The organism is Gordonia sp. CPCC 206044 (assembly GCF_048537895.1).
Classification (GTDB): domain Bacteria; phylum Actinomycetota; class Actinomycetes; order Mycobacteriales; family Mycobacteriaceae; genus Gordonia.
This window is the reverse complement of record NZ_JBCLVL010000017.1, coordinates 1-55438: the sequence shown is the minus strand read 5'-3', so window position 1 is coordinate 55438 and position 55438 is coordinate 1. Positions and strand designations below refer to the sequence as shown.

Annotated in this window: 58 protein-coding genes, 1 tRNA gene, 1 other RNA gene, 1 pseudogene and 1 riboswitch; of the genes and pseudogenes, 21 read left to right on the top strand and 40 right to left on the bottom strand. The window is 66.9% G+C overall.

All coding sequences use genetic code 11. From position 1 onward, the window contains the following. Nucleotides 1-813: 813 nt before the first annotated feature. The 3 genes from AAFP35_RS22295 (at nt 814) to AAFP35_RS22285 (ending at nt 4594) form a co-directional block, all read left to right on the top strand. Complete coding sequence (locus AAFP35_RS22295; protein ID WP_419223843.1) at nt 814-2172, top strand: hypothetical protein; 1359 nt, start codon at nt 814-816, stop codon at nt 2170-2172. A gap of 446 nt (nt 2173-2618) precedes the next feature. Beyond that, nucleotides 2619-3446 carry a serine/threonine-protein kinase gene (locus AAFP35_RS22290; RefSeq protein WP_419223842.1) on the top strand — a complete coding sequence of 276 codons (828 nt, stop codon included), beginning with the start codon at nt 2619-2621 and terminating at the stop codon, nt 3444-3446. Next, nucleotides 3446-4594: a hypothetical protein gene (locus AAFP35_RS22285; RefSeq protein WP_419223841.1), complete on the top strand. Its 1149-nt coding sequence runs from the start codon at nt 3446-3448 to the stop codon at nt 4592-4594. The genes AAFP35_RS22290 and AAFP35_RS22285 overlap by 1 nt, the downstream gene beginning before the upstream one ends. Here the strand turns inward: AAFP35_RS22285 and AAFP35_RS22280 are convergent. The 4 genes and pseudogenes from AAFP35_RS22280 to AAFP35_RS22265 all read right to left on the bottom strand — a co-directional run bounded on the left by AAFP35_RS22280 (nt 4577) and on the right by AAFP35_RS22265 (nt 8237). Then, on the bottom strand, nt 4577-5371 hold the full coding sequence (locus tag AAFP35_RS22280) for a MarR family transcriptional regulator (RefSeq protein ID WP_419223840.1): 795 nt from the start codon (nt 5369-5371) through the stop codon (nt 4577-4579). The two genes, AAFP35_RS22285 and AAFP35_RS22280, sit on opposite strands and share 18 nt — an antisense overlap. A gap of 73 nt (nt 5372-5444) precedes the next feature. Further along, nucleotides 5445-6521, bottom strand: coding sequence for a redox-regulated ATPase YchF (gene ychF / locus AAFP35_RS22275; RefSeq protein WP_419223918.1), 1077 nt, complete (start codon nt 6519-6521; stop codon nt 5445-5447). Between the two features lie 72 nt (nt 6522-6593). After that, nucleotides 6594-7817: pseudogene (locus AAFP35_RS22270) on the bottom strand (AI-2E family transporter); the annotation flags it as partial. A 75-nt stretch (nt 7818-7892) separates the two neighbouring features. Then, nucleotides 7893-8237 carry a hypothetical protein gene (locus AAFP35_RS22265; protein ID WP_419223839.1) on the bottom strand — a complete coding sequence of 115 codons (345 nt, stop codon included), beginning with the start codon at nt 8235-8237 and terminating at the stop codon, nt 7893-7895. A gap of 109 nt (nt 8238-8346) precedes the next feature. Here AAFP35_RS22265 and AAFP35_RS22260 point away from each other — a divergent pair, with 109 nt between their 5' ends. The 4 genes from AAFP35_RS22260 to AAFP35_RS22245 are packed head-to-tail and all read left to right on the top strand — an operon-like array spanning nt 8347 to nt 12951. Continuing rightward, nucleotides 8347-10095, top strand: coding sequence for a DNA-3-methyladenine glycosylase 2 family protein (locus AAFP35_RS22260; RefSeq protein WP_419223838.1), 1749 nt, complete (start codon nt 8347-8349; stop codon nt 10093-10095). Beyond that, nucleotides 10092-10640, top strand: a complete 549-nt coding sequence (locus tag AAFP35_RS22255) for a methylated-DNA--[protein]-cysteine S-methyltransferase (protein WP_419223837.1) — start codon at nt 10092-10094, stop codon at nt 10638-10640. Before AAFP35_RS22260 ends, AAFP35_RS22255 begins: the two co-directional genes overlap by 4 nt. 39 nt (nt 10641-10679) lie before the next feature. Beyond that, the gene (locus AAFP35_RS22250; RefSeq protein ID WP_419223836.1) at nt 10680-11855 is read left to right on the top strand and encodes a DNA recombination protein RmuC; all 1176 of its coding nucleotides are present in this window, start codon (nt 10680-10682) and stop codon (nt 11853-11855) included. A 34-nt stretch (nt 11856-11889) separates the two neighbouring features. Further along, on the top strand, nt 11890-12951 hold the full coding sequence (locus AAFP35_RS22245; protein ID WP_419223835.1) for a DUF6542 domain-containing protein: 1062 nt from the start codon (nt 11890-11892) through the stop codon (nt 12949-12951). Nucleotides 12952-12982: 31 nt separating this feature from the next. On the opposite strand, the gene AAFP35_RS22240 is transcribed toward AAFP35_RS22245, so the two are convergent. The 6 genes from AAFP35_RS22240 to AAFP35_RS22215 form a co-directional block, all read right to left on the bottom strand. Beyond that, nucleotides 12983-13531 (bottom strand): nucleosidase, encoded by a 549-nt coding sequence (locus AAFP35_RS22240; protein WP_419223917.1) that lies wholly within the window; start codon nt 13529-13531, stop codon nt 12983-12985. A gap of 15 nt (nt 13532-13546) precedes the next feature. After that, the gene (locus tag AAFP35_RS22235; protein WP_419223834.1) at nt 13547-14320 is read right to left on the bottom strand and encodes a fructosamine kinase family protein; all 774 of its coding nucleotides are present in this window, start codon (nt 14318-14320) and stop codon (nt 13547-13549) included. Continuing rightward, nucleotides 14301-15251, bottom strand: a complete 951-nt coding sequence (locus AAFP35_RS22230; RefSeq protein WP_419223833.1) for an SDR family oxidoreductase — start codon at nt 15249-15251, stop codon at nt 14301-14303. Before AAFP35_RS22230 ends, AAFP35_RS22235 begins: the two co-directional genes overlap by 20 nt. A gap of 21 nt (nt 15252-15272) precedes the next feature. After that, nucleotides 15273-16373 carry an N-acetylmuramoyl-L-alanine amidase gene (locus AAFP35_RS22225; protein ID WP_419223916.1) on the bottom strand — a complete coding sequence of 367 codons (1101 nt, stop codon included), beginning with the start codon at nt 16371-16373 and terminating at the stop codon, nt 15273-15275. Between the two features lie 209 nt (nt 16374-16582). Next, a complete protein-coding gene (locus AAFP35_RS22220; RefSeq protein ID WP_419223832.1) occupies nt 16583-17623 on the bottom strand; it encodes a CobW family GTP-binding protein in 1041 nt (346 codons plus the stop codon). Continuing rightward, nucleotides 17620-18504 carry a rhodanese-related sulfurtransferase gene (locus AAFP35_RS22215; protein WP_419223831.1) on the bottom strand — a complete coding sequence of 295 codons (885 nt, stop codon included), beginning with the start codon at nt 18502-18504 and terminating at the stop codon, nt 17620-17622. Before AAFP35_RS22215 ends, AAFP35_RS22220 begins: the two co-directional genes overlap by 4 nt. 1 nt (nt 18505) lies before the next feature. Between AAFP35_RS22215 and AAFP35_RS22210 the strand changes: the two genes are divergently transcribed. From AAFP35_RS22210 to ykgO, 3 genes are all read left to right on the top strand, one after another. Next, on the top strand, nt 18506-19309 hold the full coding sequence (locus AAFP35_RS22210; protein WP_419223830.1) for a hypothetical protein: 804 nt from the start codon (nt 18506-18508) through the stop codon (nt 19307-19309). Nucleotides 19310-19526: 217 nt separating this feature from the next. Then, nucleotides 19527-19862 (top strand): histone-like nucleoid-structuring protein Lsr2, encoded by a 336-nt coding sequence (locus AAFP35_RS22205; protein ID WP_419223829.1) that lies wholly within the window; start codon nt 19527-19529, stop codon nt 19860-19862. A 114-nt stretch (nt 19863-19976) separates the two neighbouring features. Then, nucleotides 19977-20099, top strand: coding sequence for a type B 50S ribosomal protein L36 (ykgO, locus tag AAFP35_RS22200; RefSeq protein ID WP_419223828.1), 123 nt, complete (start codon nt 19977-19979; stop codon nt 20097-20099). Here ykgO and AAFP35_RS22195 read toward each other — a convergent pair. After that, nucleotides 20080-20727, bottom strand: a complete 648-nt coding sequence (locus tag AAFP35_RS22195) for a GyrI-like domain-containing protein (RefSeq protein ID WP_419223827.1) — start codon at nt 20725-20727, stop codon at nt 20080-20082. The genes ykgO and AAFP35_RS22195 overlap by 20 nt on opposite strands. Nucleotides 20728-20830: 103 nt before the next feature. Here AAFP35_RS22195 and AAFP35_RS22190 point away from each other — a divergent pair. Then, nucleotides 20831-20903: transfer RNA gene (locus tag AAFP35_RS22190), tRNA-Ala, on the top strand. Nucleotides 20904-21075: 172 nt separating this feature from the next. Here the strand turns inward: AAFP35_RS22190 and AAFP35_RS22185 are convergent. Further along, nucleotides 21076-21495, bottom strand: coding sequence for a DUF1801 domain-containing protein (locus AAFP35_RS22185; protein WP_419223826.1), 420 nt, complete (start codon nt 21493-21495; stop codon nt 21076-21078). 173 nt (nt 21496-21668) lie between these two features. On the opposite strand from AAFP35_RS22185, the gene AAFP35_RS22180 reads away from it, so the two are divergent. Continuing rightward, the gene (locus AAFP35_RS22180; RefSeq protein ID WP_419223825.1) at nt 21669-22280 is read left to right on the top strand and encodes a TIGR03086 family metal-binding protein; all 612 of its coding nucleotides are present in this window, start codon (nt 21669-21671) and stop codon (nt 22278-22280) included. A gap of 98 nt (nt 22281-22378) precedes the next feature. Here the strand turns inward: AAFP35_RS22180 and AAFP35_RS22175 are convergent, their stop codons facing one another. Both AAFP35_RS22175 and pgm read right to left on the bottom strand, forming a co-directional pair. Next, on the bottom strand, nt 22379-23113 hold the full coding sequence (locus tag AAFP35_RS22175; protein ID WP_419223824.1) for a thioredoxin domain-containing protein: 735 nt from the start codon (nt 23111-23113) through the stop codon (nt 22379-22381). Then, nucleotides 23110-24750, bottom strand: coding sequence for a phosphoglucomutase (alpha-D-glucose-1,6-bisphosphate-dependent) (gene pgm / locus AAFP35_RS22170; protein ID WP_419223823.1), 1641 nt, complete (start codon nt 24748-24750; stop codon nt 23110-23112). Before pgm ends, AAFP35_RS22175 begins: the two co-directional genes overlap by 4 nt. 86 nt (nt 24751-24836) lie before the next feature. Between pgm and AAFP35_RS22165 the strand changes: the two genes are divergently transcribed. Then, a complete protein-coding gene (locus AAFP35_RS22165; protein WP_419223822.1) occupies nt 24837-25529 on the top strand; it encodes an alpha/beta hydrolase in 693 nt (230 codons plus the stop codon). Here AAFP35_RS22165 and AAFP35_RS22160 read toward each other — a convergent pair. The 3 genes from AAFP35_RS22160 to AAFP35_RS22150 form a co-directional block, all read right to left on the bottom strand. Next, the gene (locus AAFP35_RS22160) at nt 25463-27262 is read right to left on the bottom strand and encodes a long-chain-acyl-CoA synthetase (protein WP_419223821.1); all 1800 of its coding nucleotides are present in this window, start codon (nt 27260-27262) and stop codon (nt 25463-25465) included. The two genes, AAFP35_RS22165 and AAFP35_RS22160, sit on opposite strands and share 67 nt — an antisense overlap. Before the next feature lie 281 nt (nt 27263-27543). Then, nucleotides 27544-27915, bottom strand: a transfer-messenger RNA (tmRNA) gene (ssrA, locus tag AAFP35_RS22155). Nucleotides 27916-27998: 83 nt separating this feature from the next. Next, nucleotides 27999-28544: a TetR/AcrR family transcriptional regulator gene (locus tag AAFP35_RS22150; protein WP_419223820.1), complete on the bottom strand. Its 546-nt coding sequence runs from the start codon at nt 28542-28544 to the stop codon at nt 27999-28001. Nucleotides 28545-28672: 128 nt separating this feature from the next. On the opposite strand from AAFP35_RS22150, the gene AAFP35_RS22145 reads away from it, so the two are divergent. Further along, a complete protein-coding gene (locus tag AAFP35_RS22145; protein WP_419223819.1) occupies nt 28673-28993 on the top strand; it encodes a hypothetical protein in 321 nt (106 codons plus the stop codon). A gap of 21 nt (nt 28994-29014) precedes the next feature. Here the strand turns inward: AAFP35_RS22145 and AAFP35_RS22140 are convergent, their stop codons facing one another. The 8 genes from AAFP35_RS22140 to AAFP35_RS22105 all read right to left on the bottom strand — a co-directional run bounded on the left by AAFP35_RS22140 (nt 29015) and on the right by AAFP35_RS22105 (nt 35534). Then, nucleotides 29015-30286, bottom strand: coding sequence for a glycoside hydrolase family 27 protein (locus AAFP35_RS22140; RefSeq protein ID WP_419223818.1), 1272 nt, complete (start codon nt 30284-30286; stop codon nt 29015-29017). A gap of 3 nt (nt 30287-30289) precedes the next feature. Continuing rightward, entirely contained in the window at nt 30290-30763 is a 474-nt protein-coding gene (smpB, locus tag AAFP35_RS22135; protein WP_419223817.1) for an SsrA-binding protein SmpB, read from the bottom strand. Between the two features lie 21 nt (nt 30764-30784). After that, nucleotides 30785-31693: a permease-like cell division protein FtsX gene (ftsX, locus tag AAFP35_RS22130; RefSeq protein WP_419223816.1), complete on the bottom strand. Its 909-nt coding sequence runs from the start codon at nt 31691-31693 to the stop codon at nt 30785-30787. A gap of 74 nt (nt 31694-31767) precedes the next feature. After that, nucleotides 31768-32454, bottom strand: coding sequence for a cell division ATP-binding protein FtsE (gene ftsE / locus AAFP35_RS22125; RefSeq protein WP_419223815.1), 687 nt, complete (start codon nt 32452-32454; stop codon nt 31768-31770). A gap of 57 nt (nt 32455-32511) precedes the next feature. Then, nucleotides 32512-33012, bottom strand: a complete 501-nt coding sequence (locus tag AAFP35_RS22120; protein WP_419223814.1) for a hypothetical protein — start codon at nt 33010-33012, stop codon at nt 32512-32514. Beyond that, nucleotides 33009-33965, bottom strand: coding sequence for a mechanosensitive ion channel family protein (locus tag AAFP35_RS22115; protein WP_419223813.1), 957 nt, complete (start codon nt 33963-33965; stop codon nt 33009-33011). The genes AAFP35_RS22120 and AAFP35_RS22115 overlap by 4 nt, the downstream gene beginning before the upstream one ends. Next, on the bottom strand, nt 33952-35067 hold the full coding sequence (gene prfB / locus AAFP35_RS22110) for a peptide chain release factor 2 (protein WP_419223915.1): 1116 nt from the start codon (nt 35065-35067) through the stop codon (nt 33952-33954). The genes AAFP35_RS22115 and prfB overlap by 14 nt, the downstream gene beginning before the upstream one ends. Before the next feature lie 68 nt (nt 35068-35135). Beyond that, nucleotides 35136-35534, bottom strand: a complete 399-nt coding sequence (locus AAFP35_RS22105; protein WP_419223914.1) for a hypothetical protein — start codon at nt 35532-35534, stop codon at nt 35136-35138. A 19-nt stretch (nt 35535-35553) separates the two neighbouring features. Between AAFP35_RS22105 and hisN the strand changes: the two genes are divergently transcribed. Beyond that, nucleotides 35554-36369 carry a histidinol-phosphatase gene (gene hisN, locus AAFP35_RS22100; protein ID WP_419223812.1) on the top strand — a complete coding sequence of 272 codons (816 nt, stop codon included), beginning with the start codon at nt 35554-35556 and terminating at the stop codon, nt 36367-36369. A gap of 134 nt (nt 36370-36503) precedes the next feature. On the opposite strand, the gene AAFP35_RS22095 is transcribed toward hisN, so the two are convergent. Continuing rightward, a complete protein-coding gene (locus tag AAFP35_RS22095) occupies nt 36504-37163 on the bottom strand; it encodes an MBL fold metallo-hydrolase (RefSeq protein WP_419223811.1) in 660 nt (219 codons plus the stop codon). A 31-nt stretch (nt 37164-37194) separates the two neighbouring features. Continuing rightward, complete coding sequence (locus tag AAFP35_RS22090) at nt 37195-37677, bottom strand: DUF2752 domain-containing protein (protein ID WP_419223810.1); 483 nt, start codon at nt 37675-37677, stop codon at nt 37195-37197. 154 nt (nt 37678-37831) lie between these two features. Between AAFP35_RS22090 and AAFP35_RS22085 the strand changes: the two genes are divergently transcribed. The 3 genes from AAFP35_RS22085 to AAFP35_RS22075 all read left to right on the top strand — a co-directional run bounded on the left by AAFP35_RS22085 (nt 37832) and on the right by AAFP35_RS22075 (nt 41605). After that, the gene (locus tag AAFP35_RS22085) at nt 37832-39217 is read left to right on the top strand and encodes an acyl-CoA dehydrogenase family protein (protein WP_419223809.1); all 1386 of its coding nucleotides are present in this window, start codon (nt 37832-37834) and stop codon (nt 39215-39217) included. Nucleotides 39218-39245: 28 nt separating this feature from the next. After that, nucleotides 39246-40466, top strand: coding sequence for an acyl-CoA dehydrogenase family protein (locus tag AAFP35_RS22080; RefSeq protein ID WP_419223808.1), 1221 nt, complete (start codon nt 39246-39248; stop codon nt 40464-40466). Nucleotides 40467-40714: 248 nt separating this feature from the next. Continuing rightward, nucleotides 40715-41605: a hypothetical protein gene (locus tag AAFP35_RS22075; protein ID WP_419223807.1), complete on the top strand. Its 891-nt coding sequence runs from the start codon at nt 40715-40717 to the stop codon at nt 41603-41605. Nucleotides 41606-41668: 63 nt separating this feature from the next. On the opposite strand, the gene AAFP35_RS22070 is transcribed toward AAFP35_RS22075, so the two are convergent. The 8 genes from AAFP35_RS22070 to AAFP35_RS22035 form a co-directional block, all read right to left on the bottom strand. After that, nucleotides 41669-42211 carry a universal stress protein gene (locus tag AAFP35_RS22070; protein ID WP_419223806.1) on the bottom strand — a complete coding sequence of 181 codons (543 nt, stop codon included), beginning with the start codon at nt 42209-42211 and terminating at the stop codon, nt 41669-41671. A 42-nt stretch (nt 42212-42253) separates the two neighbouring features. Further along, nucleotides 42254-42622 (bottom strand): fluoride efflux transporter CrcB, encoded by a 369-nt coding sequence (crcB, locus tag AAFP35_RS22065; protein ID WP_419223805.1) that lies wholly within the window; start codon nt 42620-42622, stop codon nt 42254-42256. After that, complete coding sequence (gene crcB, locus AAFP35_RS22060; protein ID WP_419223804.1) at nt 42619-43119, bottom strand: fluoride efflux transporter CrcB; 501 nt, start codon at nt 43117-43119, stop codon at nt 42619-42621. Before crcB (AAFP35_RS22060) ends, crcB (AAFP35_RS22065) begins: the two co-directional genes overlap by 4 nt. 32 nt (nt 43120-43151) lie before the next feature. Continuing rightward, a riboswitch (Fluoride riboswitch) is annotated at nt 43152-43240 on the bottom strand. A 57-nt stretch (nt 43241-43297) separates the two neighbouring features. Then, nucleotides 43298-43705 carry a hypothetical protein gene (locus AAFP35_RS22055; protein WP_419223803.1) on the bottom strand — a complete coding sequence of 136 codons (408 nt, stop codon included), beginning with the start codon at nt 43703-43705 and terminating at the stop codon, nt 43298-43300. A gap of 17 nt (nt 43706-43722) precedes the next feature. Further along, the gene (locus tag AAFP35_RS22050) at nt 43723-44856 is read right to left on the bottom strand and encodes a molybdopterin-dependent oxidoreductase (RefSeq protein WP_419223802.1); all 1134 of its coding nucleotides are present in this window, start codon (nt 44854-44856) and stop codon (nt 43723-43725) included. Further along, complete coding sequence (locus AAFP35_RS22045; protein ID WP_419223801.1) at nt 44853-45404, bottom strand: methyltransferase domain-containing protein; 552 nt, start codon at nt 45402-45404, stop codon at nt 44853-44855. Before AAFP35_RS22045 ends, AAFP35_RS22050 begins: the two co-directional genes overlap by 4 nt. A 206-nt stretch (nt 45405-45610) precedes the next feature. Beyond that, on the bottom strand, nt 45611-46297 hold the full coding sequence (locus tag AAFP35_RS22040) for a TIGR04282 family arsenosugar biosynthesis glycosyltransferase (protein ID WP_419223800.1): 687 nt from the start codon (nt 46295-46297) through the stop codon (nt 45611-45613). Between the two features lie 5 nt (nt 46298-46302). Then, nucleotides 46303-46959, bottom strand: a complete 657-nt coding sequence (locus AAFP35_RS22035) for a glycosyltransferase family 2 protein (protein WP_419223799.1) — start codon at nt 46957-46959, stop codon at nt 46303-46305. Nucleotides 46960-47074: 115 nt separating this feature from the next. Between AAFP35_RS22035 and AAFP35_RS22030 the strand changes: the two genes are divergently transcribed. The 3 genes from AAFP35_RS22030 to AAFP35_RS22020 are packed head-to-tail and all read left to right on the top strand — an operon-like array spanning nt 47075 to nt 50215. Beyond that, nucleotides 47075-48454, top strand: coding sequence for a hypothetical protein (locus tag AAFP35_RS22030; protein ID WP_419223798.1), 1380 nt, complete (start codon nt 47075-47077; stop codon nt 48452-48454). A 20-nt stretch (nt 48455-48474) separates the two neighbouring features. Continuing rightward, nucleotides 48475-49173, top strand: coding sequence for a response regulator transcription factor (locus tag AAFP35_RS22025; RefSeq protein ID WP_419223797.1), 699 nt, complete (start codon nt 48475-48477; stop codon nt 49171-49173). Between the two features lie 10 nt (nt 49174-49183). Then, a complete protein-coding gene (locus AAFP35_RS22020; RefSeq protein ID WP_419223796.1) occupies nt 49184-50215 on the top strand; it encodes a sensor histidine kinase in 1032 nt (343 codons plus the stop codon). Here the strand turns inward: AAFP35_RS22020 and AAFP35_RS22015 are convergent. From AAFP35_RS22015 to AAFP35_RS21995, 5 genes are all read right to left on the bottom strand, one after another. Beyond that, nucleotides 50113-51270, bottom strand: a complete 1158-nt coding sequence (locus AAFP35_RS22015; protein WP_419223795.1) for an NAD-dependent epimerase/dehydratase family protein — start codon at nt 51268-51270, stop codon at nt 50113-50115. The two genes, AAFP35_RS22020 and AAFP35_RS22015, sit on opposite strands and share 103 nt — an antisense overlap. Continuing rightward, entirely contained in the window at nt 51267-52133 is an 867-nt protein-coding gene (locus tag AAFP35_RS22010; RefSeq protein WP_419223794.1) for an S-methyl-5'-thioadenosine phosphorylase, read from the bottom strand. Before AAFP35_RS22010 ends, AAFP35_RS22015 begins: the two co-directional genes overlap by 4 nt. A gap of 172 nt (nt 52134-52305) precedes the next feature. Then, nucleotides 52306-54186 carry a propionyl-CoA synthetase gene (locus AAFP35_RS22005; RefSeq protein ID WP_419223793.1) on the bottom strand — a complete coding sequence of 627 codons (1881 nt, stop codon included), beginning with the start codon at nt 54184-54186 and terminating at the stop codon, nt 52306-52308. Between the two features lie 144 nt (nt 54187-54330). After that, the gene (locus AAFP35_RS22000; RefSeq protein ID WP_419223792.1) at nt 54331-54579 is read right to left on the bottom strand and encodes a DUF2630 family protein; all 249 of its coding nucleotides are present in this window, start codon (nt 54577-54579) and stop codon (nt 54331-54333) included. Between the two features lie 97 nt (nt 54580-54676). After that, the gene (locus tag AAFP35_RS21995; RefSeq protein WP_419223791.1) at nt 54677-55288 is read right to left on the bottom strand and encodes an MSMEG_1061 family FMN-dependent PPOX-type flavoprotein; all 612 of its coding nucleotides are present in this window, start codon (nt 55286-55288) and stop codon (nt 54677-54679) included. Nucleotides 55289-55438 lie beyond the last annotated feature (150 nt).

Below are 55438 nucleotides of genomic sequence, written 5' to 3'. Positions count from 1 at the left end.
GGTCAGCATGGCATCGAACTCGCCTCAACGGCGTCGTGCGGGTCTGCACCCGGCGCTCTCGATGCGTCAGGGATTCGCCCTTCTCGAGGAATCGGGCTCCGTGCGCGACCTCCTCCGCGGGACGGTCAAGGCGATCCGGGAGATGCGCTACGTACACATCGACGGCGACTCGGTCTTCACTCAAGGCAGCATTGGGGTCGAGAAGGCGATGAAGGTCGTGCTTGGATGCAAGGCGGTCGACGATGCTGGCGCTTGGCCCACGAAGTCGGAACTCATCGGATGGGGCCACAACATCGAGAAATTGAACGCACGCCTTCTGGAGGCGATCGACGACGGGCTCGAGCGCACGACGGCCAGTGGATACTCCGCTCAACTTGCGGCGCACCTCAAGCCGAGCACCGTCATCCCGCTCGTCTTCGCCACGTTCGCCCGGTACGGGAAGTTGGGACGCTTCCAACACCTGGACATTCTGGCGACCGATCAGCCCGGCGAACTCGACCAGCCGTCCGAATACTGGGAGCGGGTCGAGCTGCACGTCAGGGAGAACGGCAGGAGTTCCACGAGGTCCCGTTCGGCGACAACGTCGCACTCGACGACTACGAGAAGAGGCTCCGCGGCTTCGTCGCAGATGAGTTGGACGCCTGGTGGTTCTGCGTTCACCGACTCGGTGTCCAAGGGTGCTTCGGCGAACTGGGCAAGAAGATCAGCTGGGAGATCTGGGAGCATGGACGCCCAGTGCCGAGCATCGTCAAAGCCTAGTCGCGATTCCTCTTCCGCCCCGGGGCCCCTCGATCTGAATGGGAGAATCGTTCCATGCCGGATCTCTCGCCTCCAGATGACTCGGACGCCAGGGCGCCCGCGCTCGACACGACCGTCCTTCCGCTCGGCGAGCGTGCGCTGCGAGGGATCCTCGACCACGTGATCGCCGTCGGGGACGAGGCAGAGGCGACCTACCTCGAAGTCAAGAGCCCACTCGACTTGAGCAGCAAGGCGACCGCCGCCAAAATCGCAAAGTTCCTCCTGGGGGCTGCCAACCGTCGCCCGCATGAAGCGGCGCGGCACTTCCACGGTTACGCGGTTCTAGTGATCGGCGCGCAGAAGGCGAGTGCTCCCGGAGTGCCGCGCGGCACCGAGGCCCACGAGCTCGAGGACCGCCTCCGCCCCTACCTCGGGCCGCAGTTCCCTGCCGTCGAGTTCGGCCGGATCGGAGTCAGTTCCGACCAAGAGGTTCTTTTCGTCATCGCCCAGCCGCCGGAGGACGGGCAGTCGATCTACCCTTGCCACAAGAGCTATCAGGGCGACGACCGCCGCGACAGCCTCGAGGACGGCGCGATCTATGTTCGAGGCACCAGCAACACGCGCCCGGCCCGGGCCGGCGAGGTACTGGCGCTCGTGGAGCGGGCCCGGGGCGGTGGAAAGCCGCCGATCGAACTTGGAGTGGACATCCTTGGCTCGATCGGGCGCGTCGATCGCGTCGACGAGGTGCTGGAGCGCCTGTACGACTTCGCGGAGGAAGAGTTCGCCGAGCGCGAGGAACCAGGACAGAGCGCTTTCGCATCGACATCGGCGCTCCTGGCGTCAAGCATCCTGGCCGGAGGACGACCACCGACCCCGGAGGAACGAGCGGAGCGCCTGCAGTCGTGGCGGAGCGAGAGGTCCGTCAACATCGAGCAGGGGCGGGAACACCTCATCGGCGTCGGTCTGCCTGGCGTGGGAATCAGGGTCGTCAGTCGCGACCGGTTCGTCGCGAAACCCCACCTCATCCTGACCTTCCATGATTGCGAGGCCGTGGAGTACCTCGAGCCTGACGACGCGGACTACGAGAAGCTGGTCGAACGCATCGTGCGACGGCAGGAGCCCTTCGGCATCGGCTTCGCCCACGACGCCCTCCGAATCACGCCACGCGAGTACCCCGTTTCGTGGAGCAACCGCGACGGCGATGCCGAAGTCGTGCTCACGCCCGAGTCGTTCCGGCCGAACGCTCCGTGGACGAGCGACCAGGACGATTACGTCATCCTTGCGAAGGACCCGCAGGCGGCGTCGATCTCCGTGACGTGGGTGCTGACCGAGGACGGCAGCGATGCGGTCACCCGGGGCGAGCTCCAGGTCACCACAGCCGATCTGGTGGACGCTGCTGATCTGTTCAAAGCCGCGTTCTTTCCAGAGGAGTAACGGCTTCTTTGCGGGTCGCCAAGAGGGCACGACGAAATCCCAACGTTCGAGCAGTAGAGCTGAAAACGGGACCGGCTCTCCGTGCAGCAGATCGTCGTCAACCAGGGGTCAGTCACTAGTCGCTCTATGAGTACCGGACCTCCGGATCCTGCGGTCGGAGGGCACCTTGTCGTCACGATCGTCGGGCCCTGTCTCTCGTCGACACATGCGGACCGACCGGTCCAGCTCAGGGTGCAGCTCGCCGGTCGTCGACACGCCCGCACCTGATTCCCCCCTGCCGATGGTGCAGCGACGGTCGAGCCGACGGCCGAACCCACGACCACCGAACCTGACCTCGCACCGGAAGCGGCGTCGGTGGCTCCCGAACTCGGCGACACCGATGCTCGGGTCCGCGACACGATTGCGCCAACCCCGTTCACCCGGCGCAGACATGCCAGGATCATGAGATGACCGACCTGCTGCACGAAGCCTGCTCTCGACTGGACGTCACCCCCGCGCGCGCCCTCGTGCAGGGCGGGCAGAAGCAGGTGCATGTCGTGACGCACCCCGACGGCACCGAGAGCGTGCTCAAGCTCATCGACCTCGGTCTGGCTGCGGACCCGGCGGCGTTCGAGCGCGCTCGGCGCGAGGTCGACCTGCTCAAGAGCGTCAACCACCCCAACGTGGTCGCCGTCAGCTCGGACCTGCAACTGCTCGGCGACCCGCCCGTCGCGGTTTTCTGGCTCGAGGAGCTCCTCGACGGCACAGACCTGCGCTACGGCGGATCGGGGTGGCCTTCGGAGCACCTGCTCGCGCTGGGACGGGACGTGGCGGCCGGACTTGGCGCGCTGCACAAGAAGAAGGTCATCCACCGCGACCTCAGCCCTGGGAACGTCCAACGGCTCGCGTCTGGGAAGTTCGTGGTGATGGACCCCGGCTTCGCCAAGCACACTCTCCGGAGCGGGCTGACCGTCGGCGGCCAGCCCGGCACCCGCGGTTTCATGACGCCGGAGCACCTCCAGGCGTACTCTGGCTCTCCCACGGCCGCGTCCGACGTCTTCGGGTGCTGCGCCCTGGTCTACCTGGCGGCCACCGGCCACCCGCCCGTCCCCTACAAGGGTGACGACTACGAGTACCTCCAGCGCCTGCGGACCGCGCAGCACATACCTCTGCAAGACGCGCGCCCGGATCTGCCCGACGGTCTGGTCGCGGTCGTGGAGCGGGGCCTCCACCCCCAGCCTGCACGCCGGTACCGCAACGGTGACGCGCTGCAGCGCGCGTTCGAGGCGGCGTGATGGGAGTCTTCCTCGGCGACACGGCCCGCAACACGCTGGTCAAATGGGCCACGAGCGCCGTACGAGGCGGGTACGCGACCGGCGCATACCTGTCGCCCTTCACCTCCCCGCGTCTAGCGAATGGTTTCAAGCGCTCGGCGCAGGACACGTCCGAACAGATCCGAGCGGCCGGTGGTGAGTTCTGGTTCGACCCGATGACCTATGCGCTGGGCATGCCCCGCGCTGGCGACTTCCGGCACTACGACACGTGGGACCTCTGGGGCGGCGCACGAGGCGACATGTCGTCGCGCCCTGCCATGCGTGACCACATCGACCGGGTCTACGCCATTCAGAGAGAGCTCTCCAGCCCGCTCCTCGCCCCCTCCTTGCTGGTGTCCTACCCCGACACGCCCGCGAGCCAGCGCGCGCTCGAGTTCAGCCAGGAGGCCATCGACGCAGAGCCCGCCGCATGGCTCACCCTTGCTGGGGACCAGCAGTTCTGGGGTGCCGGCGCGGAGCTCGACGCCCACGTCGGGGCCCTCGACCAGCTCGAGCCAGCCGGCTGGCTGCTCGTCGTGACGCGGTCGGACAACGCGATGCCGCCGGGCGCGACCGCCGAAGAGGTTTACGGCATGATGCGCACGACCTTCGCGCTCAGCCAGGACCGTCCTGTGCGCGTCGCCTTCGGCGACATTGCGGCGCTGCCCGCGGTGGCCGCCGGAGCGGAGGCGGTCGGGACCGGGTGGGACATCCGTCAGCGCATCTGCGCCTACCAGGACTTCGAGGAGCGCGAAGGCGATCAGAACGGGGGCGGCTGGTACCAGCGCCCGACCCTCGGCGGGCTCATGGGCGGGCTCTCCAACCGCGAGTACTCCGTGTTGTCCTCGGAGAAACAACCTCTGGCCGCGCGGCTTACACCCGGCACCATCGGCCCCAAGCCAGAGCAGGCGTTCCAGCACCACGCCTCGATCCTTACGACGATCGTCGACGAGCTGAACGGATTGACCGGCCGCGACCGAATCGCCGCCTTGCGACGCCGCTACACGGAGGCTCGTCCCGAATGGCAGGACGTGAAACGGATCACCGGCGCGCCGATCGGCCCCGACCGCTGGATCAAGCCATTCCTTGACGGACTCGACCTCTTCGCCGCGTCAGAGGGCTGGAGCTGAGGACGCCGTTGCGGCGTACAGGTGCTCGAAGCCCCAGAGGCGCTTCGCCGGTGCGGGACGCCTCGCGCGCGGCCTGACGACCCATCCTGAGGACGAATACAGCCCCGCTCCGTCGTGAGCGACGCGCTCCGCGGCGCGACGCACTGCCACCGGACCGACATCCCCCAGGAGCACAACGTAGTTATCGGCCCACGAGCGATACGCGCGGCCCTGGAGGACCGCCTTCTGCCAGTCCTTCACCTTCGCTTCCAGGGCGAACACTGATCCTCGCGGAACCAGCACGGGATTCACCCTGTGCGCGCCGCCTGGGGTCTTCTCTATTGCACCCGCGCTCTGAAGACGGTTCAGCACCGGCTCGAGAGCCGCGGGCGACCATCCAACTCGCCGAGCGATCGTCGCCGACGACAGCGCCTGTCCCGGATGCAGCACCGCCAGCACCGAGCAGTCGGCCTCGGCGAGAAGCGGCTGGATGCCCACAGCGCCGCGCGCTTGAAGCCAGTCCCGACCCCCGGCCAGAGCGATGAAGTCGGGCAGGCCCAAGGGACTGGGCATCTCGGGGATGAGCAACACCTCGCCAGCGGTGCCAGGGAGCGAAGCTGCGGCAGGTTCAGCGAGGTCGTGCAAGATCAGCTCGGCCTGGGGTTCGAACCTGCGCCCGCCAAGAGACGAGATCGGAGCCACGACTGTCACATTGCGCACGGTCATGGCCTCCCACTTCTTTGAATCAAGCGACGTACGGCAGAGCGCTCTGCTTCCACCAATGGCAAGCTTGCGCATCCGACTCGATCATCCTGAAGACGACAGACATCACATGATCCGCTTGCGGGCTTCCACCCGTAATTCAGATGTTCTATGAGTGCCGAAACTCCACGACGTCCCCGTCGTGCATCACGTAATCCTTGCCTTCCATGCGCACCTTGCCCGCGGCCTTCGCGGCGGCCATCGAGCCGGCGGCGTCGAGGTCGTCGAAGGAGACGATCTCGGCCTTGATGAAGCCCTTCTCGAAATCGGTGTGGATGACGCCGGCGGCCTTGGGCGCGGTGTCGCCCTGGTGGATCGTCCAGGCCCGGGCCTCTTTCGGACCCGCGGTCAGATAGGTCTGCAGGCCCAGCGTGTGGAATCCGGCGCGGGCCAGGGAGCGCAGGCCGGGCTCGTCCTGCCCGATCGAGTCGAGGAGTTCCTGGGCGTCCTCGTCGTCGAGTTCGAGGAGCTCGCTTTCCACCTTCGCATCGAGGAACACCGCGTCGGCCGGTGCGATGCTGTCGCGGAGCTGCTGCTTGCGCGCATCGTCGGTGAGCACCGACTCGTCGGCGTTGAACACGTAGAGGAACGGCTTGGCGGTCATCAGGTGTAGCTCGCGGACCGACGACAGGTCGAACGAATCATGCTGCGAGAACAGCGTCTTGCCGGAGTTGAGGATGTCCAGCGCCTGCTGCGCGGCCTTCACGGTCTCCGCGAGGTCCTTGTTCTTGCGGGAGTCCTTCTCCAGGCGCGGCAGCGCCTTCTCAAGCGTCTGCAGGTCGGCGAGGATGAGCTCGGTCTCGATGACACCGATGTCCGACACCGGGTCGACGCGGCCGTCGACGTGCACCACGTCGTCGTCGGAGAACACCCGAACCACCTGACAGATGGCGTCGGCCTCGCGGATGTTGGCGAGGAACTGGTTGCCCATTCCCTCACCCTCGGACGCGCCCTTGACGATGCCGGCGATGTCGACGAACGACACGGTGGCCGGCAGGATGCGTTCACTCGAGAAGATCTCGGCGAGCCGATCGAGCCGACTGTCGGGCAGCTCGACCACGCCGATGTTCGGCTCGATGGTGGCGAACGGGTAGTTCGCCGCGAGCACGTCGTTGCGGGTCAACGCATTGAACAGGGTCGACTTTCCGACGTTGGGCAGGCCGACGATTCCGAGGGTGAGACTCACGGACGACCAGTCTATCGGCCGCGCCGTCAGGCGGTGGGAGCCGTCCCGTCGTCTCGACGATCCCGTTTCGTCAGGCGCATCGTCGGGCACCCCGAGCTGGGTGCCGACGGGCTCCCCTGCCGGTGGCAACGTCTCACCGGCGCGAGTCGCGACCTGCTCGTTGAGGTAGCGCAACACCACCGCGAGCGATGCCGCCGCCGGCACCGCGAGGAATGCACCGGTGATGCCGAACATGCTGCCGCCCAAGGTCACCGAGAGCAACACGATCACCGCGTGCAGGTCCATCGACTTCGACTGCAACCACGGCTGGAGCACGTTGCCCTCGAGCTGCTGCACACCCAAGATGATCGCCAGCACGATCAACGCGGTGGTCAGCCCGTTGGACACCAGGGCGATGAGCACGGCCAACGCACCGGCGACGAATGCACCGACGATGGGGATGAACCCACCGAGAAAGGTCACCACCACCAGCACCCCGGCCAGCGGAACCTGGAGGATGAACAACCCGGCACCGATGAGTGCGGCGTCGACGAAACTCACGATCGCCTGGGTACGGATGAATCCGCCGAGCGTGTTCCACATGCGCAGCAGCACTTCGCCGACGTGGGTCCCCGACGGCTTGCCCAACGTGCGGTCGAGCCATGGCACGAACCGAGGCCCGTCCTTGAGGAAGAAGAACACCAGGATCAGTGCGGTGAACAGCGTGACCACGATCGACGTCGCCGTGCCCACACCGCTGAACACGCCCGAGGCGATCGTCGACGCACTCGACTGCAGCTTGTTGGTGACGGTGTTGACGATGTTGTCGAGCTGATCGTCCTGCACGTTGAGTGGCGGACCCTGAATCCAGTCCTGCAGCTTCCGCACACCGTCGGTGGCGCGCGATGCGAGCTCGGGCGCCTGGCTGACGATCGACGGCACGATCAATCCGATGACCCCGGCGAGGACACCGACGCCGACGAGCATCATCACCAGCGATGCGGCGGCCCCGGGCACTCCGCGATTGCGCATCCACCGGACCGGCGGCCACAACACCGTGCACACGATGATCGCGAACAGCACGGGCAGCAGGACAACCCACAACTTGCCGACGACCCAGAGGACGATCCACAGCGCCGCGACGACCGCGACGATCTGTATCCCGACGATCGCGCTCGACCGCAGTCCGGCCAGCACCACCTGGGCGCGGCTCGGATAACTCGCGGTGTCGGTCGCGGCCTCGTCGTCTCCGGCTCCGTCCGCTCCGACGGCGTCGTCGGGTACGCCCGATTCGTCAGTCACGGCAACGATGGTCACACACGGCGAGCCCGATGGCGCGTTGCGCGCGAGTCGTGGTGTCGGCGCGTCGTGACCGGCGCGGTCGGCATCTGCTCAGTGGTGGTGCCGAAGCCTGCGCTCGATGTAGCGCACCAGTTCGTTGACGGCCTCGAGTTGTAGGCCGATCGGCGCCACCTGTGTGGCATCGGAATCGGTGGTCCGCGTGTCGTCGATACGATCCGCGGGTGGTGAGCTGTGCGCCGGCGGAGCGAGTGCACCGACGGCCGGGCTGCCCGAGAGGGCACCGACCCGCTCGTCCGCGCATGCCTTCTGAACGGTCTCCGGACCGTAGAGGCCCATCATCACTTCCAGCCCCCACGCCGGGAATTCGGAGAGCGGGAGCTCGCGGTTCCGACCTCGTTGTCGGTGACCACCGAACGGTGTGTTCATGGCGCTCATGCTGCCAGGAAATGTTACCTACGTCACGATTTTGCCCAACGTTCAGGCGGTTCATCGCCATGTCCGATTACCGCCAGAAGGTTTTCGGGTTCGGTGTCACAGTGGGGTGGTGACCACGACATCCGCGACCACCGCGAGCCTCGACTTCGACCGCTGCTATCGGGCGGTGCAGTCGCGTGACGCACGCTTCGACGGACAGTTCTTCGTCACCGTCCACACCACCGGGATCTACTGTCGGCCGTCGTGTCCGGCGCAGACGCCGAAGCCGCAGAACGTGCATTTCGTGGTCACGGCCGCCGCCGCCCAACAACAGGGCTATCGGGCATGCCGTCGGTGCGCACCCGACGCCGTTCCCGGATCGCCCCGATGGAACGCCGGCGCCGACCTGTCGTCACGGGCCATGCGGCTGATCGCCGACGGCACGGTCGAACGCGAAGGGGTCGACGGACTGGCCGCCCGACTCGGTTACACCACCCGGCACCTCAACCGGGTCCTGCGCACCGAACTCGGCGCGGGACCACTCGCACTGGCCCGTGCGCACCGCGCCGGCACCGCACGCGTCCTCATCCAGTGCACGCCGATGTCCATGTCCGACATCGCCTTCGCCGCCGGTTTCCACAGTGTGCGGCAGTTCAACGACACGATCCGCGACGTCTTCGGCCTCACGCCGACGCGGTTGCGCGCCCTGCCCTCACCGTCCGCGGTGCACAACGCTGCAGCGCTGGGAGGCGTGTCGCTCCGACTGGCCCACCGCCAACCGCTGGACACCCGTTGGCTGCGCTGGTTCCTGTCTGCGCACGCCGCACCAGGCGTCGAAGCGCTCGACGACGGTCCGCCGGACTCCGGCGCCAACTGGCGATACCGGCGGGTGATCCGACTGCCTCATGGACCGGCGCTGGTGACCATCGAACCGGCCGACACGCACATCGTCGCGGGTGTCGCACATCTGGACATGCGTGATCTCGGCGTCGCCGTCAACCGACTGCGTCGACTGCTGGATCTCGACGCCGACGCGATCAGCGCCGACGCCGCGTTGCGCGCGGACCCGTCGTTGGCGCCACTGATCGCCGAGGCCCCCGGGCTGCGCGTCCCGGGCTCGGTGGACGCTGCCGAAACACTCGTCCGCACCATGATCGGGCAGCAGATCAGCGTCAAGGCCGCTCGACACCACGTCCGCCGACTAGTCGCCGAACTGGGCACACCTCTCCCCTGGCCCGACGACGCGGCCATCACCGCCGCGACTGCTGCTGACACCACCACTGATACCGGCCCGCAGCCGTGGATGCTGTTCCCCGACCCGGCGACCATCGCGGCGCGCGGCCACGAGGTACTGACCGGCCCTCGACGACGCATCGACGCCATCGTCGCAACCGCCGGGGCGCTCGCCGAGAAACGCGTGGAACCGCATGCGGGGTGTGCTGCGTCTGATCTACGAGACGAATTACTCACCCTGCCCGGTGTCGGAACCTGGACGGCCGACTACGTGACGATGCGGGTCACGGGTGATCCAGACACGATGCTCGATCACGATCTCGTGGTGCGCCGCGCCGCAGACGACCTCGGCCTCGACCTGCGCTCGGCAGCCCGGACGTGGTCACCGTGGCGGTCGTACGCATCCATGCACCTGTGGCGTCACCGCTTGTCGGCGACCGAACCGATGCTGACCGTGCCCGCCCTGACCGAATCCACGATGTCTCAGCACGCTGTGTCCCGACGAACTGCGTCCGAACTCCCTGCGTCCGAGCTCCCCGTGTCCGGACAGGCGCAGCCCCCGCTTCCAGAACCGATGTCGCCGGCAACCACGATGTCGCACGCTCCGTCCCTTCACCCGACCGTCTCCGCAGGAGGAAACCGATGACCATCGCACCCGCCACCGAGTCGCCGACCGCCACATCCACGACGGCCCAGTGGTTCACCCTGTCCACCCCCGACGGCCCGTTCTCCGTGGTCGCCGACGACACCGACGTGGTGTTGGCATCCGGCTGGATCGACGACCCCGCGTACCTCGCCCAGTTGATCCACCCCACACTGCGGCCCGAGTCGCTGCAGCAGACGGATCGTCTCGACGACGTCCGCGGGGCCGTCGAGTCGTACTACGACGGCGAACTCACCGCGATCGACAAGATCGAGGTCCGACAGCGCTCCGGCCCATTCCTACAGAGCGCATGGTCGGTGCTGCGGACGGTCACTCCCGGAGAACCCGTGTCCTACACGGAGTTCGCCGAATTGGCCGGCAAGCCCGCCGCGATCCGTGCCGCGGCAGCGGCCTGCGCCCGCAATGCCGCCGCTCTGTTCGTGCCGTGCCATCGCGTGTTGCGGACCGACGGCTCGCTGGGCGGGTTCCGCTACGGGCTGCCCATCAAGAGGTCGCTGCTCGACCGCGAGGAACATCGTCCCAGCTGAACGCGGGGTCGCCCGAGCTTGTCGGACCCGTCGAGCACGATGGCCACCATGAACACGTCAGTGGTTGTCGCCGTCATCGCCGGCCTCGCCGCCGGGCTCGTGATCGGATGGTTGGCCCAGGCATCGCGATCGGCCGCGAGCCTCGCCGCGGCACAAGCCGAGCTCGACTCGGTTCGTGCCGCCCAGGACATCGCCGCCCGCTCGTTGTCCACGGCCAGCGAAGATGCCGCGCGACGTCAATCGACGGCGATCGGCTCCCAGGTCGCGCACATCGTGGATCCGCTGCGCGGTGTGTTGACTCAGCTGTCCGAGGAGTTGCGACGCACCGAGAATCATCGGATCAGCGCCTACGCCGGACTCACCGAACAGGTCCGCGGTATGCACGCCATGTCGACCGAACTGACCAATCAGACCCGGCAGCTGACCAATGCACTGCACACCCCGCAGGTACGTGGCCGCTGGGGAGAACTGCAACTCGAGCGCGTGGTCGAGCTCGCCGGGATGTCGCGACACTGCGACTTCTCGACGCAGGTGTCCGCGCAGTCGGCGACGGGCACGGTCCGTCCGGACATGGTGGTGCACCTCGCGGGCGGCCGCGACATCGTGGTCGACGCCAAGGTGCCACTGCAGTCCTACCTCGCGGCGGTCGAGTCAGCCGAAGATCCTGCCGAGTCGGCGCAGCATCTCGGCGACCATGCTCGCGCGCTGCGTGCACACATCACCCACCTGTCGTCGAAGGCCTATTGGTCGGCCTTCGACAACACCCCGGAGATGGTGGTGCTGTTCGTGCCGAGCGATCCGGTCCTCGAGGCCGCGCTGCGCTCCGATGCGGATCTCATCGAGTACGGGTTCGCCAAGAACGTGGTACTCACCACGCCGTCGACTCTCGTCGCCCTGCTGCGCACGGTCGCGCTCGGCTGGCGGCACGACGCGATGGCGCAGGACGCCGCAGTCATCCATCAGCTCGGCGTCGAATTGCATCACCGACTCGGCAGCGTGCTGGGACACTTCGATCGGCTCGGCACCTCGCTACGCCGCGCCGTCGAATCCTTCAACGCGACGGTCGGTGCCGTGGACTCGCGAGTCGGTGTCACCGCCCGGAAGTTGGCCGAACTCGATGCGTTGCACGGTGAGCCGGAACACACCCCGGTTTCGCCGATCGACGTCGCCGTCCGCGGTGCGCACGGACAATGCGCAACATCACCCGGCGGTTAAGAGTTTTTCAGGGGCCAACCGGTACCGTCTAGATGTGTCTTCTGCCCAGCAACAGCGTTCGGCGGTACCGCTGGCCCAGCAATCGGTACTGCCCACGGTCCGCGGCGTCCCCTGGTGGGGCGCCGTGCTGGTGGCAACCGTCATCACCGCGATCGGCGCGACGATCGATGCCAGCAACACCGATGCCCTCGGGGCCGTCTTCAAATTCTGCTATCTGGTCGGGTGTGTGGCCGCGGCCCTGGTAGTGCGCCGCCGCGCTCTGTTCACCGCGGCGGCGCAACCCCCACTGATCGCCTTCCTCGTTGGAGTCATCACGCTCTACGGGCTCAACGCCGATCAGGCGTCGTCGGGGCTCAAGAGCCTCATCTTCAAGGTGCTGTTGCCGATCGCCAACGACTTCCCGTGGATGGCGCTCACATTCGTGGTGACCCTGCTGCTGGTGGCCGCCCGGTGGTTCCTCACCGGTGGCCGGATCTTCGGCAAGGGCTTCACGCCGCCGGCCCGTACCGGCGGTACCCGTGGCACCGGTACGTCCCGGACGGCGACGCCCACCAAGGCGTCCGCTGCCAAGGCAGGCGCCAAGCGACCGCCACGACCCGCGAAGCCTAGAACCCGCCAAGGCGATCCCGACCGTGCCACGGCCAAGAAGGCCGCGGCGACTGGTGGCGACGGACGCCGTGCACGTACGGGCACTGCGCGCGATGCCACCCGCGATGCCAGCCCCAATGCCACCGCAGCGCCACCCGCCAAGAAGCGACCGGCCCGGGGCCAGAACGCCGCGGCCAAGGCGGACGGCGAGGCTCGCACCTCCGGCTCCAAGGCCTCTGGTCGACGTGCAACCCCACCGAAGTCGGCGGGTGCCCAGGCCACGGCGAAGCGTCGTGCGACCGCCGGTGCGGTGCATCGTGCGGAAGCGGGCGAACTGATCGAACCGATCGAACGGATCGCGCCCGACGAGCGTGTCGAAACAGGCGAGCGCCGTGCCGCAGCGGCGGTGAGGCAGCGACCGGCACCGACCGCGGGAGGCCCGGAGCCTGCCGTGCGCTCGGCGTCGGCGGCGGCCTATCCGTCGACCCGGGGCCGCTACCGCGGCTGAACCGGCGGCAGGGTTCCGTCCGCGAGAACCGTCAGTGCCGGCCGAGCCAGTCACCGAGCTGGCGTGCCGCCGCGTCCACGAGGACAGGCCAGTCCAGTGAGTTCTCGTCGGCCCCGTCGCTGACCACCTTCACGAGTCGACAGGGCACCCCGAACTCGGCACAGACATGCGCGATCGCGCATCCCTCCATGTCCACCAGATCGGCGTCTGCGGCAAGCGCGGCACGGCGCACCGGATCGGCAACGAAGGTGTCTCCGGACGCGAGCACCGAACCGTCGCCGTCGGGCATCTCCCACCGGTCGACGACCGGATAGCCCATCAAACGCAGTTCGGCGCTGCTGATGTCGTGTTCGACGACGACCGACGGCAGGAACAGTCCGGCATGGTGGTCGTGCAACGCACCCGCGGTACCGATGTTGAGCACCTGCCGGATGGGTGCGTCACCGCTGCCCGCCAACACCCGGGTCAGCGTCGTGGCAGCCCTGACCTTGCCGATCCCGGTGATGAGCACGCGGGAACCGGCCGGTGCATAACGCGCCTCGGAACGGGTCGCCGCAACGATGAGGGTCGCAGAGTCGATGGTCACGGACTCTGATTATGGCGTCTGCCCGGCCACGGCGAGCGTCGCCCTCGCCGCACGCCCCAACGCCGCACCGTACGACGGTCCGTGCCCGGCCGCATGCACCGCCAGCGGATGCAACTGGTGCAACGGGACGCGCTCGGCCCGGCCGACCCGCAGCGGATGCTCCGCGTGGTAGGCCTCGACGATCTCGTCGAGCATCGGGCAGCCGAACAGCGCGAGCATCGCCAGATCGGTCTCCCGATGGCCACCGTGCGCTGCGGGATCGATCAACACCACGCCATCCGACGTCCACAACACGTTTCCGTTCCACAGATCCCCGTGCAGTCGAGCCGGACCGTCGCCGTCGTCGAAGGTCCCCGCGGAGATCACCGTGCATGCCGCGCGCGTGGCCTCGGCGTCGTCGGGCTCCAGATACCCCGCCCGCAGGGCCGGCGCCAGATACGGCAGCACGCGCTCGGCGGCGTAGAACTCTCCCCACCGGTCGTGGGTGGTCGAGCTCAGCGAACGTTCACCGATGAACTGTCGACCGTGGTAACCGTCCGGGGCGCTGCCGAAACGCGGCGCACCTGCATCGTGCATGCGCGCCAGACGGGTGCCGAACTCCCGCGCCGCCGCCGTCGACGGGCGCACGGAGTCCAGGTGCGCGAGTTCGATGACGTCGTCACCCACCGCGAGCACCTCCACGACGGGTCCGCCTCCGGCGGCCAGCCAGCGGAGTCCGGCGGCCTCGGCGCGAAAGAAGTCGGCGTCGCCCCCGGGCCGTCGTTTACGAAAGGGGGCGGTCATCGGACGGAAGATCGGAACCGTTGTGCTCCTGAGCTTTTCGTTCCAGAGATGCCGCGCTGGTACGTGCGAGCCGATCGAACTGGTCGTTGGCCACACGCATGACGATCTCGTACGGGAGGGCGAACTTACGTGCCCACCAGTACCCGAAGCGGATGTCGAACGACGTGTAGACGAGGAACCGGTTGCGGCGCACGCCCTTCAGGATCGCCTCGGCCGCCTTCTCCGGGCTGACGGCGACCTTGTGGAATCGGGCGATCTGGGCTTTGACGCGCGGATCGTCACGGTCGACGCCGACGATGTCGACCGTGTCCACCAACGGGGTGTCGACTCCGCCCGGGCAGACCAGGCTGACGCCGATCCCGTGGCGGCGCAGGTCGAATCGCAAGACCTCCGACACCCCGCGAATGCCGAACTTGCTGGCGCTGTAGGCGGCGTGCCACGGCAGCGCCAACAACCCCGCCGCCGACGACACGTTCACCAGGTGCCCGCCCTGTCCACGTCGGATCATCTGCGGGACAAAGCATTCGATGATGTGGATCGGACCCATCAGATTGACGTCGACCAGGCTGCGCCAATGCTTGTGGGTGAGGTTGTCCACCGTCCCCCACGCCGAGATCCCGGCGATGTTCATCACCACGTCCATCACGCCGACCTCGGAGTCGACCTGATGGGCGAACGAACGCACCCAGTCGTAGTCGGAGACGTCGCCGGCGAGATGGTAGAGCACCGTGCCTCCGGCGCCGGTGATCTCGGCGACGACATCGTCGAGGTCGGCCGAGTGCAGATCGGTGAGCACCAGTTCGGCACCATCGGCCGCCGCGGCCTGCGCGGTGGCCCGACCGATCCCGCTTGCCGCGCCGGTGATCAATACGGTCCGGCCCGCCAAGCGGGGCACCGGGGTCTTCATCACGATCAGGTCCTTGAGCGCCATGACCTCAGCCTAGGTGCCCGCTCAGCCGACGGGCAGCTTCCCGCCGAAGAGTCCGTAGACGATCGGGAGCATCGCACGCAGCACCTCGGCGGACACGTCCTGCCCTTGGCCGAGGAGCAGTGCGGCGATGGCCGACGGATCCTCGGTGCCCAACAGTTGCTGCACGAACGGGATGACCGATGCCAGTCCCGCGTCGGGATCGCTGGGTCCCGACGGGGGCGCGGTGGTCGGCGGCGCCGCGGCGTCGGGCGCCGGCTTGGCCGGGGCCCCGGACTCCGGTGCCGGGCTGTTCGGCGCCGGTGCAGGTGCCGCCGCGGAACCGCGCACGTAGTTGAGGATGCCGTCGGTGACCGCCATCGCGTACTTGAGCTGGCCGTCCTTACCCGACAGTGCACCAGCCTCGGCAGGATTGGACAGGTTGCCCATCTCCACGAAGACCGCGGGCACCTTGGTCAGGTTCACCCCGGCGATGTCGGCTCGGGTCTGGATGCCCTTGACCACGCCCGCGTAATTGGCTTCCGGGAACCCCGCCTTCGCGAAGGCGTCGCGCATCGTGGTGGAGGCCTTGCGCCCCTCGCCACCCTGGACGCGGTTGACGGTGGCATCCGGGATGGGCAGCGACGGCACGATCATGTGGAAGCCCTTCTTGGAGGCGTCCGCGTTCGCCGACGTGGAGTCGGCGTGCAGGCTCACCGCGACCGCGGCACCCGACTTGCTCGCCGCGGCAGCACGCTGGTCGACGCACCCACCCCACCCCTTGTCGTCGGGCCGACTGAGCACGATCCGGGCGCCCTGGCTTTCCAGACCCGCCTTGACCAATTGCGTGATCTGCCAGGTGATGGTGTGTTCAGGTACGCCGTTGACCGACGTCGCGCCGGTCGTCTGGCAGTCCTTCTTCCCGCCTCGCCCGTCCGGGACCTGGGCGTTCAAGTTGTGTCCGGCGGAACTCGCCTGGTGCCCGGGATCGAGGAAGATCGTCTTGCCTGCCAAGATCTTGGCCACCGGCGTCGGCGCGACGGGCGCTGCCGGCGCCGGCGCCGCCGATGCCGTCGGTGCGCCGATCGCCGCCGCGGTCGCCGAGCCGGCGACCATCGCGAACACCGACATCACCGCGACACTCATCCGTGTGCGACGACCGACCGTCCGCACGGCCGAACTCGAGGTCATCGAAGTCTGGGTCATCATCGCGTCGGCCTCCCCCGACCCACGTGGTCGTCGGGACGCCGCCCTCCCTTCCTACATGCAACACCGGCCACACTAGTCACATTCGTAACAAGTGAAACAGGCCGACGACGCTTTGGAAAATTCGCGACCTGGGGCGATGAAAACCGTTAGGGAGCTGTGACGTAGCGGGTGATGCTCAAGATGCCGTGTTCGTCGCGTTCGCCGTCGTCGATCGCGGCCTGTAGCCGGCCATGCACCACCGCGGAGTCCACACCCGATCCGATGACGACGATGCTGGTCGTGCGCGGACCCGGCCCCCACGGTTGTCGCTGGACCCGCACGAAACCGCCGACCGCGTGCACGACGTAGCACTGCCGATGCCCGGGGACGTCGAATCCGACCACGCCCTTCACCCGGTAGCTGCCCGACGGCGGTCGTTCGAGGAAGGCCGCGAGCCGGCGCGGGTTCATCGGACGGTCGGTAGAGAACTCGACCGACTGATACGCGTCGTGCAGATGCGCATGGTCATGGGAGGCGTGATCGTCCGCGGCACATTCCGCGAGCAGTTCGTCGAAGGTCAGTTGTCCGCTGCGCGGCCCCGATTCGGGACGCTCGGACGCGTCGAACAGCAGCTCCGGTTCGATCACCGCATCCACCGTGGCGACCGTCGGTGCGGTGTCGTTGATCGCACCCAACGCGGTACGCAGCGACGACAGCATCGTGTCGGTGATCAGATCGGCCTTGTTGAGTACCACCAGATCGGCGATCTCGATGTGGCGATCGACCTCCGGGTGCCGTTCGCGCAGCTCCTCGATCGTGGCCGCGTCCACGACGTAGACCAATCCGCCGTAGGCCAGGCGTGGGTCGGAGAGCCCGGTGATCATCCGGATCAGCGCACGCGGTTCGGCGATGCCACTCGCTTCGACGACGATGACGTCGATACCCGCCGACGGACGGACCAACCGATCGAGCGCACCCTCGAGTCCGTCGGCGTCCACGGAGCAGCACATACATCCGTTGGACAGGCTCACGGTTCCGTCGGCCTGGCCGGCGATCAACATCGCGTCGATGTTGATGGACCCGAAGTCGTTGACCAGCACGCCGATTCGTGTCCCGGACGCGGTACGCAGCAGATGATTGAGCAGCGTCGTCTTGCCGGATCCCAAGAAACCGGCCACCACGATGACCGGGATCGCCGCACGACTCACCGCGACAGCGCCTCCACGGGCGCGACCGCCGCGTTCGAGTCCCGGCAGTCCGAACAGATGACGGCGAGTTCGCGGCCGAGTTCGTCGGGATGGTTCGACACCTCACGGGTGGGTGCACCACATCCGACGCACGTGCCCACCACGCTGGCGTGGTCGGAGAAGTCGACGGTCATGCGGCGGTCGAAAACGTAGAGAGAGCCCGCCCAGAGCCCGTCGTCGCCGTACTCCTCGCCGTACCGGACGATCCCGCCGTCGAGCTGGTACACCTCCTCGAAACCACGGTCGCGCATGAGGGCACTGAGGACCTCACACCGCACGCCGCCGGTGCAGTAGGTGACGATCGGTCGGTTCTTGAGGTGGTCGTAGGCGCCACTGTCGAGCATCGGCACGAAGTCACGAGTCGTCTGCGCGTCGGTCGTCACGGCACCGGAGAATCGCCCGACCTCCGATTCGATCCGATTACGCCCGTCGAAGAAGACGACATCCTCGCCACGAGCGGCGACCAGATCGTGCACCGCTTTCGGGCTCAGCCGCGCCCCGCCCCCGACCACTCCGTCGGCGTCCACCCGGACTTCGTCGGGCACGCCGAACGTCACTATTTCCGGTCGAACCCGAACACTGAGGCGCGGGAAATCGTCGCCGACGCCGTCGGACCATTTGATGTCGGCATTCTTGAACGCCGGATACGACCGAGTCGCCTTGACGTACCGTTTCACATCGACAATGTCACCGCCGACGGTGCTGTTGATCCCATGGGGTGACACGATGATCCTGCCCCGCAGGCCGTGCTGTTCGCAGACGGACTGCTGCCACAGCCGAATGGCCTCGGGATCCGCCAACGGCGTGAACACGTAGAACAGAACAATCTTGGGGGTCGACACAGTGCCAGGGTACGGATACCCACCACGACGACCGGCGCACCTCTGGGCTGCCGCGGCGATCGTCACACTTCTCGCCGCAGCGGTCACCGCCTGTTCACTCGACACCGATACAAAGCCGTCGCAGATCGTTCTGCCACCGACCGACGTGTTGTCCACACAATCGGAAACAGAGTCGATCTCGTCGACGACCTCTGAGATCGACGATGCCGACACCCCGGTCACCGCGTTGCCCAACTGGACGATTGGACGAATCGTCGCACTCGCACCCCGTGTCGAGAATTCCCGTTATCACCAGGGATCGACGAGCCCGGAATCACCGCTGATGGACACCTCGGGTTTCCACTTCTCCACTCCCGACCGTGCGGTGAACTGTTCGACGGCACCAAATGGCGAGACCACGCTGGCGTGCCGCCTCAACTCGGAAACGCGCGGTTCCCCACCGTCCGGCACATCGTCGGCGTGTCGCTGGACGCGAAATCTTGTGACGCTGAGCACCGACGGGCCACACCACGGTGCATGCGAGAATCGTTATCCGGTGCTGTACCGCAGCACAATCGTCGGCTACGGCAACACCATTTCGGTGTCCCGCTTCTCGTGCCTTGTCGAGGCGGCCGGATTGTTCTGTCTGGAATCCCGCTCGAAATCCGGATTCTCTGTCACCTCAACGGGTTACAGCCCGATCGAAGCATCCGATCGAGCACCGGCCGAACTCCTCGGAATGACCGACTCGACCGGGTCCGAGGCCTCGGCGCTCCCGACCTCGCCGGAAATCGAAACGACCACACCTGCCGTACCGACTTCGTGATCGATACGAGAATACGAATCGATCAATTCCCGCCACGCCCTGTGGAAAGACGTGCTTCTCAGCGTCAACTTATTATTTGACGTCTATCATGTATCCGACCAACAAAGACCGGAGAAAAGGGCAGAGAAGAACCCGACCACGAGTGTGCACGCCATGGCCCGCCGCCGCGCGCCAATTCACACCGGAACACATTCCACCCACGGACAGGGAGTTCAGGATGGCGAAGAAGGAAATCGTTCAAGTCATTGACGACATCGACGGCAAGGTTCTCGACGAGTACGAGACGGTTCGCTGGTCGCTGGACGGGAAGACCTACGAGTTCGACACCTCGGCAAAGCATGCGGCCCAGTTCCGCGATTCGCTCGCGAAGTATCAGTCGGTGTCACGGGTGACCTCGGCGCGTGGTGTCAAGCGTGCGGCAGCCGCCTCGATGACGCGCAGCAAGGAACAGACCAAGGCCATTCGGGATTGGGCGACGAAGAACGGATACGAGGTCAGCGATCGCGGGCGCATCCCGCTGACCGTGATCGAGGCCTTCGAAGCCGCTCACTGACGCCACGTCGAGAAGACTCCGGGCCCGGCACCGCATCGCGGTGCCGGGCCCCGTCATATGCAACCCGACCCCACCGGGCTCCTATTGACAATCATTGTCGTTTACGATGGCGGCATGAAGGTACGCAACTCGGTTCGATCCCTCAAGAACAAGCCCGGCGCCCAGGTGGTCCGCAGACGTGGACGGATCTTCGTGATCAACAAGAAGGACCCGCGATTCAAGGCACGACAGGGGTGAGTGGGCCGACTGCGGCGACCGGCTGACGCAGGATGGTCCTCAGCCGATGCGCGGCCGTCCTGCGGAAGTCGCTGAGATAGATCTCGTGATGGCGCCCGACCATGGTCAGCCCTTCCCCCGGGATGAACTCGTCGTGCAGTCGCGCGAGAACGTCGGCCTCGTCGTCGAAAGAACCCACGTGCAGGGTCTGCACACACCGGCCCTCGGCGAGGAGTTCGACGCGGACATCGTCGAGACGAGGCGGCGCCCCTTTCGCCCGGACCGCCGCCACGGCCGCGGCCATCGCGGCGTCGTCGATCCAGTCCGGGACCATGATCATCAGCGTCCACTGCCACCGCGACTTGTCGCGATTCACCGTGAACGAGTCCATCTCGTCCGACCACCACAACCCCTCCAGCGGAGGGACCACGTGGTCGCGGCCCAGTTCACGTCTGGCGGCGAATTTCAGCGTGTAGGCCACCGGATACAGCGTCTCGATCGACGCCGCGAACAACGGCGAAACATTGGGGTCACCGTGCCCGTCGAGCATGAGGTACCGCATGTCCGGCACGTCCAGGATCCGGAACGCACCCCGAGTGGCCCGGTACGAATCGAGAGTCTTCTTGAAGTCGATCTTGGCCTCGGCCATGCACGTCACAGTAGGACACCGCACCCGTCCTGCGGATTTGGTTCGACTCCCTACGATGGTGTAGTTTTCCCTTTGCCCTTGAAACAGGGTGACAACCACATACGGGGCTATGGCGCAGCTGGTAGCGCACCACACTGGCAGTGTGGGGGTCAGGGGTTCGAGTCCCCTTAGCTCCACCGAATACGAAGCCCGTTTCGAACATCGTTCGGAACGGGCTTCGTCGTTGTCGAGGCCACAGCCGGGCCGCCACCGGATGACGGGCACGCCGGCGCCCGGCCCGTCTCGGATGCGTCATCTACCGGAGTGAAGTGCGACGACGCACTCGGGTGGTGGCGTGACTCCCCTTCCTCATGTGGCGCTGGGGACGTCGCGAAATGCCGCCTCCAGGAGTTCCTCGAGAACACTGCCGTCGACGTCGGAGAGCCTCTTGATGTAGATGCACGACTTGGCTGTCTTGTGCTTTCCAAGGCGCGCCCGCAGGTCTGGGTAGCGTCCGGCGTCATCGGTGATGTAGAGCGCGAACTTGCCTTTCCGCGGTGAGAAGGCCAGTGCGGGCATATCGCCCTCCCTGCCGCTGTCGTACACGTAGTGATGTGAACCGAAGCCGATGATCGCCGATCCCCACATCGCCGGCGGCTGTCCTGTCACCCGGGCCATCAGCGTGATGAGTGTGCCGCAGTCGTCACGTTGCTGTTCACAGTCGAGATCGGCGACGAAGTCCTGGACGCTCGCCGTTGTGGCCACTGTCTTGTTCGCCTGCTGCGCCATCAGTCCTCCTCCGGTGCGAACGAGATGACGCGACCCTACGCCGCGACGATGACAGGCATCGTGATCGCGGCGTTTCTGGTGAGGTACCCGAGCAGCAGTGGACCGCGATGTCAGCGGCCGGGCTTATCGTGAAACAACGGAAGTCCGGTCTCACCACCCAATCGGGAGCACACATGACCTACACCGCACTCGATCTGTACGACGAAGGTCTGGATTTCTTCACCGAGATCGTCGACCGCACTCCGACTTCCGCCTGGGCCGCGGCGTCGCCCTGCGCGGGGTGGACGGGCCTGGATGTGCTCGGCCATCTGTGCGATGCGACAAGCGCGGGGGCTCGCATCCTTCGGGGCGAGACGTTCGAGTTCGTTGCTCACGATCCTCCATCGACGGCGGTGCGCGGTGAACCCGCAGAGCATTGGCATCAACTCGCCGAGGCTGCCCGGGCCGCAGCCGCTTCAGTCGACGATCTCGACCGCATCGTGGAGTCTCCGCTGGGTACACGGACAGTGGCCGAGGGCTTGAGCTTCCCGGCCGCCGACCTGTTCCTGCACGGCTGGGACCTGGCCACCACGGCGGGCCGTACGGTCTCCTTTCCCGAGCAGGCAACCACTTTCATGAACCGCTTGTTCGACACGCTGCCCGCGGAGGTCATCCGGCAACCGGGTGTCTTCGGCCCAGCCGTGACCCCACCGACCGACGCGACACCCACCGAGCAGTTGATCGGCCGCTGCGGGCGTCAGCCACGGCGGGGCACGGCAAGTGGCCACACGGGTCGAGTCCCGTAGCCGAGAAGGGACGGCGGCCGGGGCCGACGACGATGCTCAGCGTCGGGCGAACATCGTCCGGTCGGCGTCGGACCTCACATGGCGCACGTCGGGGTCGATCACCCCTGCTGTGCCAACAGTTGGTCCAGCCAGGCCGTGCCGTCCATGATCGCGTCGACAGGCTCTCCGCCGGACAGCACGCTCGGCGTCGCGACCTGGCCCGCGGCCTTGTCGAGTTGGACCTGGGATTGTTTGGCCGCTTCCTGCGCCTGAGTGACCCGGGCACCGTCGGAGATGCATTTCTGGGTGGCCGCAGATGCGCCCTGCTGCCCCGCGATCCGCGCCAGGTCGGCGTTGCTCAGGTCGGTGTCGCCGCCCTCCTTGGGCTGCTCGGTGAACAACGCCGAATGGAACTTCAAGAAGACGTCTTTGTTCTCCGACTCGCCGACGCACTGAGCGGCGCCTGCCGCACGCGACGAGTAATCCCCCGACGACGACTGCTTGTCGAGGAAGGTGAGCATGTGATAGCGGACGCGTAGCGTGCCCTCGTTGATCGCACGGGTGATCGACGTACCGGATTGCTGTTCGAAGGTCTGGCACACCGGGCACATGAAATCCTCGAAGACGTCGATCGTCTGCGGCGCCGACGGTGCCCCGATGATCAGAGCCGCGTTTTCGCTGAGCACCGCCTCGTCGGCTGATCCCTTGTCCCGCTGGCTGTTCCAGACCACACCGCCGATCACGAGGGCCGCGACGATGACGATCGCGGCACCGACGAGAACATACGTGGTGCGGCTCGAGGTCGGCCGCGGCTGATAGGACGAGGAACCGGACGGAGTTCGCTTGTCGCTCATGCCAGCACCGAATCGACGAGTTCCTGCGCCTGCTGCTGCACGGTCGCCAGATGGTCGGCGCCCCTGAATGATTCGGCGTAGATCTTGTACACATCCTCGGTTCCCGACGGGCGGGCCGCAAACCAGGCGTTGTCGGTGGTGACCTTGAGACCGCCGATCGGCGCACCGTTGCCGGGCGCCTCGGTGAGGATGGCCGTGATCGGTTCACCGGCCAACTCGGTCGCGGTGACCTGCCCGGCGGACAGTTTCGCCAGCGCTGCCTTCTGCTCACGTGAGGCGGGCGCATCGATACGCGCGTAGGCGCTCTCACCGTATTCGTCCGCCAGCTCGCGGTAACGCTGCGACGGCGTCTTGCCGGTCTTGGCCAGGATCTCCGACGCCAACAACGCCATGATGATGCCGTCCTTGTCGGTCGACCACGGCGCACCGTCGAAGGTCAGGAACGACGCACCGGCACTCTCCTCACCGCCGAATGCGACAGTGCCGTTGAGTAATCCGTCGACGAACCATTTGAAGCCCACCGGCACCTCGACCAGCGGACGCCCGATTCCGGCCACCACACGATCGATCAGCGACGACGACACCAGTGTCTTGCCGACCGCGGCGTCGGCCGCCCAACCGGGACGATGGGTGAACAGGTAGTCGATGGCCACCGCGAGGTAGTGGTTCGGGTTCATCAGGCCGGCGTCGGTGGTCACGATGCCGTGCCGGTCGGAATCGGTGTCGTTCCCGGTCGCGATGTCGTAGCTGTCGCGCGAGGCGATGAGCGATGCCATCGCATTCGGCGACGAGCAATCCATCCGGATCTTGCCGTCGGTGTCGAGTGTCATGAACCGGAACGTCGGATCGACGGTCGGATTCACCACGGTGAGGTTGGCCAGGTTGTAACGGAATCCGATCTCTGCCCAATAGCCCACCGACGCCCCGCCGAGGGGATCGGCACCGATCCGGATACCCGCGTCACGGATCGCGGTCATGTCGACGACCTCGTGCAGATGATCGACATACGTGGCAGTGAACGGGTATTCGTGGATGAACTCGCTGTGCCGGGCACGTTCGAAGGGGATGCGCTTGACCCCGTCGAGCTTGTTCCGCAACAGTTCGTTCGCGCGCTCGGCGACCACCGTGGTGATCGAGGTGTCGGCTGGTCCGCCGCTGGGCGGGTTGTACTTGAAGCCGCCGTCGCGCGGCGGGTTGTGCGACGGGGTCACCACGATGCCGTCGGCGAGCAGGCCCGGCGTCGCCCGATTGAAGCGCAAGATGGCAAAGCTCACCGCGGGCGTCGGGGTGAACTTCTCGTTCTCCGCGATGTAGACGTCGACCTCGTTGGCTACGAGGACCTCGAGGGCACTACGCCACGCCGGAATCGACAACACGTGCGTGTCGAACCCGATGAACAGCGGCCCGGTGATCCCGGCCGACGTCCGGTACTCGACGATGGCCTGCGTCGTCGCGAGGATGTGGTCCTCGTTGAATGCGGTGTCGAGACTGGAACCACGGTGCCCCGACGTGCCGAACACGACCTGCTGCAGGGGATTGTCGGGATCGGGCTTCTTGTCGTAATAGGCCCGTTCGACGGCGGCCACATCGATCAGATCCTCGGGAAGCGCGGGTGTTCCTGCTCGTGGGTGTGCCATGGGGCAATTCTGCCATCGCCGCACCCTTCGAGCGGGCACCCGAATCGAACGGTTACCGTGTTGCCGACCGGAAAAGGGGCGATGACATGCGGTTGGTGAAACCACGACGTACCGGTACCGACGTCGCGGCGGTGGTGCTGGTCCTCCCGGGAGGCACCGACCGCAGCTACCGGCCGTTCAGCACACGCCAGGCCTCCGCGCTGCGCATGTACCCGTTCACCTGGTCGATCCGCGCCCGGTTCGGTGGGGCCGTCGAGGTCCGGCAGGTGCGTTATCGCGTCCGCGGCTGGAACGGCGGCCAGGCCAGTCCGCTCCCCTACGCGCGGGCGGCACTCGAGGCTGCCGCCCGCGCCCATCCCGGGGTTCCGATCGTGCTCATCGGGCATTCGATGGGCGGTCGGGTCGGTGCGCACCTCGCCGCAGACCCCCGTGTGAACGGTCTGCTCGCCCTCGCACCGTGGTGGCAGTACGCGGATTGGCGGCTGATCCACGACGGTGTGCGGGTCCTCGCCATGCACGGCACGGCCGACGAACGCACGTTCGCCCGCCGCACCGAGAAGGGCATCGGCGAACTCGTCACCCGCGGCCTCGATGCCACCTATCTGCCGATACCCGGTGGCGAGCACGCGATGCTCGACCACATCCGGGTCTGGCAGAGCTCAGCGTTGACCTTCGTCGAGCGTCTCCTGCCCGCCGGTACCGGTCGTCGCGGCTATGACGCGACCTTGGCCCCCGCGGACGCCACCACGTCGTCGAGGTGTGCGAGCTCGAACTCCTGATAGGTGGCCGGCGCACCACGCAGGACGAACAGCGGATCGTCTCCGGTGTCGCGGTAGCCCTGCTTACGCAGGTCGACCCGGATGTTCTTGAACGTCGACGTGTGTTCGAGATGATCGACGATGCGGACGAACAGGGGAACCGCGTAGCGCGGCAGGCTCTCCCGGACGTGCTCGGCGATGGCGTCGGCATCGAACTCGGCGCCGTCGGCCAACACGATGGCCGCCATACCCGCCTTGCCGTCCGCGCCGGGCACCTCCACTCCGAAGACCACCGACTGGGCGATCAGGTCGTGGCTGTCCAGAGCGGCCTCCACCTCGGTGGTCGCCACGTTCTCGCCCTTCCATCGGAAGGTGTCACCGATGCGATCGACGAAGGCGATGTGCCCGAATCCTTGATCGCGCACCACGTCTCCGGAGTTGAACCACCGGTCGCCGTCCTTCACCGCGTTGCTGACGATCTTCTTCTCCGATGCGGCAGGATCGGTGTAGCCGTCGAACTGGGCCCTCTTGTTGATCTCGCCAAGCATGAGTCCGGTGCCGTGTTTGCCGACCTTGATGACACGCCCGTCGGCGTCACGACGCGGTTCACCGGTCTGTTCGTCGTACTCCACGAGGATGTATTTGAGCGGCGTGAAACCAGCGGTCTTCGGGATACCGAACAGGTTGATGAACCCGACGTTGCCCTCGCTGGCCGCGTACAGTTCGGCGACGCGATCGATCCCGAAGCGACTGGTGAACTCGTCCCAGATCTCCGGACGCAAACCGTTGCCGACCATGACCCGAACGGAATGTGCTCGGTCCGTGGGCTTTTCGGGCTGCGCAAGAAGGTATCGACACAGTTCCCCGATATAGCAGAACGCGGTCGCCCGGTTGCGGATGATGTCGTCGAAGAAGCCCGAGGCGGAGAACTGCTCGCCGATCGCGAGACAGGCACCGGCCCGGATCGCCGACGACACGGCGATCGTCAACGCGTTGTTGTGATAGAAGGGCAGCGCTGCATACATGGTGTCCTCGGGCCGCAGCCGGACTCCCATGCCGCCGATCCCGTACATGGCCGCGTGCCACCGGTGGTGGCTCATCTTGCTGGCCTTGGGGTAACCGGTCGTGCCCGAGGTGAAGATGTAATAGGCGGTTTCTGCGGCCTCGATGTCGTCGGTGACTGCGGGGTCGGCAGTGCTACACAGCGCGCTCGACTCGGACAGTTCGTCGAAATCCACGACCGCAGGCGGAACTGCCGTGTCGGCGACCGTCTCCAACGCCTCCTCGAGTCCCGGCTGCAGCAGCAGGATCTTGGCGTCGATGAGGCCGAGACTGTGTTCGAGGACGGCCCCACGCTGATGGTGGTTGATCATGCCGGCGATGGCCCCGAGCTTGACCGTCGCAAGCATGCAGAGCACCACTTCGGGACAGTTCTTGGCCAGGATGGCGACCACGTCGCCTCGGCCGATCCCCCGCGCCGCCAGGTCGGCGGCGATGCGATTCGCCTCGGCATTGCAGTCGCGGTAGGTCCGAGACTCACCGTGGAAGCGCAGGAACGGACGATCCGGGTACCTGGCGACCGTCTCCTGGAAGGTCTTGCCGATGGATTCCTTGCGGGTGGTCGGGCGCGGAATCATCTTGGGTACCACTCCCGCGACGATCGGCCAGTCCTTCGCCAGGTCACGCAGCCCACGCAGAATGTCGACCCCCGACACATTCCGCGCCACCCCGGCACCCTCCACAGTTGTCGACATCTCGATCCTCCCCAGCTCGACGACACAGAACATTCGACAGGCTATCGGAGGACGGGTGTTGTCAGAGGCGATATACCGGATCGTCGTGCCGAGCCGCCGGTCATACCGCTACCGATCCGCGGCGAGGGGCACCACGCAAACGCGGAACCTCCGCGAAAAACAGTGTGTAGCAACTTCCGCGCGTGCATGTTGGGTTCGCGTCTACCGCGAGCCGAGCCCGGCGATACGATCGCACCGCATGCAAAAAGGTGCCCCGCCTGTCGGAACAGGCGGGGCACCTTTCGTGGAGCTGCCGGGAATTGAACCCGGGTCCTCCGTCGCTTCGGTAGGGCTTCTCCGTGTGCAGTTCGCTATGCCTCTACTCGGATCTCTCGGTCACGCGAACAAGCCGAGATGACGATCCCAGTCGCTGTTGGTTGTCCCGTCCCCACCCGCGACCGGCGAGGACGGTGAGCTCCCGAAGATGATGCCGGCGACCGGGCTGGGAGCAGACCCGGGCCGACAGACTAGCCGGCGCTGCTCAGGCAGCGAGGGCGTAGTCGCGCTGATTGGAATCGGCGCTTAATTGGTTGCCACGACGCTTACGGTGGTCTCTGGCCTGCACCGACACGCTTCCCCCACCTCGACGCACGTAGTCGAATCCGATCAGCCCCGAGATGGACCCACTGATTTTCAGCGAGCACCCAACTCTAACAACCCCCGCCGACGAAATCATCCCGATATCCGCGCGGCGCCTTCAGCCCAGGACCGTCGACCGGAACATCGTGAACACTCGCTCGGCCCAGCCCGGTGCGACGGTCCCCGTCCGAGCCTGCTCGGCGACCAGCGCGCCGACCACACCGTCGATCAAGAGGTCGGGATCGAGGTCGCCACGCACGACTCCTCGTCGCTTGCCGTCGTCGAGCGCGTCCTCCAACGCGTCGCGGTGAAGATGCAGGACGCGCCGGAACAGGTCGGTGAAGGCGGGATCGGTATCGGTGAGCAGCGCGGCCATGCCACCGAACCCGATACCGTCGAAGACCATCGACGCCGAGCGGTCGATCACCCAGCGCATGAGCTGTTCACCGGACATGTTCGCCGACGGTGGTTCGGGCACGCCGACGGTGACCAACGCGTCGGTCAACATCTCCTCACGGTTGCGATGGCGCCGATAGATCGTCGTACGCGCAACCCCGGAATGAGCGGCGACAGACTCGATCGTCACCGCGCCGGGACCTCGCGAACGCAGCAGTTCGAGCGTCGAGACGACGATCTTCGCCCCACTGTCTGTCCCTGAAGCCACGAGAAAGGCATACCACGCGGCGAGCCAACGCTACAGCGACTGTTGCGATACAGTCACTGTAGCGATACACTGAATGTATCGGGAGGCGCCGGATAGACGCCACCCACCTGTGAAGGAGGTACCGCACGATGCGTGCATTCATCCGTTCGATCTCGTTCTCGTACATCGGCTACCTACTGCTGCTCACCGGCTTCGCCCTACTGGGACTGTTCGTGGCCGCTCTCGGCCTCGGCATCACCGCCGGCGCCTGGGGAACCGGCATCGCCATGGTCGCGGCGTACGCGCTCGCCGTGACGGCCTTCCGCTTCCAGATCCGCGAGAGTCGCGACACCACGTCCGACGACCCGCTGCTGGTGCACGGCGACCCGCTGATGCCTGCGGTCGAACGCGCCGAGGTGGAGTGGTACGAGCGCACCTATCACCACCGCGATCTGGCGTCGGCGGCCTGAACCGACCGGCAGCAGACGACGTCAGACGATCTGCAACAAGACGGTGTCCCCGACTCCCACCGGGGCGGTGATCTCGCCCTTCGACGCCTGGTACCGACGACCGGTCCAGGCGTCGATCGCGTTCACCGTCTTGTCGCCGACCAGCCCGAGGCTGGCCATCGTCACCGACATGCGACGCGGATGATCACTGCGATTGGTGAGCGACACCACGAGTCCCTTGTCGCCGATCGCCCGCGACCAGATCTCGGGGTCGTTGCCGACGGGCGCGCCTGCACTGACCCGCTGATCCTGGTCGATGGCGATGATCGCCCGATTGCGCAGCAGGTCGACAGTCTCCGACGACATGTGCGTGAGATCGTTGCCGGCGATCAGCGGCGCGGCCATCATCGCCCACATCGACATCTGGGTGCGTTGCTGGGCGGTGGTCAGTCCGGGGTTGCCGTCCACGCCGACCACGAGCATGTCCGGATCGTTGAACGACGACGGACGAACCCGCGACGCCAGCGGCGCCGCGGCGTCGACGATGTCCAGGATGCCCTGGGCATCGGAATCGTCGCCGTTCGTCGACCATGCGGGCGTGATGTCGTTGGTGATCCTCGTCATCGTCGCCACGCCGCCCCAGTCGAAGTCGGCCCCCGGTACCGACCCGGCGATCCCGCTGTTGGGGTTGATGCTGTAGACGATCGGCCGGCCCGTGTCGCGGATCGCGTCCCGCATCGCGGTGAACGCCTCGACCTGACCGTCATGGTCGGAATCGCTTGAGCACCAATCGTATTTGAGATAGTCCACCTGCCACGACGCGAAGGTCGCAGCATCGCGCCGTTCGTGCCCTCGACTGCCGGTGGCACCCGGCCGGTCACCCAGGTACTGCGTACAGGTCTTGTCACTCGCCCCCGAGTACAGGCCGAAGCGCAGACCTCGATCGTGCAGGTATTCACCCAGTGCCGCCATGCCGGACGGGAACCGGCGCGGATCGGCCTGCAGCGTACCGTCGGCGGCTCGTTGATCCGCCGACCAGCAATCGTCGACGATGACGTAGCGGTAGCCGGCCTCACGCAGACCCGAGGCCACCAACGCATCGGCCTGCGCCCGCACGGTCTGCTCGGTGATGTTGCAGCCGAAGGTGTTCCAGCTGTTCCATCCCATCGGTGGCGTCGGCGCCAGCCCTTCGATCGCGGCATCATCGCCGCCGATGCGTCCGGGCCGATCAGGTGCACACGCCGCCAACAGCGCCACGGCAGCCAGAACGGCTGCGAGCACATGTCGAGGAGGTCGGGAGGCGGCTGCGCGCACCGATCACATCCCCTTGACGCGCCGCCCGAACTCCCGGGCGACTTCCCGTTGTGCGGTGCGGCGGGCGATGTCCTGCCGCTTGTCGTGTGCCTGTTTGCCTCGCGCGAGCGCGAGTTCGACCTTCACCTTGCCGTCGCTGAAGTACAGCGACAACGGCACCAGGGTCAGATTGCCGTCGCGGATCTTGCCGATCAGGTTGTCGATCTCGCGGCGGTGCATCAACAACTTCCGATTGCGGCGCGGCGCGTGGTTGGTCCACGAACCGCTGCCGTATTCGGCGATGTGCACGGCCCGCAGCCAGACCTCACCGTCGTCGATCGTCGCAAAGGCGTCCACCAGCGACGCCTTGCCGTCACGCAGACTCTTGACCTCGGTGCCGACCAACTGGATGCCTGCCTCGAAGGTGTCGAGGATGGTGTAGTTGTGCCGCGCCTTGCGGTTGGTCGCGATCACCGCGCGACCCTTCTCCTTCGCCATCATCCACCTCCTCTGGTCGGGTCATTCACGAACGTAGACACGCAGCGTCACATACGCGGTGATCCCTGACAACAGAATTCCACCGAGTATCAGCCACGGGGACACGAACAAAACGTCGGAAACGCCTATTCGTGCCAGGATGTTGACCCCGTAGAGATCACGGAGCGCATTGTCGAAGAACAACACCTTGGCCAGGAAAAGTCCCCCGATCGCGAGCACCGCGCCGATCGTCGCGGCCACCACCGCCTCGAGGAGGAACGGTAATTGGGTGTACCACCGGGTGGCACCCACCAGGCGCATGATGGACACCTCCGTACGCCGGGTGAACGCTGCCACCTGAACGGTGTTGGCGATCAGCAGGACCGCCGCGATCGCCAACACCAACGCGACTGCGAATGCTGCGTTGCGGGTGCCGTCGAGCACGCTGAAGATCCGTTTCACCAACTCTCGTTGGTCCAGTGCACCGTCGACACCGAGATCCTTGCGGTCCTTGAACTCATCGAGCACCGCGCCGAACTGATCGGGGTCCGACATCCGCACCTTGAGCGACGCCGGGATGGTGCCCTCACGGATGTTCTCGGCGATGTCCGGGTTGTCCTTGAAGGTCTGCTTGGCCTGCTCGAAGGCCTCCTGGCGATCGATGAAGGTCACCGATCCCACACCGGGAGCGTTCTCGATCTGCGTCCGCAACACCGAGCACGGCGCCTGCTGACAGTTCGGGTCGGCGTCGGAGACCGCGTCGTTGACGAAGAACTGCATCTCGACGCGGTCGAGGAAGATCTTCTGACTCTTGTCCGCCATCTGGATGACCAGCAGACCGCCGCCGAAGATACCCAACGTGATCGCCGTGGTGAGGATCATCGCGATGGTCATGGTCACGTTGCGGCGAAAGCCGTTGAGGACCTCACTGATGATGAAGTTCGCTCGCATACTGGTTGGGTCGTCCTAACGAAGGTCGATGGGGCGGTCGGTCGGCGAAAAGTCGTCGCAGGGTGATCGGTGGATCACCCGATGCCGTAGACGCCTTGCGCATCGTTGCGGACCAGTCTGCCGTTGTCGAACTCGAGCACCCGTCGGCGCATCGCGTCGACGATGTGCCGGTCGTGGGTGGCCATCACGACGGTGGTGCCGCGGCGGTTCACCCTGTCGAGCACGTCGACGATCTCCTCGCTGGTCTCCGGGTCCAGGTTTCCGGTCGGCTCGTCGGCCAGCAGCACCAGAGGTCGGTTCACGATCGCCCGAGCGATCGCCACGCGCTGCATCTCGCCGCCGGAGAGCTCGTACGGCATCCGGTCGGCCTTGCCGCCGAGTCCGACGTAGTCGAGGACCTCCGGGACCACCCGACGGATCGTCGACGGCGGACGGCCGATGACCTCGAGAGCGAAGGCCACGTTGTCGGCCACCGACTTCTGCTGCAGCAACCGGAAGTCCTGGAACACACATCCGATCGACTGTCGCAGTTTGGGCACCGTGCGCGCACGCAGACTGTTCACGTGGAACTCGCCGACGTAGACCTCGCCGGTCGTCGGCTTGTCTTCCTTCAGCAACAGACGAAAGAAGGTGGACTTCCCCGAGCCGGACGGACCGATCAGGAAGGCGAACTCACCCTTGTCGACCTCCAGGCTGAGGTCCGCCAGGGCGGGCCTGCTGGAAGCCTTGTACTTCATCGTGACGTTCTCCAGCTTGATCACGAGAAGCCAGTGTAACCACGGGCCCTGAGACGCTCGCTCAGGTCGGGCCGGAGCGCCTCAACGTTGCGGGACCGACGTCCTCGGCGGCGCCGTGGTCTCGCCGGTCTGCGGGGTCGCGCCGAAGTTCGGCAGGGTGACGCCGGGCAGGCCGGGGATGGTGTTGGGTGCGGTCGTGGTCTCGTCGCCGGTGGTTGCGCCCTGCTCGCCCGCCCCGCCGGTCTCGTCGGTGCCGCTCTCACTCGTCTGCGTGGTCGACGGCGTCGTCGAGGTCGACGTGGTTGTCGTGGTGCTCGACGGCAACGGGGTCGTCGTGGACGGAGTCGTGCTGGTGGACACCCGGGTGGGCGCACTGGGCGCTGCCACGACCCCGTAGCGCTGCGAGGTGTAGCCGTAGAGGATCACGCAGCCGAGGAAAGCCGCGACCAGCAGTGCGGTGCTCGTGCGGATTCGGGTCTTGTAGATGTGACGCCATTCGCGCGGATGCGAGATCGGCCCTCGTTGTTCGGATTCCCCCTCGACACGGTGCTCGTCGGGCTGCTGCGGATCGTCGGCGGTCACTCGTCGTCTCCTCGCGCGACCTGGTCGGTGTGGGTCGCCGGCGGCCCACCGCCGGAGCGGATCTGATGTCCCGGCGCGACGGTGATGCCCTCACGCGCCAGCGACTGCACGATCTTCACGCGCAACGCCCTGCTGACGTCGAACTGTTTGCCGGGCAGGGTGCGCGTCACGACGCGGACAGTCACCGAGTCGAGCTCGAGGTTCGTGACACCCAACGGCGAAGGTGCGTCGAGCAGCAGGTCGTGCCAGTGCGGGTTGTGGTAGAAATCCTCGCCGACCCGGCCGAGCGTCTCGTTGACCAGCGCGATGTCGGCCTCTGACGGCACCGGCACGTCGATCACCGCACGCGCCCAGTCCTTGGACAGGTTGGTGGCCTTCACGATCTGACCGTTGGGCACCGTGATCACCTCGCCCTCTGCGGTGCGCAACTTGGTCATCCGCAGGGTCACGTCCTCGACGGTGCCCTCGGCGAGACCGTTGCCGGTGACGGTCAGGCTCACCACATCGCCGTAGCCGTATTGCTTCTCTGCCACCACGAAGAAGCCTGCGAGGACGTCCTGGACGACGCGTTGCGCACCGAAGCCGAGTGCGGCACCGATCACCGCCCCCGGGCCGGTCAGCCCGGTGATCGGGATCCCGAAGATGACCAGGATCCGGATGATGACGATGATGCCGACCGCCACGATCAGGGTCCATGCGACCACGTCGACCAGCGCCCGACGATGCTTGGTGTCCTCGGTCTGGACGATCAGGTCGCTCGTGTGGAACTGTGCCTCGGCACGCGCCGCATACCGTTCGGCAAACCATCGGATGCACCGGATCACCAGCAGGCCGCCGAGAATCCAGATGAGGATCTCCAGTCCACTGGTCGCGGCCCAACGATAGAACCTACCGAGGACCGCGTCGGTGGCGCCGTCCTGGAACGCTGCGACCCAGACGTCAGGCGCCGGCATCGGCCATGCGCCAGCGAATCCCGGCTTCGATGAACTTGTCGATGTCGCCGTCGAGCACGGCCGCCGGGTTGTTGTCCTCGACGTTGGTGCGCAGGTCCTTCACCATCTGGTATGGATGCAGCACGTAGGAACGCATCTGATTTCCCCAGCTGTTGCCGCCGTCGCCCTTGAGCGCATCGAGTTCGGCTCGCTCCTCCTGGCGTTTACGCTCGAGCAGCTTCGCCTGCAGGACGCGCATGGCAGACGCCTTGTTCTGCAGCTGACTCTTCTCGTTCTGACAGGTCACGACGATTCCGGTCGGGATGTGGGTGAGTCGGACCGCGGAGTCGGTGGTGTTCACCGACTGACCGCCCGGCCCCGACGACCGGTAGACGTCGACCTTGACATCGTTCTCGTCGACGTCGATGTGGTCGGTGGTCTCCACCACCGGCAACACCTCGACCTCGGCGAACGAGGTCTGGCGGCGCCCCTGGTTGTCGAACGGGCTGATCCGCACGAGCCGGTGGGTGCCCTGCTCGACCGACAACGTGCCGTACATGTAGGGCGCCTTGACCGTGAAGGTGGCGCTCTTGATGCCGGCTTCCTCGGCGTAGGACGTGTCGTAGACCTCGACGCCGTAGCCGTGCTTCTCCGCCCATCGGACGTACATACGCATGAGCATCTGCGCCCAGTCGGCGGCGTCGACGCCGCCCGCCCCGGAGCGGATGTTGATCAGTGCGTCACGCGGGTCGTACTCGCCCGCCAGCATGGTCTTGACCTCCATGGCCTCCACGTCGGTCCGCAGCGCCGTGCGCTCGGAGTCGGCGTCGGCGAGGGCTACGGTGCGATCGTCGCCCTCCTCGGCCTCGGCGAGCTCGTAGAGCACGGGCAGATCGTCGAGCCGCTGACGCAGCTCGGTGACCCTGCGGAACTCGGCCTGCGCGTGCGACAGCTCGCTGGTGACGCGTTGCGCGTGGTCCTGGTCGTTCCACAGATCGGGATCGGAAGCCTGCATCTCCAACTCGTCGATCCGACGACGCAGCTCGTCGAGGTCGAGCACCTTCTCGACGGTGGTCAAGGTGGTGCCGATGGATTCGAGGTCTGCGGTCACGTCGGGATGCACGGTCATCAAGACTACCGCCGTGTTCGTCGCACCGGGTGTGCGTCCCCGCCCACCCGGATGATCGGCGGTCAGACCGGCGGGTTCTGGTCGGGGTGGTGTGGGGTGTCCATCGGCGGCAACTCACCGAAGCGCCACGTCGATGTCGCCTTGCCCGGTTTGTAGACGACGGGCAGATCGGCACCGATCTGCGGCCACGGGTCCGTCTCCCCGAGCACCAGCGTCCCGTAGACCTCGGCGGGATTGGTCTGCGGACCGACGATGGTCCCCGACACCGTGCAGAAACGTTCGCCCTTGGCGTCACCGGTGTCCGGACGCTCACTGACCCCGGTGATGGTCAGGGTGCCCTGGACGAACTGCGCAGCCTTGGCCGCACCGAGCGGACGCGGATTGCGGCCGCGCTGCCATTGGACGACGAGCGCCACCACGAGCGCTGCCAAAATCACGCTGAACGCCACCGCGAGCCACATGACCGCTACCCTACCGGTCATGTCCGTTTCTCCCGGGCCGATCGACGAGGGCCACACCACCTCCGACGACCTCGAACTGGCGCTGTCCCTCGCGGACTCCGCCGATGCCCTGACCATGAGCCGGTTCGGCGCGGTGGACCTCCGTGTGGACGACAAACCGGACCTCACGCCCGTCTCCGATGCCGACCTGGACTGCGAAACCATGATGCGGCAACGCCTTTCGGCGCGGCGCGGCGACGATGCCGTCCTCGGTGAGGAATTCGGCGGTGACGCCGCGCTCAGCGGAAGGCAGTGGGTGGTGGACCCGATCGACGGCACCAAGAACTTCGTCCGCGGGGTACCGGTGTGGGCCACCCTCATCTCCCTGCTGGTCGACGGTGTGCCACGGGTCGGTGTCGTGTCGGCCCCAGCCCTGCGGCGCCGGTGGTGGGCCGCCGAGGGACTCGGCGCGTTCACGGTGTTCGACGGTGCAGAGTTCCCGCGCAGGCTCTCGGTGTCGGGCGTGAGCGCGGTGGAGTCGGCGAGCCTCGCGTTCTCCAGTCTGGCCGGCTGGGCCGACCGCGGTGTCCGCGATCGGTTCATCACCCTCACCGACGAGGTCTGGCGCGTCCGCGGCTACGGCGACTTCTTCAACTACTGCCTGGTGGCCGAGGGAGCCGTGGACATCGCGGCCGAGCCGGAGGTCTCCCTGTGGGATCTGGCCGCCCTCGACATCCTGGTGCGTGAAGCGGGCGGACGATTCACGTCGCTGGACGGGATCGACGGCCCGGCCGGTGGCAGCGCCCTGGCAACCAACGGACTGCTCCACGATCAGGTGCTCGCCGCGTTGGGCTGAGCAGGTCCCGACGGGGCGCTCGCCGCACTCGGCCCCCGGCACGACCGGCAGGCGAGCCGGCCCAGCAGGCGAGTCCTGCTGGCACGTCGGTCCGGTAGGCGAGTCCGCCATCGCGGCCGAACCGCGACACCGACTCACAACCGCGTGGCGGACTCCTCGTCGAGCACCACGAATTCGGTTGCGGCATCCTTCATCTCCGACAACCGGCCGTAGTGGATGCCGGTACCGGCGTCGGCCAGGATGGCCTGATGAATCGGCACCGCGACGCGCGGCGCCATCGCGCGCAGGTAGTCCACCGATTCCGACAGCTTCATCCACGGTGCCGCCGACGGCAGCGCCAAGACGTCGACCTTTTCGAACGGGATGTAGAACGAATCGCCCGGATGCATGAAGCGACCGGTCATCGATTTCGAATCCACGACGTAGGCGACATTGTCGATCACCGGGATCTCCGGATGGATCACCGCGTGGCGACCGCCGGTGAAACGTGCCGTCACCGAACCGATCTGGGCGTGTGAACCGGGTTTGGCGGCCGTCCACGGGCCGGCGACATTGTCGTCGTTGAGTTGTGCGGTGGTCTGCGGATCGGCGTAGCGCACCGCATCGGGATTCGCCGCGATCAGGTCGGGTAGCCGTGCGACGTCGCAGTGATCGGGGTGCTGGTGGGTGATCAGGATCGCGTCGAGCCCGGTCAGACCCTCGAATCCGTGCGAGAAATTGCCGGGGTCGAAGAGGATTCTGGTGTCGTCGATCTCCACCAGGACGCATGAGTGACCGAAGTGAGTGATCTGCATGCGTCCACTCTGCTCCGTGAACCTGTCCGCGTCACGTAACCCCGGGGAACAGTCCCCACCCGATGCCCGCGTCGACGGCCCGCACGATCCCGTAGCCGAGCCAGATCACCAATGTCGCGAGCCCGACCCGACCGATCACCGCAGTCTGCACCCGGTGCAGCGTTCCCTTCCCCGTGACGACCGCATGGACCGCCGCGATCGTCACGACGACGGCGAGCACCATGACCAACGGACCGAAGGCGTTGAACCCGAAGGCCGCCGCCGGATCGCCGTGGGCCATCGCCACCCAACTGCGGGTCAATCCGCACCCGGGGCAGGGCAGACCGGTCAGTCTCCGGAATGGGCAGACGTCGGGCCCGTGGGCAATCGTCTCCGGACCCACTGCGGCCGCGACACCCAACGCACCCACGCCGAGCACCGCGACGACACCGGCGGTGACACGCTGCCCACCGCGGCCGGCCCGTACCCCGGAGGGCTCGGGCCCCGACGTCGTCGAGGGCTCACCGATGGTCACCCGACCAGCGTAGATCTCGGTCGTGACACAGTCCTCAGAGAACTGCGTGACAAGCTCCTTACCGGATAGTAAGGTCAGTACTTACTACTGAGTAAGATCACGGTGGCGATCACGCCGTGATGCGACCCAACCGCCCGAGAAACAGCTGGTGATCATGACATCGCAAACCGAATCGCGGCACACCGACCCCCGCGACACCTCCGCAGTCGGCAAGACCCGGCACCCCCGCAACTTCATCGGCACCGCCATGCGCGTGCTGACCACCGTGACCGGCTCGGAGTTCGCCGAGAAGTACCAGATCCGCGAGCCCATCAACCGCATCGCCTACCAGGCGACCAAGACCGGTTTCCAGACCCTCGGGGCGGCCAACCGCGCATTCAAGGCCGCGCAGGGCGGGTCCGGACAGGCCAAGCGCCTCACCACGTCGCCCAAGGACTACTTCAACCTCACCCCTGACGACGAGCAGCAGATGATCGCGGAGACGGTCAAGGAGTTCGCCGTCGAGATCCTGCGCCCCGCGGCCTACGATGCCGATCACGACGCTGCCGCGCCGGAGGAGATCCTCAAGCGCTCGGCCGAGCTCGGCATCACCATGATCAACGTCCCCGAGGACTTCGAAGGGGCGGCATCCGAGCGCGGAGTGGTCACCAACGCCCTGGTCGCCGAGGCGATGGCCTACGGAGACATGGGCCTGGCCCTGCCTCTGCTCGCCCCCAGCGGAGTCGCGACCACGTTGACCAATTTCGGCAGCGACGCGCAGCAGCGCACCTATCTGCCGGACTTCGCCGGTGAAGACGTCCCGCAGTCCGCGGTGGTCATCGCCGAACCGAAGCCGCTCTTCGACGCCTTCAACCTCTCGACGAAGGCAACCCGGGTGCCCAGCGGCTACCGCCTCAACGGCGTGAAGTCCTTTGTGCCCGCTGCCGGTTCGTCGGAGTTGTTCATCGTCGGCGCACAGCTCGACGGTCATCCGGCGCTGTTCATCGTCGAGTCCGACAGCAAGGGCCTGATCGTCGAGGCCGATCCGGGCATGGGTGTGCGTGCCGCGGGCATGGGCCGCCTGTTGCTCCAGGACGTCGCGGTCCCGTCGTCGGCGCTGTTGGGTGAGGCCGAGGGCGAAGCCGCGCTGGCCGCCTACCGCGACGTCGTGCGACTCTCGCGCCTGGGCTGGTCGGCACTCGCGGCCGGTACCGGACGCGCCGTTCTCGACTACGTGATCCCCTACGTGAACGAGCGTGAGGCGTTCGGCGAGCCGATCTCGAACCGTCAGGCCGTCGCCTTCATGGTCGCGGGCATCGCGACCGAACTCGACTCCATCCGCCTGGTGACGCTGCGCGGCGCGGCACGCGCCGAGCAAGGCCTGTCCTTCGCCCGCGAGGCCGCACTCGCCCGCAAGCTGACCATCGACAAGGGCCTGCAGATCGGTCTCGACGGTGTGCAGCTACTCGGCGGCCACGGCTTCACCAAGGAGCATCCGGTGGAGCGGTGGTACCGAGACCTGCGCGGTGCCGGCATCGGCGAAGGCATCGTCGTCCTCTAGGCGACCGGGACACTGAGGAACCACTGACATGAGCATCAATCTCGAACTCCCGAAGAAGCTGAACGTCACGATCGATCAGGCGCATCAGGCCGCGGCGGAGATCTTCCGTCCGATCTCGCGCAAATACGATCTGCGCGAACATGATTACCCGGTCGAACTCGACACGCTCGCAAGCCTCTACGACGGGTTGGCCGAGGCAGGCCAGGCCGGCGCAGGCGCCGACGGCGGCCGTAGCCAGAAGAAGACGTCGACGCAGGCCGAGGGCGCCGTGGTCAACGGCGGCAACATGCAGTCGGTGATCAACACGATGGAGACGTCCTGGGGCGATGTCGGCCTGATGCTGACGATCCCCTACCAGGGTCTCGGCAACGCGGCCATCGCCGCAGTCGCCACCGACGAGCAGCTCGCACGGTTCGGCAAGGTGTGGGCGGCGATGGCGATCACCGAGCCGAGCTTCGGCTCCGACTCGGCGGCGGTCTCCACGACGGCGACTCTCGACGGCGACGAGTATGTCCTCAACGGTGAAAAGATCTTCGTCACCGCCGGATCGCGCGCCACCCACATCGTGGTGTGGGCGAGCGTGGACAAGAGCCTGGGCCGCGCCGCGATCAAGAGCTTCGTGGTGCCACGCGAGCATCCCGGCGTCGAGGTCGTCCGTCTCGAACACAAGCTCGGTATCCGCGTCTCGGACACCGCGGTCATCCGCTTCGAGAACTGCCGAATCCCCAAGGACAACCTGCTCGGTTCGCCGGAAGTGGACACCAAGAAGGGCTTCGGCGGTGTCATGCAGACCTTCGACAACACGCGACCGATGGTCGCGGGTATGGCCGTCGGTGTCGCCCGTGCCGCGCTCGAGGAACTGCGCCGCATCCTCGAAGAGGCCGGCGTCGAGATCGACTACGACCGCCCGGCCGCCGATCAGCACGCCGCCGCAGCGGAATTCATCCGCATGGAGTCGGACTTCGAGGCCGCCTATCTGCACACGATGCGCGCGGCGTGGATGGCCGACAACAAACAGCCCAACTCGCTCGAGGCCTCGATGTCCAAGGCCAAGGCCGGCCGCACCGGCACCGACATCACCAACAAGGTGGTGGAGCTGACGGGCACGCTCGGGTATTCCGAACGCCTGCTGGTGGAGAAGTGGGCTCGCGACTCGAAGATCCTGGACATCTTCGAGGGCACCCAGCAGATCCAGAACCTCATCATCGCTCGCCGCGTGCTCAACAAGAGCAGTGCCGAGTTGAAGTGACGGTCTGATCTAATCCTGCCGACAATGTGGCCGGGTCGCGTCGACGGACGTGACCCGGCCACATGTCATTTCCCCGAACGAACCTCGGTGTGACAAACATCGGCACTGATCACCAAAGAATCTCGTACCCAGGCTTTTTCGGCTCATCGCTGCCGTATCGGACGCTGTCTTCGCTGTTACGCTCTGTGCGCCAACAACGAGCCCGTCGACCTCTCCGGCGGGCCATCCGCAGAAATCGGGGGAATCTCATGGGTGTCAATCCTGTCGGCGTCAGGAAGAATTCGGTCAAGGTCCTCGCGGCCGCCATGACCATCAGCGCGGCCGCCACCATCTGCGACGCCGGGACCGCAGGCGCAGCGACCACCGCACCGGCCGCAGTCGTCGCGGCACAATCGGCCACACGTGGTGTCGTGCCGGTGACCGTCCTCTCGGCTGCCGATCGTGCTGCGGCAGTGCGTCTCATCGGCGCCGCGCCCGCACATGTCGTGGCCACACCACGAAAGCCGCTGTCACCCAAGGGTGCGGCCGATCCGTGGTCATTCAGCCCGCAGGAGCAGGCCCAGATCGCCGGTGGCGCAGCCGCCGGCTACGGTGTCGGGGCAGCGATCGGAGTCGTCGGCGGTGGCGCCGCCTCTCTGGCCATCGGCGTCGCGGCGGGATTGGCAGGCGGCGCGATCGGAGCCGGGATCGGGCTGGCCGGTGGTCCGCTCACCGCATTCGGCGGTGCGCTCATCGGCATCGCGATCGGCGGGGCGCTCGGCACCATCGTCGCCGCGGTACCGCTGATGATCGGTCCGCCCGTCGTCGGTACCGCCATCGGCGGCATCGGCACCGCGATCAACATCCACGACGCAAAGGTGCGTCAGGCAGACAAGAAGGCCCGCGTCGGCCGTCACCGCGCCGCGGCTCCGCAGCCCGCTGTGCCGACGCCCGCACAGGTCACGACGTCGGTCGAGCAGGTGGCCGGATCCGTGGGATCGGCCCTGCGCACGGCCGGCAGCCGATCGGTGTCCGACATCGGCGACATGGCCCGTAGCCGAGCAGCGCAGGCTCCGAGATCGGTGCAGCCGCAACTCGACTCGGCCATCGGCGCCGCCGAGCGGTTCGGCGCCGGCCTCGTGGGCCACGCGGCTCACTGACCTGCCCGGGCGAGCAGACCAGCAAGCAATGATCGGGTCGCCACGCCGGCCGTGGCGACCCGATCAGGCTGTGCCGAAAACGTCTCCGGGGTGATCGGCCGGCACCAGGAGCAACGGTGTCTTGCGGTGGCCGATCATCTGCTGGGCGACGGACTGCCGCAACATCGAGTCCAGGTACGAGAGCAATCCGCCTCGGGGACTGCCGATCACGACCATCAACGCCGAATACCGATCCGCGACCGTGGCCAGCAACTGCGCCGGGTCACCGTGACCGCTGTGATAGGTCCAGGAAGCGGCGAGTTCATCGAGGAGTTCCCGCGCCGCGGCGGCCTCGCCGCGGATGGTTGCCTGCATCTGTTCGCCCCAGTCGGGTGCGTCCGGGTCGATGGGCATGTCGTCCAGATCGACGATGTGGACCACGTGGACATGCGCGGTCAACCGATGCGCCAGGTCCACCGCGAACCTGATCGCCGCGGTGCTGTCGGGTTTCCCGTCCCACCCGACCACCAGACTGGCCAGCGGACGCCGTGACGGCGCCGGGCCTGCGACCGTCCGCCGCAGCGGCCCATCCGCATTCGGTGTGGACGGTGACGACTCTCCGTTCATGTCAACACCTTTCGTCGCCCCACTCGTCGATCGGCACCACGATCACAACGCCCACGCCACCGCGAGTCCGGCCGTGGCGCCGAGCACACTGCTCAGCACCGAGGCCACAGCGTAGGTCACCGCGGTGACCGACTGTCTTCCCTCTGCCAACCTCACGGTCTCGAAACTCGCGGTGCTGAACGTGGTGTAACCACCGCAGAAACCCGTCCCCAGGACGGCTTTCCACTCCTCGGGTGCCGCATGGAAGATCACGGCACCCGCGAGTACCCCGATCAGAAACGATCCGGTCACGTTGATCAGCAACGTGGCCCACGGAAACGTCGTCGGCCATCGCCGCTTGACCGCACCGTCGACGACGAACCGCGTCACCGCTCCCAGCGCGCCCGCCACCATCACCGCCAGCGCGATCATGCGACCTTCCCCAGCCGTCGCAGCGCTCTGCCCGCGACCGCGATTCCCGCCCACGCCATGACCATCCCGAGCACCACGCTGATCAACGCATACGCGATCGCCATCAGAACGGCACCATCGCGCCCGAGCAGGCTGACCTCCAGCGCAAAGGTGCTGTAGGTCGTGAAGGCCCCGCAGAGCCCGGTCCCGAACAGCAATCGGATGCGCTGCCGCCATCCGTCGTCGCTGCCCGCGAGTGCCAGCCCTTCCAGCAGGGCACCGAGCACAAAGGCTCCGGAGAGGTTGATCAGGAATGTCGCCCACGGCCACTGCGCACTGCCGGTCGGCCACAGCTCTTCGAACCAGTAGCGCAGCCCGGTTCCGACGATCCCGCCCACGAACACCCAGATCAGGGCCATCGGGCGCAGATGCGGGGCACGGGATGGGGTGTCCGGGTCCAGCGGGAGTTCGGTGTGCGCGTCGTCGGGCGACACGTGGTCGGAGAATCGATCAGGCATACTCCCAGTCCCTTCCGGCAGTCACGACAAAGCCAGGAACAGGAACCATCAGCCGTCCTCGGCGGTTCGGACTGCGGCCGCGACGGCCGGCGCCCGGGCGAGATCCATCACCCACCCGACACCCTATACCGGGAAACAGGACAAGTCCGCCTCCGGGTTCGGTGAGCGGCAGTCCGGGTCACACCTGCGCTCTGCCCCGCCGGCGCCTTCTCGTCACGATCACGAGTGCGGTCACCGCCCATACCGCGACGACAGCAACGGTCAATCCCCAACCGAAAGGGCGGTCGAGAACGGTCGGATTGTCGGGTCGGTCGGCTGCCGGGCGAGGCCATATGACCGGAAGGGCCAGCAACAGAAGCAGATTCGTGTAGGCCAAGGCGATCAACACAGGTGTGCGCAGATCCGCCGGGATCACCCGGCGCGCTGCCCAGATGACGAACACACACAGCGGCGCGAAGACGAGGTCGTGGAGCAGGAGTCCGGCGGCAAGCCAGACGACGATCGATGCCTGATCCCGCCCGGCGAACGACCACACCAACGCCGCGCCACGCACGATGGCCGCGCATCCCAGGACAACGAGGATCATCCGAATCATGGTGGCCGTCACCCCATCACCTCGATTCTGCTCACCCATTTGGTCTGCATGACGCCGGGGAGGTTCGGGACGATGAGCCGACACGGGTAACCGTGGTCGAGGTCGAGATCCTCGCCGTGCAACCGCAACGCGATGAGCGTGCGCGGGTCGGCGACATGCGCTGCCGGCACCGTGCTGACGGCGTACGGACCGCGTTCGAGGGACACCACACGAACCGGTGTGTCGGTGGTGGCACCGGCAGCCATGATCAGGTCACGGAGACGCACCCCGGTCCAGGTCGCCGAGACGCTCCATCCCTCGACGCAGGTGATCGGCAAGGACACTTCGTGCTGGGACAGGCCGCGCAGGACGTCGAGATCCATGGTCACCACCCGTTCGCCGCCAATAACCGACAGGCGGTAGTCCGCCGATGTCGCGGTCGAGCGAATGCCAGCTTGGTCGGCGGTGCGGTTCACCGGCAACCCCTGGGGACCGTCACCGCTGCGAGGCGCCAGTATCGCCACAGATCGCAACCAGGGCACGGTCTGACCGGCGAACGCAACGACCGCAAGCCCGGCGGCTCCCCAGGCCCCCACCAGCAGGGTGCGCCGGTCGACGCCCCGGTCTTCCGGTCGTGCGGGCGGGGCGGCCGCCGCCGGCTGCTCGCCGATCGCCTCACGGATGACCGGTAGTTTCACCGCGACGTGCACCAGCAGAGCGCCGACCGCTATGTACGCCATGGCGTGATGGGTGGTGGTGAAGAAGAACCGCCACGGGTACCACTGTGCGATGTTCAGCAGTCCGGTGGCGAGCTGGAACACGCTCGCCGAGACCAGCACGGCGATCGACAGTCGTTCCAGCAACCGGCCCGGGCCGCCGATGAGCGGGCGCTCGAACAACTTCGGGTAGACGACGCCGAGCTTCACCAGAAGCAGCGGGATCGCGGCGATCCCGGTCAGGACATGGACGCCCTGGGTCACCCGGTACAACCAGACCGGCGTCGACGGCCAGGCGAACCACTGTGGCGGGTGCTGGATCGCGTGACTCACCAGACCGGTGACGAAACAGACGACGAAGCAGACCGCCAAGCCGGCACCGACGCGGGTAGCACGCCCACGCCGCTGCGTGATCTGTGCTCGGGCCCCCGCGCCGATCGACGTCATGTCCGTACCAACTCCGCCACCGTACGCTCGGCCACCGACCACACGGCCCGGACCGCGAGCCCGTGACGCAGCCCGATCTCCTCGATGCCCGAGCGGCCGACCCTGGCCCATGGAAACCACGGACCGGTGTACCGGTCGGTTTCGATCCGCACCGACTCGCAGAGCACGTCGTCGATGTCCGAATCGATCTCGACATGCACCACTCCGAGCGGGTCGGCCAGGGCCGCGGCACGATTCACGACCCGGTCGGGCTCACCACCGATACCGATGTTCCCGTCGATCAGCAGGACGTGGTGCCAGCGCCCTTCACCGGGTAACCGCTCGAAGATGCTTCGGCACAGCACGGATGCGCCCTGCCGTCGTGCCGCGGCCACGGCGTGCCGGGAATGGTCGATACCCAACACCACCTCGTCGCGTGCCGCCAAAGCGGCGACGAAACGTCCTGGACCACAACCGAGATCGATGGTGGGCCCGTCGCATCGTCCGACCAGCGTCTCGTCGAACCAGGCGTCCGAGCGCACACCGGACCGCCCGTGCCATCTCGTCACGGGCAGATCCCGGACCGTACCGTCGGCGAGACGCAATCGACAGTCATCCCCGCGAAGGGCCACGTCGTGGTGCGAGCGCCGCATGCTCCCCCCGCCCGGTTCAGCCCAACCCGGTTGAGCCCCGCCCGGTTCGCCCCAGCCCGGTTCAGCCCCGTCGGGTTCAGCCCCGCCCGGTTCACCGAAACCCGACCACACCGAGACCGACATCAGCAGTTCCGTCCTGGTGAACATCGCTGTGCGAGGGCCGCGAACTCACTGTGCCGACCGCATTGCCGAGCAATGACGTCCACGTCCTCGGGCCGATCGACGTCGCCGAGCGCCCGTATCCGACGAACGTCGAGCCCGACCGCCCGCAACGAATCCGCGGTCTGCTCACCGGTGTCCTCTCGGGACATGGGCACCGCGGCAATCGATTCCGCGCCACGGCCACCGTACAACCCCACAGCCCACCATCCACCGTCGTACGCCGGGCCCAGCACCGCAGTACCCGGACGTGTTGCCCGCAGCCCTGCCCGCAGATCCGCCACCGATATCTGCGGTGTGTCCATGCCGATCTGGATGACCTTTCGCGCCCCATCTGCCGCGACGTCGAGGTGCGCATTGGTCAGGCGCTCCCCGAAATCGTTGCCGCGCTGTCGGATCACCGTGCACTCGGTCAGCACGTCGTCGAGCCGCTGCGCATCGGCGGCATCGGCAATGCGTCCGCGGAGCGCGACGACGACCCGAGCACCACTGGCACGAGCCGTCCGGACCGTGTCGATCAGGGCGGCTCCCGCGAGCGCCGCCGCGGTCTGCGCACCGTATCTCGGGATGAGCCGGGTCTTGGCCTGCCCTGCAACCGGTGCCTTCGCGACGACCAGGACGACCTCGTCGTCACGTCGTCCGTCGGTCATCCCGCTCATGACAGCGCCAGCAAGAAGTCCCGCCCCGCACGCACGGAACCGATGACCGAACCGGAGACCTTGGAGCGACCGGCCAGTCGCGGCGCGTGATCCACGGTGAGCTCGTCGACGCGCAGCCCGGCACGGGCAGCACGGACCAACAACTCGACCGGATAGCCCGATCCTCGATCGCGGATGCCCAGTCCGAGCAGCTGATCACGCCGGATGGCGCGCATGGGTCCGATGTCGGTGACCGGCAGACCGTGCTGTCGGCGCAGCCACCACGCCACCGACACCGACCCGATCCGCGCGTGGGCCGGCCACGCCTTCCGGTCGGTCGGCCGACGGGCACCGACCACCAGATCGGCTCCGGCGGAGACGCATTCGACCAGTCTCGGCAGATCCGCGGGAGACATGGAGCCGTCTCCGTCGATGGTGCACACGACGGTGCCGCCGGCCGCCGACGCCCCGGCGTGCACCGCCGCGCCGTACCCGGGTTGCGGTTCGACGATCACCCGGGCACCTGCCGCGGCGGCGACCTCGCCGGTGCCGTCGGTCGATCCGTTGTCGACCACGATCACCTCGTATCCATCAGGAATGTCTTGCACCACAGCAGCTATCGCACCTGACTCGTCACGGCAGGGAATGACGACGGATACGTCGAGACCGGTCATGGCCACCACGCTAGGAGTGGCGCGGACACGACGGAAGACTTCTGGCGGTGACGGAAGTGTGACGTCGTGTCCCGACCCATGTCGCCATGCCCGATCCGCCCCTACCGTCGATCAGGTGGGAACACCGACGACGACGCAGCAGACAGACGGTCTCGATACGCCCTCACGGTCGGGCCGAACGCTGACGCGCACCGACATCGCCTGGGTGTCCGGGGCCGTCGCCCTCGTCGTGCTCGCCGTCGCCGTCCCGGTCATGGCCGGAGAAGGTCTGCGTGGACGGATCTTTGCCCGCGCCGCACCGTTGTTCGCGCAATGGGACCCGCACACCGGACCGGGCACGATCGCGGCGATCGCCGTGGCGGTCGCGGCGATCATCTGGTTGCCGCGCTGGGCACATCGCCTCCGATGGTCGGTGTTGCTCGCGATCCTGTGGCTCACCTCGGTCGCGTGGACGATGAGCCTGGCGCTGGTCGACGGCTGGCAGCGCGGGTTCGCCGGACGACTCGTCCGGCCGGATGAGTATCTGTCGGAAGTCCCGGGGGTGCAGAGTGTTCCGGGAATGCTCGACACGTTCGCCGGCAGGATTCTCGATCACCAACCGGACTCCTGGACCACCCACGTGTCGGGCCACCCGCCCGGCGCACTCCTCACGTTCGTCTGGCTGGACCGGATCGGGTTGGGCGGCGGCGCGTGGGCAGGCGCATGGTGTGTCCTCGTCGGATGCAGTGGTCTGGTCGCGGTGCTCGTCACCCTGCGCCATCTGGACGCCGAGGCCGCAGCACGCCGCTGTGCTCCGTTCCTGGCCCTGTTCCCCGGTCTGGTGTGGGTCGGCGTGTCGGCGGACGGGTACTTCATGGGTGTCGCCGCATGGGGTGTCGCGTGTGTCGCGATCGCGACCTCCGCGTCGCGACAGCAGCGGCTCCGGTCCGCGGTGTTCGCAATCCTCGGGGGACTGCTCCTCGGTTGGGCGATCTTCTGCAACTACGGCTTGGTCCTGATCGGCGTCGTCGCGATGGCGGTGCTGCTGGCGGCACGCACGGCCCGACCATTGATCTGGGCGATCCCGTCCGCGTTGGCGGTCGTCGGCGTGTTCCGCGCCTTCGGGTTCTGGTGGTTCGAGGGATACCTGCTGGTGGTGGAACGTTACTACCAGGGCATCGCCTCGCTGCGTCCCGCGACCTACTGGATGTGGGCGAACCTCGCTGCGACCGTCTTCGCCGTCGGGCCTGCCGGCGCGGCAGGGATCGGTCGCGTCGTCGCGGCCCGCCGGTGGCGCGATCCCGTCGTGCTCCTGGCGATCGCCGGACTGCTCGCCATTCTCGCCGCGGACGTCAGCGCCTTGAGCAAGGCCGAGACCGAACGCATCTGGCTGCCGTTCGGTGTCTGGGTGATGGTGAGCACCGCGTTGTTGCCGGCGCGGGGCGCGCGCGTCTGGCTGTGCGCCCAGGCCATACTCGCACTCGCCGTGAATCATCTGGTGTTGACGTATTGGTGAGATGGGAGTGGGCTGAGGTGATGAACATCCTGGTCGCCGACGATGATCCCGTCGTCGCCGACGTGGTGCGGCGCTACCTCGAGCGCGACGGGATGCAGGTCGTCGTCGTGGGTTCGGGGTCGGCTGCGCTCGACGAGATCGAGCGCAGCCGCGTGGACCTGGCCATCCTCGACGTGATGATGCCCGGTGGGAACGGCATCGACGTGTGCCGGAACATCCGCAGGGGTGTCCACGGGGACCTGCCGGTCATCATGTTGACCGCACTCGGTGAGGCCGAGGACCGTGTCCTCGGCCTGGAGTCCGGCGCCGATGATTACGTCGCGAAACCGTTCAGCCCCCGAGAGTTGAGTCTGCGGGTGCAGTCGGTACTGCGACGGTCGACGGCTGCGGCTGCCGAACCGGTCCGCGGAACACTGACCGATGGCGACGTCGTCGCCGACCTCGCCGCGCGCGAGGTGCGCGTGTGTGAGCATGCGGTGTCGACCACCAAGCGCGAGTTCGATCTCCTCGTCTTCTTCCTGCGCAACCCCGACACCGTGTTCGCCCGCGACGAGTTGCTCGAACGGGTCTGGGGCTGGAAGTTCGGAGATCTGTCGACGGTGACCGTGCACATCAAACGGCTACGAGCCAAGCTCGGTGATGCCGCCCGGATCGAGACGGTCTGGGGCCGCGGCTATCGGTGGTCGACCCGACCCGACACGGACGATCCGTCGGCGTGAACGGATCGGGATGAACTCGGAGAACCTACGAATCCTGCTGCTCGCCCTCGCGTGGACCGCGCCCGTGGTCCTCGCCGGTGGGCTGCTCCTGATCTGGATGCGCCGGGCGTCGCTGCTGTTGAGCATGGTGGTGATGGTGCTGATCCCGTTGGCCGCCACGTTCGTCGGGGTGTTCGGGGTCAGCGGAATGATGTTCACCGGCGACATCTGGCGCACCGGGGCGGTGCTCGCCGCTGTTGCCCTGGTGACCATTCCGGCGGCCTTGTGGCTCGGTCGTTTCCAGGCCCGCCGCACCGTGTGGGAGCGTCACATGCGCGACCAGGAACGTGCCGCCGAGCAGTCGCGGCGGGAGTTGATTGCCTGGGTAAGCCACGATCTCCGCACCCCGTTGGCTGACATCAAGGCGATGGCCGAGGCACTCGGCGACCGGGTCGTGACCGATCCGGCCGACGTGGCGTCGTTCGCCATGCAGATCGACCGACACACGGTGCGGTTGGCGCGGATGGTCGATGACCTCTTCGAGATGGCCCGCATCAATGCGGGCGCCCTGACCCTCGACATGGAGAACCTCGACGTGCGCGAGGTGATCGACGAGGTGGCGGCGGCCACGAGCACGCTCGCGGAACGAGCCGAGGTGGCACTGGACGTCTCGTGTCCGCCCGAACCCGTCACGGTCCGCGGGAGCGCCTCCGCACTGTCGCGGATTCTCACCAACCTGTTGGTCAACGCGGTTGCCCACACCCCGCCCGGCGGCACGATCCTGATCGCGCTGGGAAGCGACGACGGTCACGCGTGGTTTCGTGTCGACGACACCGGCGTCGGCATCCCCGAAGGGGATCTGGAACGGATCTTCGAGACCTCGTATCGAGGTAACAGGGCTCGCACGCCTGCCGGCGGCGATGCCGTCCCGGCGGGCGCCGGACTCGGGCTGGCCATCGCTCAAGGACTGGTGGATGCCCATGCCGGATCGATCGTCGCGTCCAACACCGATTCGGGCAGCCGTTTCGAGGTGACGCTCCCGCTGGTCGGTGCGGCAGGCTGACCGGACGTCGAGGCGCGCAGCGGGTCGGACGCGAATCGGCGGATTCCGTCGTGCGGGTCGATCGCGGCGCGAAAACCGATGTGGTCGGCGGCGGCGGTCGGGTCGGCCACCACGTGCCGCACATCGCCGCGCCGGTGGTCGCCGGTGACGACCGGTTCGGGCCCGTCCAGCGCCGCCGACAGTATCCGGGCGACCTCTCCGATCGACACCGGCCATCCGGAACAGATGTTGAGGGCCGCGAATCCGCGGGTTTCCCGTGCCACCAGGTTCTCGACTGCGTGTCGATTCGCTTGCGCCACATCGTCGACGTGTACGAAGTCGCGCATCTGGTTCCCGTCTTCGAACACGACGGGCGCCAGCCCGGCCGCCAATCGCGACCGGAAGATCGATGCGACGCCCGCGTACGGGGTGTCGCGCGGCATCAAGGGGCCGTACACGTTGTGGTAGCGCAGCGCCAGTACCGACCCGTCGTTCTGCTGTGCCCATGCTCTCGCGAAATGCTCTTGCGCACATTTGCTCGCGGCATACGAGGTGCTCGGGGCGAACGGCGCGTCTTCGGTGGTGAGGGTCCAGCGCAGGGTGTGGCCGTCGGCGTCGGTGTGATCGAACCGGCCGGCCACGAGATCGTCATGTCGACGCTCGGGCACCTGCGCCACCGCCCTGCCGTCGGTGGTGCGGTACGAGCCGTGTCCGTACACCACCATCGAGGACGCCAGCACCAGGTCCCGGCACCCGACCTCTGCCATCGTCGCAAGTAAACAGGCTGTGGCCCAGTCGTTCTCACGTGCAAAGTGTGGCGAGTCGGCAGCGTTCACACCCGCTCCGACCATCGCAGCCTGGTGACACACCACGTCCACGCCGCGCAGGATCTCGCGCATGCGCGACTGGTCGGCGACATCCACTCGGTGTACGCCCGTGGGGACCTGCGCATCCGGTGGATGCGCCGAGGCGATCAGTGCGTCCACCCCGACCACGTCGTGTCCCGCTCGGCGCAGCGCGGTCGTGATCGCCGAGCCCACGAACCCCGCGGCACCGGTCACGAGCACACGCGTCATGCGGGCACACCCGCCGTGTGCGCGGCGGTGAACAATTCGGCTGACAGATGACCGTCGGGCGCACATCGACAATCACCGAGAGGATCGACGCGCGTCACGGCGTCGCGGAGTACCGTCACGAGTTCCGGAAGTTTCCTGCCGAACTCGGCGAAGACGTCGTCGGCGCACACACCTTCGCCGGGACTCACGCCCGCATCCAGGTCGGTCACCAAACAGACTGTGGCGTAACACATCGCGAGCTCGCGGGCCAGCACCGCCTCGGGCTGACCGGTCATGTTGACGAGTGTGCCGCCGTCACGCGCGAAGCTGCGGCTCTCCGCCCTGGTCGAGAAGCGTGGTCCCTCGATCACCACCAACGTGCCACCGTCGACCACCCCGGCCCCTCCGGTGAGGGCGTGGCGCAATCCCGGACAGTACGGATCGGCGAACTGCGCGTGGACCGGCGCCTCGGGTGATCGGTCTGCGCCGAGTCGGTCGGGACGATCGAAGAACGTCTGGTCGCGCCGGGTGGTGCGATCGATCAGTTGGTCGGGTACCGCGATCGTTCCCGGGCCGTGGTCGAGGCGCAGACCGCCGACTGCGCAGGCGGCGAACACCTTTCGGACCCCCATCGATCGCAGGGCCCACAAGTTCGCACGGTACGGGACCTGGTGCGGCAGGTACTCGTGGTGCACGCCGTGACGCGGCAGGAACACCACCCGCCGGTCGCCGACCTGCCCGATTCGCAGCGGCGCCGACGGCGAGCCGAACGGTGTGTCCACACGGACTTCTTCACTGTCGTCGCGATCGCCGAAGAAGCGGTACAGTCCGGTGCCGCCGATGATTCCGACCGCTGGCTCGAGGGGTGCGCTGGAGTCGACCATGCACCGATGGTGCTCCAGGCAGTCTGGCGCCGACAGTGTTGCGCGCGATCTGTCAGAGTTTCGTCATCTCCGCGTGGCCGACGGCGATGGCGCCCCCGATTCCGCAGAACGTGCTGCGCACCACCCGGCGGCCTGACAGAACTCGCGGCAGCGTGCCCGGCCTGCTGACGGGTCAGCTCCCGAGCTGTCGTGCCAGGTCGCTCAACACATCGGGGTCTTCGATCGTCGACGGCACCGTGTAGTCCTCGTGGTCGGCGATCTGCCGCATCGTCTTGCGCAGGATCTTGCCCGAACGAGTCTTGGGCAGCGCGGGCACGACGGTCACATCGCGAAAGGTGGCGACCGCACCGATCTCGTTGCGCACCATGGCGACGAGTTCGTCGCGCAGCGTGTCCGGCTCGATGTCGACGCCGGCCTTGAGTACCACGTAGCCGCTCGGCCGCTGGCCCTTCAGGTCGTCGTGGATGCCGATGACCGCACACTCGGCCACCGCCGGATGGGACGCGACGACGGCTTCGATGCTGCCCGTCGACAGGCGATGTCCGGCAACGTTGATGACGTCGTCGGAGCGACCGAGGACGAAGACGTAACCGTCGTCGTCGAGGTAACCCGAGTCACCGGTCAGGTAGTAGCCGTCGAAGGCGGCCAGATACGACTTGCGATATCGCTCCTCGTCGCGCCAGAGTCCGGCGAGAGTTCCTGGCGGCAAGGGCAATTCGATGACGATGTTGCCCTCCTCCCCCGCGGACAGACGTCGTCCCTCGGCGTCCACGACACCCACCCGGTAGCCCGGAACCGGCACCGTCGGGGAGCCCGCCTTGATCGGCATCGGCTCCAGGCCACGCAGATTGGCGGCGATGGCCCAACCGGTCTCGGTCTGCCACCAGTGGTCGACGACCGGGACCCCGAGGGTACGGCTCGCCCATTCGAACGTGTCCGGATCCAAACGCTCGCCCGCCGCGAACAGGGTGCGCAGCGATGAGACGTCGTATTCCCCCAGTTCCCTGGCGTCCGGGTCGGCCTTGCGGATCGCGCGGATGGCGGTCGGTGCGGTGAACAGGGCGTTGGCCTTGTGGTCGGCGATGACCCGCCAGAATGCCCCGGCATCGGGCGTACCGACCGGCTTGCCCTCGTACATGACCGTCGTCGCTCCGACGAGCAGCGGTCCGTACACGATGTAGGAGTGGCCGACGACCCAGCCCACATCCGATGCCGTCCACCACACGTCACCCGGTTCGATGCCGTAGATGTTGCCCATCGACCAGGTCAGCGCGACCGCGTGACCGCCGTTGTCGCGGACGACGCCCTTGGGTTTTCCGGTCGTCCCGGACGTGTAGAGGATGTAGAGCGGATCGGTGGCGGCCACCGGCACGGGTGCCACCGACTCGGCCTCCGCAATGGCGTCATCCCAATCGAGCCAACCGTCGTGATCGGCTGCCGCACCGGAGATCTCGGGCCGATTCTTGACGATGACGGTGTTCGGCGGACTCGCCGCCAGCTCCACCGCCCTGGCCACCATGGGCAGGTACTCGACGGTGCGGCCGGGTTCGAGACCACCGGAGGCGGTGACCACGGCGACCGGTTCGGCGTCGTCGATACGGGTGGCCAGTTCCGGTGCCGCGAATCCGCCGAAGACCACCGAGTGCACCGCGCCGATCCGCGCGCAGGCGAGCATCGCGATCGCCGCCTCCGGGATCATCGGCATGTAGATCACCACGCGGTCGCCCACGCCGACGCCGCGACCGGCCAACACGCCTGCGAAGCGGGCGACCTCGTCGCGCAGTTCGGTGTAGGTGAACGTGCGGGTCTGTCCGACCATGGCCGAGTCCCAGATCAGCGCTGCCCGGTCACCGTTGCCTGCCTCGACGTGGCGATCCAGGGCGTTGTACGCCGTGTTCAGGGCGGCGTCGGGGAACCACCGATAGAACGGTGCGGCCGAGTCGTCGAGGGCGCGGGTCGGCGGAGTCGTCCAGTCGACACCTCGGGCGGCCTCGAGCCAGAACGTCTCGCGATCGTCGCGTGCCTGCGTGAACGCCTCGTCGTATCGCCCCATCGCCTTACCTCTCAGTCGCCGGCCGTGCGCCTTGTCCGGCTACGAGATTAGCGAGGTGACCGTTGCCGTGGAGTTGGTTCCTCGCGGCCACCAGGTCGGTCGTGGCAGCGGCCGAGGTGACATGCCGACGTCACCGGACAACCATCAGTCGAGGTATTTCTCCACCACGTCCGCCGACCGCACGGCCGCATCGTCGGGATCGGAGCCCGCGTCTCGTTTCGCCTGCCGTTGGCGTAGCAGATCCCAGCATCGGTCCAGCGACACCTCGACGTCGGCCAGGCGGCTGTTTTCTTCGTCGCGAGAGATCTCGCCGCGCCCGAGTTGGCTGCGCAGCTCGTGTTCTTCGGCGATCAGTTCACTGATGTGGTCATGGATCGACTTGTCGGTGGCCATGCGCTCCACGGTAGCCCCGCCCGCCGCACCGAATCCCGTTTCGCAGCAAGAGTCCGTGCCATGCGCGGGTTGTTGCTGCGGAAACGGCGCTCGGCCCTCAGTAGAGGTGTTTGCGGAACTCCTTGTCCGCGTATGCCTTCTCCAGTTCGTCCTCGTCGACCTCGGGGACGAGCGCCTTGATGATCTTGGCTGTCGACGGCAGGGCGTCTGGGGCCCACGTCTCGGGCCGCCACAGGTCGGAGCGCAGGAACGCCCGCGAACAGTGGAAGAAGACCTCCTGCACGTCGATCTCGAGCGCCAGGATCGGCCGCTGGTCCTTGACGGCGAGCTCGTCGAAATAGTCACCGTCGTCGACGATCCGGGCGGCCCCGTTGATCCGCAGGGTGTCGCCTCGCCCGGGGATGATCGAGATGATGCCCGCATGCGGGTTCTCGAGGACGTTCAGATGGCCGTCGACACGACGGTTCCCGGGGCGTTCGGGGATCGCGATGCGATTACGGTCGATGACGTGGACGATCTTGCCGGCCGGATCGCCCTTCGGTGAGACGTCGAGGCGTCCGCTGACGTCGGAGGTCGCCAGAAAGATCATGGGGGTCTGGGCCAGCCAGTCGAGATGAATCGGCCGCAGTTCGGGCAGGACTTTCTTGACGACCTGCTCGTGCGGGTGGCCGACGATGGCACGCAACTGTTCCTCGGTGGTGATCTCCACGGGGTTCATCGTCTCATCCGGACCTCATCGCACCGCGTGGCCGGTCGGCCACTCACCCGTCCGCGACCCGCTCGTGGCGCGACCTGTGGGTTAAAGGCCAAAATGTGTGTATGGAACCCCGGATTTCCGGGGGCTGACCTCGGGTGATGG

What these genes read in the sequence shown, in the direction of transcription:
- AAFP35_RS22295 (WP_419223843.1), top strand. Translation starts at nt 814, where the DNA reads ATGCCGGATCTCTCGCCTCCAGATGACTCGGACGCCAGGGCGCCCGCG.
- AAFP35_RS22290 (WP_419223842.1), top strand. Translation starts at nt 2,619, where the DNA reads ATGACCGACCTGCTGCACGAAGCCTGCTCTCGACTGGACGTCACCCCC.
- AAFP35_RS22285 (WP_419223841.1), top strand. Translation starts at nt 3,446, where the DNA reads ATGGGAGTCTTCCTCGGCGACACGGCCCGCAACACGCTGGTCAAATGG.
- AAFP35_RS22280 (WP_419223840.1), bottom strand. Translation starts at nt 5,371, where the DNA reads ATGCGCAAGCTTGCCATTGGTGGAAGCAGAGCGCTCTGCCGTACGTCG.
- AAFP35_RS22265 (WP_419223839.1), bottom strand. Translation starts at nt 8,237, where the DNA reads ATGAGCGCCATGAACACACCGTTCGGTGGTCACCGACAACGAGGTCGG.
- AAFP35_RS22255 (WP_419223837.1), top strand. Translation starts at nt 10,092, where the DNA reads ATGACCATCGCACCCGCCACCGAGTCGCCGACCGCCACATCCACGACG.
- AAFP35_RS22250 (WP_419223836.1), top strand. Translation starts at nt 10,680, where the DNA reads ATGGCCACCATGAACACGTCAGTGGTTGTCGCCGTCATCGCCGGCCTC.
- AAFP35_RS22235 (WP_419223834.1), bottom strand. Translation starts at nt 14,320, where the DNA reads ATGACCGCCCCCTTTCGTAAACGACGGCCCGGGGGCGACGCCGACTTC.
- AAFP35_RS22230 (WP_419223833.1), bottom strand. Translation starts at nt 15,251, where the DNA reads ATGGCGCTCAAGGACCTGATCGTGATGAAGACCCCGGTGCCCCGCTTG.
- AAFP35_RS22225 (WP_419223916.1), bottom strand. Translation starts at nt 16,373, where the DNA reads ATGAGTGTCGCGGTGATGTCGGTGTTCGCGATGGTCGCCGGCTCGGCG.
- AAFP35_RS22205 (WP_419223829.1), top strand. Translation starts at nt 19,527, where the DNA reads ATGGCGAAGAAGGAAATCGTTCAAGTCATTGACGACATCGACGGCAAG.
- ykgO (WP_419223828.1), top strand. Translation starts at nt 19,977, where the DNA reads ATGAAGGTACGCAACTCGGTTCGATCCCTCAAGAACAAGCCCGGCGCC.
- AAFP35_RS22195 (WP_419223827.1), bottom strand. Translation starts at nt 20,727, where the DNA reads ATGGCCGAGGCCAAGATCGACTTCAAGAAGACTCTCGATTCGTACCGG.
- AAFP35_RS22185 (WP_419223826.1), bottom strand. Translation starts at nt 21,495, where the DNA reads ATGGCGCAGCAGGCGAACAAGACAGTGGCCACAACGGCGAGCGTCCAG.
- AAFP35_RS22180 (WP_419223825.1), top strand. Translation starts at nt 21,669, where the DNA reads ATGACCTACACCGCACTCGATCTGTACGACGAAGGTCTGGATTTCTTC.
- AAFP35_RS22175 (WP_419223824.1), bottom strand. Translation starts at nt 23,113, where the DNA reads ATGAGCGACAAGCGAACTCCGTCCGGTTCCTCGTCCTATCAGCCGCGG.
- pgm (WP_419223823.1), bottom strand. Translation starts at nt 24,750, where the DNA reads ATGGCACACCCACGAGCAGGAACACCCGCGCTTCCCGAGGATCTGATC.
- AAFP35_RS22165 (WP_419223822.1), top strand. Translation starts at nt 24,837, where the DNA reads ATGCGGTTGGTGAAACCACGACGTACCGGTACCGACGTCGCGGCGGTG.
- AAFP35_RS22160 (WP_419223821.1), bottom strand. Translation starts at nt 27,262, where the DNA reads ATGTCGACAACTGTGGAGGGTGCCGGGGTGGCGCGGAATGTGTCGGGG.
- AAFP35_RS22145 (WP_419223819.1), top strand. Translation starts at nt 28,673, where the DNA reads ATGCGTGCATTCATCCGTTCGATCTCGTTCTCGTACATCGGCTACCTA.
- smpB (WP_419223817.1), bottom strand. Translation starts at nt 30,763, where the DNA reads ATGGCGAAGGAGAAGGGTCGCGCGGTGATCGCGACCAACCGCAAGGCG.
- ftsX (WP_419223816.1), bottom strand. Translation starts at nt 31,693, where the DNA reads ATGCGAGCGAACTTCATCATCAGTGAGGTCCTCAACGGCTTTCGCCGC.
- AAFP35_RS22115 (WP_419223813.1), bottom strand. Translation starts at nt 33,965, where the DNA reads ATGCCGGCGCCTGACGTCTGGGTCGCAGCGTTCCAGGACGGCGCCACC.
- AAFP35_RS22105 (WP_419223914.1), bottom strand. Translation starts at nt 35,534, where the DNA reads ATGTGGCTCGCGGTGGCGTTCAGCGTGATTTTGGCAGCGCTCGTGGTG.
- hisN (WP_419223812.1), top strand. Translation starts at nt 35,554, where the DNA reads ATGTCCGTTTCTCCCGGGCCGATCGACGAGGGCCACACCACCTCCGAC.
- AAFP35_RS22095 (WP_419223811.1), bottom strand. Translation starts at nt 37,163, where the DNA reads ATGCAGATCACTCACTTCGGTCACTCATGCGTCCTGGTGGAGATCGAC.
- AAFP35_RS22085 (WP_419223809.1), top strand. Translation starts at nt 37,832, where the DNA reads ATGACATCGCAAACCGAATCGCGGCACACCGACCCCCGCGACACCTCC.
- AAFP35_RS22080 (WP_419223808.1), top strand. Translation starts at nt 39,246, where the DNA reads ATGAGCATCAATCTCGAACTCCCGAAGAAGCTGAACGTCACGATCGAT.
- AAFP35_RS22075 (WP_419223807.1), top strand. Translation starts at nt 40,715, where the DNA reads ATGGGTGTCAATCCTGTCGGCGTCAGGAAGAATTCGGTCAAGGTCCTC.
- AAFP35_RS22070 (WP_419223806.1), bottom strand. Translation starts at nt 42,211, where the DNA reads ATGAACGGAGAGTCGTCACCGTCCACACCGAATGCGGATGGGCCGCTG.
- crcB (WP_419223805.1), bottom strand. Translation starts at nt 42,622, where the DNA reads ATGATCGCGCTGGCGGTGATGGTGGCGGGCGCGCTGGGAGCGGTGACG.
- crcB (WP_419223804.1), bottom strand. Translation starts at nt 43,119, where the DNA reads ATGCCTGATCGATTCTCCGACCACGTGTCGCCCGACGACGCGCACACC.
- AAFP35_RS22055 (WP_419223803.1), bottom strand. Translation starts at nt 43,705, where the DNA reads ATGATCCTCGTTGTCCTGGGATGCGCGGCCATCGTGCGTGGCGCGGCG.
- AAFP35_RS22050 (WP_419223802.1), bottom strand. Translation starts at nt 44,856, where the DNA reads ATGACGTCGATCGGCGCGGGGGCCCGAGCACAGATCACGCAGCGGCGT.
- AAFP35_RS22040 (WP_419223800.1), bottom strand. Translation starts at nt 46,297, where the DNA reads ATGACCGACGGACGACGTGACGACGAGGTCGTCCTGGTCGTCGCGAAG.
- AAFP35_RS22035 (WP_419223799.1), bottom strand. Translation starts at nt 46,959, where the DNA reads ATGACCGGTCTCGACGTATCCGTCGTCATTCCCTGCCGTGACGAGTCA.
- AAFP35_RS22025 (WP_419223797.1), top strand. Translation starts at nt 48,475, where the DNA reads ATGAACATCCTGGTCGCCGACGATGATCCCGTCGTCGCCGACGTGGTG.
- AAFP35_RS22020 (WP_419223796.1), top strand. Translation starts at nt 49,184, where the DNA reads ATGAACTCGGAGAACCTACGAATCCTGCTGCTCGCCCTCGCGTGGACC.
- AAFP35_RS22015 (WP_419223795.1), bottom strand. Translation starts at nt 51,270, where the DNA reads ATGACGCGTGTGCTCGTGACCGGTGCCGCGGGGTTCGTGGGCTCGGCG.
- AAFP35_RS22010 (WP_419223794.1), bottom strand. Translation starts at nt 52,133, where the DNA reads ATGGTCGACTCCAGCGCACCCCTCGAGCCAGCGGTCGGAATCATCGGC.
- AAFP35_RS22005 (WP_419223793.1), bottom strand. Translation starts at nt 54,186, where the DNA reads ATGGGGCGATACGACGAGGCGTTCACGCAGGCACGCGACGATCGCGAG.
- AAFP35_RS22000 (WP_419223792.1), bottom strand. Translation starts at nt 54,579, where the DNA reads ATGGCCACCGACAAGTCGATCCATGACCACATCAGTGAACTGATCGCC.